The organism is Variovorax sp. LjRoot84, assembly GCF_964254305.1.
In the GTDB taxonomy this organism is placed as follows: Bacteria; Pseudomonadota; Gammaproteobacteria; order Burkholderiales; family Burkholderiaceae_C; genus Variovorax.
The window spans coordinates 543209-597546 of sequence record NZ_CAXUTE020000001.1; the positions used below are offsets into that span (position 1 = coordinate 543209).

Annotated in this window: 56 protein-coding genes (2 of these 56 running past the window's edge); 28 read left to right on the top strand and 28 right to left on the bottom strand. The window is 68.1% G+C overall.

Annotation, left to right across the window (positions count from 1 at the left end):
• Window positions 1-682, bottom strand: partial view of a mannitol dehydrogenase family protein gene (locus ACSQ9I_RS02840; RefSeq protein ID WP_436312224.1) — the beginning only. The gene continues 797 nt to the left of window position 1, outside the view; the window shows 682 of its 1479 coding nt (coding positions 1-682); it begins with the start codon at window positions 680-682; the stop codon falls past the left edge of the window.
• Between the two features lie 170 nt (window positions 683-852).
• On the opposite strand from ACSQ9I_RS02840, the gene ACSQ9I_RS02845 reads away from it, so the two are divergent.
• The gene (locus tag ACSQ9I_RS02845; RefSeq protein WP_436312225.1) at window positions 853-1614 is read left to right on the top strand and encodes a GntR family transcriptional regulator; all 762 of its coding nucleotides are present in this window, start codon (window positions 853-855) and stop codon (window positions 1612-1614) included.
• A gap of 121 nt (window positions 1615-1735) precedes the next feature.
• Here ACSQ9I_RS02845 and ACSQ9I_RS02850 read toward each other — a convergent pair whose 3' ends face one another.
• On the bottom strand, window positions 1736-1957 hold the full coding sequence (locus ACSQ9I_RS02850) for a hypothetical protein (RefSeq protein WP_093105053.1): 222 nt from the start codon (window positions 1955-1957) through the stop codon (window positions 1736-1738).
• A gap of 420 nt (window positions 1958-2377) precedes the next feature.
• Between ACSQ9I_RS02850 and ACSQ9I_RS02855 the strand changes: the two genes are divergently transcribed.
• Window positions 2378-3106 (top strand): glutathione S-transferase, encoded by a 729-nt coding sequence (locus ACSQ9I_RS02855; protein ID WP_436312226.1) that lies wholly within the window; start codon window positions 2378-2380, stop codon window positions 3104-3106.
• A gap of 106 nt (window positions 3107-3212) precedes the next feature.
• On the opposite strand, the gene rsmI is transcribed toward ACSQ9I_RS02855, so the two are convergent.
• Entirely contained in the window at window positions 3213-4151 is a 939-nt protein-coding gene (rsmI, locus tag ACSQ9I_RS02860; RefSeq protein ID WP_436302619.1) for a 16S rRNA (cytidine(1402)-2'-O)-methyltransferase, read from the bottom strand.
• Window positions 4152-4191: 40 nt separating this feature from the next.
• Between rsmI and ACSQ9I_RS02865 the strand changes: the two genes are divergently transcribed.
• From ACSQ9I_RS02865 to ACSQ9I_RS02875, 3 genes are all read left to right on the top strand, one after another.
• Entirely contained in the window at window positions 4192-4548 is a 357-nt protein-coding gene (locus tag ACSQ9I_RS02865) for a YraN family protein (RefSeq protein ID WP_093105061.1), read from the top strand.
• 97 nt (window positions 4549-4645) lie between these two features.
• Window positions 4646-5272, top strand: a complete 627-nt coding sequence (locus ACSQ9I_RS02870) for an SIS domain-containing protein (protein WP_093105064.1) — start codon at window positions 4646-4648, stop codon at window positions 5270-5272.
• Window positions 5269-6006: a BON domain-containing protein gene (locus ACSQ9I_RS02875; RefSeq protein ID WP_436312227.1), complete on the top strand. Its 738-nt coding sequence runs from the start codon at window positions 5269-5271 to the stop codon at window positions 6004-6006. The genes ACSQ9I_RS02870 and ACSQ9I_RS02875 overlap by 4 nt, the downstream gene beginning before the upstream one ends.
• Before the next feature lie 3 nt (window positions 6007-6009).
• On the opposite strand, the gene ACSQ9I_RS02880 is transcribed toward ACSQ9I_RS02875, so the two are convergent.
• Genes ACSQ9I_RS02880 through ACSQ9I_RS02890 form a run of 3 tightly spaced genes read right to left on the bottom strand, consistent with a single transcriptional unit; the run spans window position 6010 to window position 9176 of the window.
• The gene (locus tag ACSQ9I_RS02880) at window positions 6010-6930 is read right to left on the bottom strand and encodes an NAD(P)-dependent oxidoreductase (RefSeq protein WP_436312228.1); all 921 of its coding nucleotides are present in this window, start codon (window positions 6928-6930) and stop codon (window positions 6010-6012) included.
• 34 nt (window positions 6931-6964) lie between these two features.
• Window positions 6965-8101, bottom strand: coding sequence for a PilT/PilU family type 4a pilus ATPase (locus ACSQ9I_RS02885; RefSeq protein WP_093105080.1), 1137 nt, complete (start codon window positions 8099-8101; stop codon window positions 6965-6967).
• A gap of 31 nt (window positions 8102-8132) precedes the next feature.
• A complete protein-coding gene (locus tag ACSQ9I_RS02890; protein WP_093105083.1) occupies window positions 8133-9176 on the bottom strand; it encodes a type IV pilus twitching motility protein PilT in 1044 nt (347 codons plus the stop codon).
• 39 nt (window positions 9177-9215) lie between these two features.
• Here ACSQ9I_RS02890 and ACSQ9I_RS02895 point away from each other — a divergent pair, with 39 nt between their 5' ends.
• Window positions 9216-9911, top strand: coding sequence for a YggS family pyridoxal phosphate-dependent enzyme (locus tag ACSQ9I_RS02895; protein WP_093105086.1), 696 nt, complete (start codon window positions 9216-9218; stop codon window positions 9909-9911).
• Here the strand turns inward: ACSQ9I_RS02895 and ACSQ9I_RS02900 are convergent.
• Together ACSQ9I_RS02900 and ACSQ9I_RS02905 are read right to left on the bottom strand one after the other, a co-directional pair.
• A complete protein-coding gene (locus ACSQ9I_RS02900) occupies window positions 9904-10599 on the bottom strand; it encodes a hypothetical protein (protein ID WP_436302622.1) in 696 nt (231 codons plus the stop codon). The genes ACSQ9I_RS02895 and ACSQ9I_RS02900 overlap by 8 nt on opposite strands.
• A gap of 88 nt (window positions 10600-10687) precedes the next feature.
• Entirely contained in the window at window positions 10688-11167 is a 480-nt protein-coding gene (locus ACSQ9I_RS02905; RefSeq protein WP_093105092.1) for an Lrp/AsnC ligand binding domain-containing protein, read from the bottom strand.
• Window positions 11168-11260: 93 nt separating this feature from the next.
• Between ACSQ9I_RS02905 and ACSQ9I_RS02910 the strand changes: the two genes are divergently transcribed.
• The 4 genes from ACSQ9I_RS02910 (at window position 11261) to ACSQ9I_RS02925 (ending at window position 16911) form a co-directional block, all read left to right on the top strand.
• Entirely contained in the window at window positions 11261-14224 is a 2964-nt protein-coding gene (locus ACSQ9I_RS02910) for an L-glutamate gamma-semialdehyde dehydrogenase (RefSeq protein ID WP_436312229.1), read from the top strand.
• An 85-nt stretch (window positions 14225-14309) separates the two neighbouring features.
• The gene (locus ACSQ9I_RS02915) at window positions 14310-15581 is read left to right on the top strand and encodes a Glu/Leu/Phe/Val family dehydrogenase (protein ID WP_436294415.1); all 1272 of its coding nucleotides are present in this window, start codon (window positions 14310-14312) and stop codon (window positions 15579-15581) included.
• Window positions 15578-16195 carry a nucleoside/nucleotide kinase family protein gene (locus tag ACSQ9I_RS02920; RefSeq protein WP_436312230.1) on the top strand — a complete coding sequence of 206 codons (618 nt, stop codon included), beginning with the start codon at window positions 15578-15580 and terminating at the stop codon, window positions 16193-16195. The genes ACSQ9I_RS02915 and ACSQ9I_RS02920 overlap by 4 nt, the downstream gene beginning before the upstream one ends.
• A 104-nt stretch (window positions 16196-16299) precedes the next feature.
• Window positions 16300-16911 carry a DUF2242 domain-containing protein gene (locus ACSQ9I_RS02925; RefSeq protein WP_436312231.1) on the top strand — a complete coding sequence of 204 codons (612 nt, stop codon included), beginning with the start codon at window positions 16300-16302 and terminating at the stop codon, window positions 16909-16911.
• Between the two features lie 4 nt (window positions 16912-16915).
• On the opposite strand, the gene ACSQ9I_RS02930 is transcribed toward ACSQ9I_RS02925, so the two are convergent.
• From ACSQ9I_RS02930 to senA, 7 genes are all read right to left on the bottom strand, one after another.
• Window positions 16916-17143 (bottom strand): hypothetical protein, encoded by a 228-nt coding sequence (locus ACSQ9I_RS02930; RefSeq protein ID WP_093105107.1) that lies wholly within the window; start codon window positions 17141-17143, stop codon window positions 16916-16918.
• A gap of 99 nt (window positions 17144-17242) precedes the next feature.
• The gene (rocF, locus tag ACSQ9I_RS02935; protein ID WP_436294418.1) at window positions 17243-18157 is read right to left on the bottom strand and encodes an arginase; all 915 of its coding nucleotides are present in this window, start codon (window positions 18155-18157) and stop codon (window positions 17243-17245) included.
• A gap of 22 nt (window positions 18158-18179) precedes the next feature.
• Window positions 18180-18989 carry a phosphonate ABC transporter, permease protein PhnE gene (phnE, locus tag ACSQ9I_RS02940; protein ID WP_436312232.1) on the bottom strand — a complete coding sequence of 270 codons (810 nt, stop codon included), beginning with the start codon at window positions 18987-18989 and terminating at the stop codon, window positions 18180-18182.
• Between the two features lie 5 nt (window positions 18990-18994).
• Window positions 18995-19828 carry a PhnE/PtxC family ABC transporter permease gene (locus ACSQ9I_RS02945; RefSeq protein ID WP_436312233.1) on the bottom strand — a complete coding sequence of 278 codons (834 nt, stop codon included), beginning with the start codon at window positions 19826-19828 and terminating at the stop codon, window positions 18995-18997.
• Window positions 19825-20664, bottom strand: a complete 840-nt coding sequence (locus ACSQ9I_RS02950; RefSeq protein WP_436308469.1) for a phosphonate ABC transporter ATP-binding protein — start codon at window positions 20662-20664, stop codon at window positions 19825-19827. Before ACSQ9I_RS02950 ends, ACSQ9I_RS02945 begins: the two co-directional genes overlap by 4 nt.
• Window positions 20665-20680: 16 nt before the next feature.
• Complete coding sequence (locus tag ACSQ9I_RS02955) at window positions 20681-21544, bottom strand: putative selenate ABC transporter substrate-binding protein (RefSeq protein WP_436312234.1); 864 nt, start codon at window positions 21542-21544, stop codon at window positions 20681-20683.
• 32 nt (window positions 21545-21576) lie between these two features.
• Complete coding sequence (gene senA, locus ACSQ9I_RS02960; RefSeq protein WP_436312235.1) at window positions 21577-22797, bottom strand: selenoneine synthase SenA; 1221 nt, start codon at window positions 22795-22797, stop codon at window positions 21577-21579.
• Between senA and senB the strand changes: the two genes are divergently transcribed.
• Both senB and selD read left to right on the top strand, forming a co-directional pair.
• The gene (gene senB, locus ACSQ9I_RS02965; protein ID WP_093105460.1) at window positions 22790-23749 is read left to right on the top strand and encodes a selenoneine biosynthesis selenosugar synthase SenB; all 960 of its coding nucleotides are present in this window, start codon (window positions 22790-22792) and stop codon (window positions 23747-23749) included. The two genes, senA and senB, sit on opposite strands and share 8 nt — an antisense overlap.
• 25 nt (window positions 23750-23774) lie before the next feature.
• Complete coding sequence (selD, locus tag ACSQ9I_RS02970) at window positions 23775-24836, top strand: selenide, water dikinase SelD (RefSeq protein ID WP_436312236.1); 1062 nt, start codon at window positions 23775-23777, stop codon at window positions 24834-24836.
• Here selD and ACSQ9I_RS02975 read toward each other — a convergent pair.
• A complete protein-coding gene (locus tag ACSQ9I_RS02975; protein ID WP_436312237.1) occupies window positions 24826-26403 on the bottom strand; it encodes a WS/DGAT/MGAT family O-acyltransferase in 1578 nt (525 codons plus the stop codon). The genes selD and ACSQ9I_RS02975 overlap by 11 nt on opposite strands.
• A 205-nt stretch (window positions 26404-26608) precedes the next feature.
• Here ACSQ9I_RS02975 and ACSQ9I_RS02980 point away from each other — a divergent pair, with 205 nt between their 5' ends.
• The 8 genes from ACSQ9I_RS02980 (at window position 26609) to ACSQ9I_RS03015 (ending at window position 30558) form a co-directional block, all read left to right on the top strand.
• Window positions 26609-27160 carry a hypothetical protein gene (locus ACSQ9I_RS02980; protein ID WP_093105125.1) on the top strand — a complete coding sequence of 184 codons (552 nt, stop codon included), beginning with the start codon at window positions 26609-26611 and terminating at the stop codon, window positions 27158-27160.
• A 48-nt stretch (window positions 27161-27208) separates the two neighbouring features.
• Entirely contained in the window at window positions 27209-27646 is a 438-nt protein-coding gene (locus ACSQ9I_RS02985; protein ID WP_436312238.1) for a phasin family protein, read from the top strand.
• Window positions 27647-27673: 27 nt separating this feature from the next.
• Window positions 27674-28309: a TetR/AcrR family transcriptional regulator gene (locus ACSQ9I_RS02990; protein WP_093105131.1), complete on the top strand. Its 636-nt coding sequence runs from the start codon at window positions 27674-27676 to the stop codon at window positions 28307-28309.
• A gap of 72 nt (window positions 28310-28381) precedes the next feature.
• A complete protein-coding gene (locus tag ACSQ9I_RS02995) occupies window positions 28382-29155 on the top strand; it encodes an esterase/lipase family protein (RefSeq protein ID WP_436302634.1) in 774 nt (257 codons plus the stop codon).
• Window positions 29156-29212: 57 nt separating this feature from the next.
• A complete protein-coding gene (locus ACSQ9I_RS03000) occupies window positions 29213-29440 on the top strand; it encodes an addiction module protein (RefSeq protein WP_436308472.1) in 228 nt (75 codons plus the stop codon).
• Window positions 29437-29784: a type II toxin-antitoxin system RelE/ParE family toxin gene (locus ACSQ9I_RS03005; protein WP_436312239.1), complete on the top strand. Its 348-nt coding sequence runs from the start codon at window positions 29437-29439 to the stop codon at window positions 29782-29784. The genes ACSQ9I_RS03000 and ACSQ9I_RS03005 overlap by 4 nt, the downstream gene beginning before the upstream one ends.
• A complete protein-coding gene (locus ACSQ9I_RS03010; protein ID WP_436315704.1) occupies window positions 29784-30152 on the top strand; it encodes a VOC family protein in 369 nt (122 codons plus the stop codon). Before ACSQ9I_RS03005 ends, ACSQ9I_RS03010 begins: the two co-directional genes overlap by 1 nt.
• Window positions 30153-30165: 13 nt before the next feature.
• The gene (locus ACSQ9I_RS03015) at window positions 30166-30558 is read left to right on the top strand and encodes an iron chaperone (protein ID WP_436312240.1); all 393 of its coding nucleotides are present in this window, start codon (window positions 30166-30168) and stop codon (window positions 30556-30558) included.
• 11 nt (window positions 30559-30569) lie between these two features.
• Here the strand turns inward: ACSQ9I_RS03015 and ACSQ9I_RS03020 are convergent, their stop codons facing one another.
• From ACSQ9I_RS03020 to ACSQ9I_RS03030, 3 genes are all read right to left on the bottom strand, one after another.
• A complete protein-coding gene (locus ACSQ9I_RS03020; RefSeq protein ID WP_436312241.1) occupies window positions 30570-33788 on the bottom strand; it encodes a bifunctional cytochrome P450/NADPH--P450 reductase in 3219 nt (1072 codons plus the stop codon).
• A gap of 98 nt (window positions 33789-33886) precedes the next feature.
• A complete protein-coding gene (locus ACSQ9I_RS03025; protein ID WP_436294430.1) occupies window positions 33887-35137 on the bottom strand; it encodes a branched-chain amino acid ABC transporter substrate-binding protein in 1251 nt (416 codons plus the stop codon).
• 30 nt (window positions 35138-35167) lie between these two features.
• The gene (locus ACSQ9I_RS03030) at window positions 35168-35824 is read right to left on the bottom strand and encodes a TetR/AcrR family transcriptional regulator (protein WP_436302639.1); all 657 of its coding nucleotides are present in this window, start codon (window positions 35822-35824) and stop codon (window positions 35168-35170) included.
• A gap of 74 nt (window positions 35825-35898) precedes the next feature.
• Here ACSQ9I_RS03030 and ACSQ9I_RS03035 point away from each other — a divergent pair, with 74 nt between their 5' ends.
• The 4 genes from ACSQ9I_RS03035 (at window position 35899) to ACSQ9I_RS03050 (ending at window position 42701) form a co-directional block, all read left to right on the top strand.
• On the top strand, window positions 35899-37518 hold the full coding sequence (locus tag ACSQ9I_RS03035) for an AMP-binding protein (RefSeq protein WP_436312242.1): 1620 nt from the start codon (window positions 35899-35901) through the stop codon (window positions 37516-37518).
• Window positions 37518-40820: a carboxyl transferase domain-containing protein gene (locus ACSQ9I_RS03040; RefSeq protein WP_436312243.1), complete on the top strand. Its 3303-nt coding sequence runs from the start codon at window positions 37518-37520 to the stop codon at window positions 40818-40820. Before ACSQ9I_RS03035 ends, ACSQ9I_RS03040 begins: the two co-directional genes overlap by 1 nt.
• A gap of 64 nt (window positions 40821-40884) precedes the next feature.
• Window positions 40885-42165 (top strand): SGNH/GDSL hydrolase family protein, encoded by a 1281-nt coding sequence (locus tag ACSQ9I_RS03045; protein ID WP_436312244.1) that lies wholly within the window; start codon window positions 40885-40887, stop codon window positions 42163-42165.
• Window positions 42166-42284: 119 nt separating this feature from the next.
• Window positions 42285-42701 carry a YXWGXW repeat-containing protein gene (locus ACSQ9I_RS03050; protein ID WP_093105154.1) on the top strand — a complete coding sequence of 139 codons (417 nt, stop codon included), beginning with the start codon at window positions 42285-42287 and terminating at the stop codon, window positions 42699-42701.
• Between the two features lie 41 nt (window positions 42702-42742).
• On the opposite strand, the gene ACSQ9I_RS03055 is transcribed toward ACSQ9I_RS03050, so the two are convergent.
• From ACSQ9I_RS03055 to purU, 4 genes are read right to left on the bottom strand one after another with little or no spacing between them, the layout of a single operon-like run.
• Window positions 42743-43468, bottom strand: coding sequence for an LrgB family protein (locus ACSQ9I_RS03055; protein ID WP_436312245.1), 726 nt, complete (start codon window positions 43466-43468; stop codon window positions 42743-42745).
• 3 nt (window positions 43469-43471) lie between these two features.
• Entirely contained in the window at window positions 43472-43822 is a 351-nt protein-coding gene (locus ACSQ9I_RS03060) for a CidA/LrgA family protein (protein WP_093105159.1), read from the bottom strand.
• A gap of 17 nt (window positions 43823-43839) precedes the next feature.
• Complete coding sequence (locus ACSQ9I_RS03065; RefSeq protein ID WP_436312246.1) at window positions 43840-45315, bottom strand: FAD-linked oxidase C-terminal domain-containing protein; 1476 nt, start codon at window positions 45313-45315, stop codon at window positions 43840-43842.
• Window positions 45316-45328: 13 nt separating this feature from the next.
• Entirely contained in the window at window positions 45329-46174 is an 846-nt protein-coding gene (gene purU, locus ACSQ9I_RS03070) for a formyltetrahydrofolate deformylase (RefSeq protein WP_093105164.1), read from the bottom strand.
• 91 nt (window positions 46175-46265) lie between these two features.
• Here purU and ACSQ9I_RS03075 point away from each other — a divergent pair, with 91 nt between their 5' ends.
• Complete coding sequence (locus tag ACSQ9I_RS03075) at window positions 46266-47600, top strand: aminotransferase class III-fold pyridoxal phosphate-dependent enzyme (protein ID WP_436294433.1); 1335 nt, start codon at window positions 46266-46268, stop codon at window positions 47598-47600.
• Here ACSQ9I_RS03075 and ACSQ9I_RS03080 read toward each other — a convergent pair.
• A complete protein-coding gene (locus tag ACSQ9I_RS03080) occupies window positions 47584-48399 on the bottom strand; it encodes a ChaN family lipoprotein (protein WP_436312247.1) in 816 nt (271 codons plus the stop codon). The genes ACSQ9I_RS03075 and ACSQ9I_RS03080 overlap by 17 nt on opposite strands.
• Window positions 48400-48461: 62 nt before the next feature.
• Here ACSQ9I_RS03080 and ACSQ9I_RS03085 point away from each other — a divergent pair, with 62 nt between their 5' ends.
• On the top strand, window positions 48462-49535 hold the full coding sequence (locus tag ACSQ9I_RS03085) for an AbrB family transcriptional regulator (RefSeq protein WP_436302646.1): 1074 nt from the start codon (window positions 48462-48464) through the stop codon (window positions 49533-49535).
• Here the strand turns inward: ACSQ9I_RS03085 and ACSQ9I_RS03090 are convergent.
• Together ACSQ9I_RS03090 and ACSQ9I_RS03095 are read right to left on the bottom strand one after the other, a co-directional pair.
• Window positions 49529-49807, bottom strand: coding sequence for a BTH_I0359 family protein (locus ACSQ9I_RS03090; protein ID WP_170855562.1), 279 nt, complete (start codon window positions 49805-49807; stop codon window positions 49529-49531). The two genes, ACSQ9I_RS03085 and ACSQ9I_RS03090, sit on opposite strands and share 7 nt — an antisense overlap.
• Window positions 49808-49928: 121 nt before the next feature.
• Complete coding sequence (locus ACSQ9I_RS03095) at window positions 49929-51044, bottom strand: DUF3108 domain-containing protein (protein ID WP_436312248.1); 1116 nt, start codon at window positions 51042-51044, stop codon at window positions 49929-49931.
• A gap of 98 nt (window positions 51045-51142) precedes the next feature.
• Between ACSQ9I_RS03095 and ACSQ9I_RS03100 the strand changes: the two genes are divergently transcribed.
• Complete coding sequence (locus ACSQ9I_RS03100; RefSeq protein WP_436312249.1) at window positions 51143-52165, top strand: fumarylacetoacetate hydrolase family protein; 1023 nt, start codon at window positions 51143-51145, stop codon at window positions 52163-52165.
• On the opposite strand, the gene ACSQ9I_RS03105 is transcribed toward ACSQ9I_RS03100, so the two are convergent.
• Together ACSQ9I_RS03105 and ACSQ9I_RS03110 are read right to left on the bottom strand one after the other, a co-directional pair.
• Window positions 52156-52326: a hypothetical protein gene (locus tag ACSQ9I_RS03105; RefSeq protein ID WP_436306248.1), complete on the bottom strand. Its 171-nt coding sequence runs from the start codon at window positions 52324-52326 to the stop codon at window positions 52156-52158. The two genes, ACSQ9I_RS03100 and ACSQ9I_RS03105, sit on opposite strands and share 10 nt — an antisense overlap.
• A gap of 110 nt (window positions 52327-52436) precedes the next feature.
• On the bottom strand, window positions 52437-53234 hold the full coding sequence (locus ACSQ9I_RS03110) for a LuxR C-terminal-related transcriptional regulator (protein ID WP_093105179.1): 798 nt from the start codon (window positions 53232-53234) through the stop codon (window positions 52437-52439).
• A 74-nt stretch (window positions 53235-53308) separates the two neighbouring features.
• On the opposite strand from ACSQ9I_RS03110, the gene ACSQ9I_RS03115 reads away from it, so the two are divergent.
• Window positions 53309-54338 carry the 5' portion of an FAD-dependent monooxygenase gene (locus tag ACSQ9I_RS03115; protein WP_436312250.1) on the top strand. It continues 719 nt past the right edge of the window, so 1030 of the gene's 1749 nt are visible here — the first part of the coding sequence; its start codon is at window positions 53309-53311; its stop codon lies off the right edge, out of view.

Below are 54338 nucleotides of genomic sequence, written 5' to 3' on the forward strand. Positions count from 1 at the left end.
TGGGGCAGCCGATCTCGGCTTCGATGCGGCGTGCAAGCTTCGCATCGAACAGGTCCGCGTACTGCACCACCAGCTTGCGCAAGGTGTCGCCATTGCTGGCCATGTTGTCGCAGCACACCAGCGTCAACGGGGCGCCGGCGGAGCGGCGGCGGATGCCTGCGGCCAGCACGCCCAGCGTCGTTCGCGGCGTCTGCGGATTCGCGATGTCGTGGCGCACAAGGACGTCGTCGATGTCGAGGTCGGCGCTGGCCGGGTTCTGGCTGTAGCCCTTTTCAGTGACGGTGCTGGTCACGATGGCCGTCGCCGGATTGGCGATGGCCGCGATGACCTGCTCAAGTTGCCTGGGTGCGTACAGGGCGTCGCATAACGCACCGACAACCCTTGTGCGTGCATCGTCGCCGTGGCGCTCGGTCACCGAATACAGGTGGTCTTGCGCTGCCAGCGCCTCGGAAACGCGCGGGTCGCGCAGACTCACCCCGACGATGCCCCAGCGAAGGTCGCCCCGCGCGACGACCGCCTCGGTGTAGAGCGCCTGATGGGCACGGTGAAACGCGCCCAGTCCGAGATGCACGATGCCCCGCGCCAGGCCGCCGCGGTCGTAGTGCGGGCGCGCGATGCCGTCGCCGAGATCGCGCAGGCCGCGCTGCGAGAGCCGCGAGTTCTGATCTGCTGACAAGGGCACTTCGGCGTCTCCGATCATTCACCACAGTACCATGGTGGCATGGCACGATGCGAGGAGTCTACGAATCAATCCGGGCGTGAAGTACCGGTAGAAACCCGGATAGGGCCGCGATCATGGCGTGCACTACCATGGTGTAAAGTGACTCATCCCACCAGAGAAGCACCCATCCGATGACCGCCCGAGTCCTTGCCAGCAACCCCCACCATGCCGATGCGCAGCATCCCGAAGACCCTTTGGTTGCGGCGCTGGCCGGTTTCAAGCTCGACCCCGCGCGCTCCTATACCGCACAGGTGCACAGCCAGCTGCAAGAAGCCATCGTGCGCGGCGTCTTGCCCCCGCGCACGGCGCTTTCGGAAGCGACGATCTCCAAGCTGATCGATGTGAGCCGCACACCGGTGCGTGAAGCGCTGGCGCAACTGGCTGATGAACAGATGGTGCTGATCTACCGCCAGGTCGGCACGATCGTGGCACCCGTGCGCATGTCGCTGCTCGAGGAAGGCCGCTTCGTGCGCAGCACGCTGGAATGCGCGAGCCATGTGCAACTCGCCCAGACCATCACACCGGCGCAACTCAACGAATTCGGCCAGATCGTTGCGCGCCAGCGCGACGCTGTCGCGAGCGGCGAGATCGATCGCTTTTCCGAGCTGGACGAGTTGATGCATCGGCGCCTGTTCGAGTTTGCAGGTCGCGAACACGTCTGGGCCATGCTGGAACCTATCAAGCGCCAGTTCGACCGCGTGCGTTGGCTGCTGCTGGGCCACGTGGCCGGCCATGCCGAGCGCGCGCTGAAGGAACACGAGCAGATGCTGGCGCAGATGGCGTCGCGCGACGTGGCCGGTCTGGGCGCGAGCGTCGCCGCCCACATCAATCACATCACCGCACACCTCACGGCGCTGCGCGAACATGCGCCCGCGAGCTACTTCGCCGACTGACCGATCCTTGGCTTGGCCTCAGCGTCCAGCAAAGGTGGATAGTCTTCCCTGGGTTCGTGCGCCACGGACCTGCTCCGCCGCAACCTCAGCCTCGGCGACTGGATGCTGCGGCGGCCGACCTTCAGGAGCTGGATTGGTGGCGCGCAATCGCTGCCTGCAGTTCTGCGAGCAGGCGCGGATCGTGTGTGGCGCGCTCCAGGAAGCGCTCATCGGCCAAGGCGCTGGCACGGCGCCGCGCCAAATCCTGCACCGCGGCCGCGGCACGGCCCCAAATCTGGTTGACCAAGGAAAACGCGGTGTTTCCCATTGCGCGCTGCGGACGCAGGTCGACGAAAGAAGTCATCGTGTTCCTCCCAGGAACGAGTGGCCGAGGCCGAAGACGGAATATTAGGGTTTTCCCTTATGTCTGGGAAGTTCAGCTTCCTGATGTTTGTCATTCAGAGCGCTGATAGCGGTTTTTTTTTAGATGCGTTGCCCCGAACGCGCGGGGGCCGTAGGGAAACAGCGTGGCACGTGGGGGAAACGGAAGGGAGGCGCACCCGCACGTCTGGGCGCTAGCGGCATGGCGCCGTGGCCTCCACCTGTTAATGAAGTTGCTATGCTGTGGCGCATCGTCGCTCGCTTGGGGCGTTGTGCCAGCGCGACATCTTGAATTTCGTCGGTATTTTTGTATCCGGGAAGCCGAAGTCGCCAAGGTTCAGCATTCATGCGGGGTGCCAAGGGCATTTCCTTCAGGCCTTCCCATCTCCACGCGGAGGGCCTCTTGACCTACCAACTCCACTACTGGCCCACCATCCAGGGCCGCGGCGAATTCGTGCGCCTCGCGCTCGAGGCAGCTGGCGCCGCGTATGTCGACGTGGCGCGCGAGCCGCCGGGCAAAGGCGGCGGCGAGGCCGCGCTCGCGCGGCGGCTTAGCGATCCGGACAATCCGCGCGCGGCCTTCGCGCCGCCCTTCCTCGTCGACGGCGACATCGTGGTCGGCCAGACCGCCGCGATCCTGCTCTACCTCGGCCCGCGGCTCGGGCTCGCCGGCATCGGCGCGGCCGACGGGCTCTGGACGCACCAGCTGCAGCTCACCATCGCCGACATGGTGGCGGAGGTGCACGACACGCACCATCCGATCTCGGCCGGCCGCTACTACGAAGACCAGCGCGAGGCCGCGCTGGAGCGCGCCAAGTGCTTTCGCGAAGAGCGGATTCCGAAATTCCTCGGCTGGTTCGAGCGCGTGCTCGAGCGCAATCCCGCGGGCGACCTGCACCTGGTCGGCGATACGCTGACTTACGCCGACCTGTCGCTGTTCCAGCTGGTGGCGGGTCTGCGCTATGCCTTTTCGAAGGCCACGGCGCGCGTGTTGGCCGAGACGCCCGCGGTCGCCAAGCTGCATGCCAACGTGGGCCGCCGCCAGCGCGTGCACGACTACCTGCAGAGCCCGCGTCGCATCGCCTTCAACGAAGACGGTATCTTCAGGCGCTATCCGGAACTCGACGGTTAGGGCCTGTTAACGCTATTTGCGGGGATCGCACGCACGGCGTCGCGCGCTTTGATTGGCACGCCCTGGCATGCCTTCGCGACCCCGCAAATAGCGTTAACAGGCCCTTCTAGTCGCTGGGCTCGTCGCGCAGGCGCAGCGCGGTGTCGTAGAGCGCATTGCGCGGCGCGCCGCTGATCTCGGCCGCAAGCCGCACCGCGCTCTTGAGCGGCAGCTCGGCAAGCAGCAGCCGCAGCACGCGTTCGGCTTCGGCATTGCCATCGTCCTCTGCCACGGCCTTCGGATGCAGCACCAGCGCGAACTCGCCGCGCGTGCGGTCGCGGCCGGCTGCAAACCAGTCGGGCAGGGCGGCAGCGGCGACCGTGGCGATCTCCTCGAACTGCTTGGTGAGTTCGCGGCCCACCGTCACACGCCGCTCGCCCAGAATGGCCAGCGCGCGTGCCAGCGCTTCGATGCGGTGCGGCGCTTCGAGCAGCACCACGCTGCGCGGCTCGGCGGCCAGTGCCTGCACGGCGGCATCGCGCTCACCGGACTTGCTGGGCAGGAAGCCGGCGAACACGAAAGCGCTGCCCGCATCGCCCGCCGCGACCAGCCCGGCCGCACCGATCAGCGTCGTCACGCTGCTCGCGCCGGGCAGCGGCAGCACCCGGTAGCCTGCCTCGCGCACGGCCGCGACCAGGCGCGCGCCCGGGTCGCTCACACCGGGCGTGCCGGCATCGCTGACATAGGCGATGCGTTCACCGCGCGCGAGCCGCGCGATCACCGCCTGTGCCGCCTCGGCCTCGTTGTGCTGGTGCAGGGCGAGCAGCTGGGCCGAGGGGCGATCGATGCCATAGGCGCGCAGCAGGCTCTGGGTGTGGCGCGTGTCCTCGCAGGCGACGGCATCGACCAACTGCAGCACCTGCAGCGCGCGCAGCGTGATGTCTGCCAGGTTGCCGATCGGCGTGGCGACGACATAGAGCGTCGCTTGCGGATAATGCTGCGCACCCGCAGCATCGCGCGCGGCCTGCAGGGCGGCGCCGAACGAAGCGGGGGCGAGAGAGTTCAATGGGTTTTCTCCAGAACAAGACGGCGGGGAGGCATTTCAAGTGACGACCAAGCAGCGCGGCGATGCGGCGGAAGACGCCGCGCTCGCCCATCTGCAAGCGGCCGGCCTGGTGCTGGTCGCGCGCAATTATCGAACCCCGGGCCGCGGCGGCGGCGAGATCGACCTGATCGTGCGCGATCCGCGCGACGGCACGCTGGTGTTCGTCGAGGTGCGCCAGCGCGCCGGCGCCACGCATGGCGGCGCGGCCGGGAGCATCACCGCGGTGAAGAAGCGGCGCATCGTCTTCGCGGCGCGGCACTACCTGAGCCGGCTGCGCACGCCGCCGCCTTGCCGTTTCGACGTCGTGCTGGTGGAGGAGCGCATCGCCTGGATCCAGGCCGCCTTCGACGCGGATTGAGCCCCCGCCGAGGGAACCGATGCGTTGCCCCATACTCAAGTGCATCAAGCGCAGCACCTACGTCTTGTTTCAGAACCCACAGTTATCATCCCGGCCCATGCTCGAGCAACGGATCCAGCAGCACTTCATCGACAGCGCGGACCTCAAGTACCAGGCAGGTCCGCTCCTGAGCAAACCGATCGGGCAGGCGATGCAGGCCCTGCTCGCCTGCGTGACCAGCGGCGGCAAGATCCTGGCCTGCGGAGCGGGCGTCTCGGGGCTTCTCGCCGCGCTGTTCGCCGCCCAGTTCGTCGGCCGCTTCGAGCGCGAACGGCCCGAGTTGGGCGCGATCGCGCTGCCGGGCGACACCACCGACCCCGCCGCGGACACCGCCGACGCAAGCGATGCGGACCGGTTCGCGCGCCAGGTGCGTGCCCTCGGCCAGGCCGGCGACGTGCTGCTGACGCTGAGCGCTAGCGGCCAGTCGGCCGCAGTGCTGGCCGCGGTCGAGGCAGCGCATGCACGCGACATGACGGTGGTTGCCCTGCTGGGCAACGCGGCGGGCAGTGGCGCCAGCAGCAGCCCCGGCGGCGCCGTGGGGCGTGCATTGCGCGAAACCGATGTCCAGATCTGCGTGCCGCACGAACGCGCGGCGCGAATCCACGAAGTCCACCTGCTTGCGCTGCACTGCCTGTGCGACGGCGTGGACGCCCAGCTACTCGGAGAACAGGAAGGTTCCATATGACGAAGACATCCATCCGGCGCATCGCGTTGACCCTGACCGCCGGCGCCGCACTGGTTGCCGGCCTTTCCGCTTGCGTGCCGCTGGTGGTCGGAGGGGCCGCGGTCGTTGGTGCGGGGATGGTCGCGACCGACCGCCGCAGCTCGGGCGCGCAGATCGACGACCAGGGCATCGAGCTACGCGGCGGCGCGCGGGTGCGCGAGATTGCCAACGACCAGATGTACGTCAGCATCACGAGCTTCAATCGGCAGGTGCTGTTGACCGGCGCGGTGGGCAGCGAGGCCGACCGGCGGCGCGTCGAGGAGGTGGTGCGCCGGGTCGACAACGTGCGTTCGGTGGTCAACGAACTGACGGTGGGGCCGCCGAGCACCTTCCAGCAGCGTTCCAACGACGCCTTCATCGTCGGCAAGATCAAGGCCTCGCTGCTCGATGCCAAGGACGTCTTCGCCAATTCCTTCAAGATCGTCGCCGACCGCGGCACGGTCTACCTGATGGGTCTGGCCACGCGGCGCGAAACCGATCGCGCGACCGACATCGCGCGCGGCGTCTCGGGCGTGGAGAAGGTGGTGCGGGTGGTCGAGATCGTCAGCGAAGCGGAGCTCGCGAACCAGGCGCAGCAGGGCGGCACCGGTCCGGCGCCGGCCTCGCGTTCCAACGTGCCGCTGCCGCCGATGGAGCCGCTGCCGCCGGCGGGTTCACCGTCGGGCGGCGGCGCGACCGCTACGCCGGTTCGCTAGCCGCTACTTGAGCCTGGTGATCAGGCTCGAGGTGTCCCACCTGTTTCCGCCGGCCTGCTGCACGTCGGCATAGAACTGGTCGACCAGCGCGGTCACCGGCAGCCGCGCGCCGTTGCGCTTGGCTTCGTCGAGCACCAGGCCGAGATCCTTGCGCATCCAGTCGACGGCGAAGCCGTAGTCGAACTTGCCTTCGATCATGGTCTTGCCGCGGTTGTCCATCTGCCAGCTCTGCGCCGCGCCCTTGCCGATCACGGCCAGCACTTCGTTCATGTCCAGGCCGGCGCGTTGGCCGAAGGCGATCGCCTCCGACAGGCCCTGCACCAGGCCGGCGATCGCGATCTGGTTGACCATCTTCGCAAGCTGGCCTGCGCCGCTGTCGCCGAGCAGGGTGACGGCGCGCGCAAAGGCCGCGATCACCGGCTTGACGCGCTCGAAGGCCGCCGTGTCGCCTCCGCACATCACCGTCAGCACACCGTTCTGCGCTCCGGCCTGGCCGCCGGAGACTGGGGCGTCGATGAACTGGAGGCCGCGTTCCAGCGCCGCCTTCGCGAGCTCGCGCGCGACATCGGCGGAAGCCGTGGTGTGGTCGACGAACACCGAGCCCTGGGCCATGCCCGCGAAGGCGCCGTCGTCGCCGAGCACGACCGAGCGCAGGTCGTCGTCGTTGCCGACGCAGCAGAAGACGATTGTTGCGCCTGCGGCGGCTTCGCGCGGCGTGTCCGCAGGGCGCAGCGCGCCCTTGGCCTGGGGCGCGAATTCCATCTGCCAGTCGGCGGACTTGGCGGCCGTGCGGTTGTAGACCGCAACATCGTGGCCCGCCAGCGCGAGGTGGCCGGCCATGGGGAAGCCCATCACGCCGAGGCCGAGGAAGGCGAGCTTTTGCGCGGGGAAGGAGTCGTAGGTTTGGGGATTGAGGCTGCTCATGGGCGCAAGCTTAGCGCCCATGCGTTTAGCGCGATCAGACGATCGCGAAGTGCTCGGTGCCCGCGGACAAGTCGGTGCTGCGCGCGCGCTGGCTGTTGAGCTTGATCTGCAGGCGCAGGTCGTTGGCCGAGTCGGCGTTGCGGATCGCTTCTTCAAAGGAGATCGCATTGCCTTCGAACAGGTCGAACAGCGCCTGGTCGAAGGTCTGCATGCCGAGGTTGCGGCTCTTCTTCATGATCTCCTTGATCTCGCCCACTTCGCCCTTGAAGATCATGTCGGCAATTAGCGGCGTGTTGAGCAGGATCTCGACCGCGGCGATGCGGCCATGGCCGTCTTCGGTCGGGACCAGGCGCTGCGAGATCAGCGAGCGCAGGTTCAGCGAAAGGTCCATCAGGAGCTGGGCGCGGCGCTCCTCGGGGAAGAAGTTGATGATCCGGTCCAGCGCCTGGTTGGCGCTGTTGGCGTGCAGCGTGGCCATGCACAGGTGGCCGGTCTCGGCGAAGGCCACCGCGTGCTCCATGGTCTCGCGGTCGCGGATCTCGCCCATCAGGATCACGTCGGGCGCCTGGCGCAGCGTGTTCTTGAGCGCGGCTTCCCAGCTGTCGGTGTCGATGCCGACTTCGCGCTGCGTCACCACGCAGTTCTTGTGCGGGTGCACGAACTCGACCGGATCTTCCACCGTCACGATGTGGCCGTAGGAGTTCTCGTTGCGCCAGTCGATCATCGCGGCCAGCGTGGTCGACTTGCCCGAGCCGGTGGCGCCCACCAGGATGGTGAGGCCGCGCTTGGTCATCGCCACGTCCTTGAGCACCTGCGGCATGCCGAGCGCATCGATGGTCGGCAGCTTGGCCGGAATGGTCCGCAGCACCATGCCCACCTTGCCCTGCTGCACGAAGGCATTGACGCGGAAGCGGCCGATGCCGGTAGGCGAGATCGCGAAGTTGCATTCCTTGGTGCGCTCGAACTCGGCCGTCTGGCGGTCGTTCATGATCGAGCGCGTGAGCGCCAGCGTGTGCTGCGCGCCGAGGGCCTGCTGCGAGACCTTGGTGACCTTGCCGTCGACCTTGATCGCGGGCGGAAACTCGGCCGTGATGAAAAGGTCGCTGCCGTTGCGGCTCACCATGAGCTTGAGGAGTTCGTTGATGAACTGGCTGGCCTGATCGCGTTCCATGTCGGTACTCCGGTGCGGGCGGGGCTGTTCTTCAGCCCGGGAAATTCTCGGGAATCTTGGCCTTGCCGCGCGCTTCGGCCGCGGAAATGACGCTGCGACGCACCAGGTCGGTCAGGTTCTGGTCGAGGGTCTGCATGCCCTGGCCGCTGCTGGTCTGGATCGTCGAGTACATCTGCGCGACCTTGCCTTCGCGAATCAGGTTCCGGATCGCGGAGGTGCCGAGCATGATCTCGTGCGCCGCCACCCGGCCCTGGCCGTCCTTGGTCTTGCACAGTGTCTGCGAAATCACGGCCTGAAGCGACTCCGACAGCATGGCGCGGATCATTTCTTTCTCCTCGCCGGGGAACACGTCGATGATCCGGTCGATGGTCTTGGCGGCCGAGGAGGTGTGGAGCGTGCCGAACACCAGGTGGCCGGTTTCGGCCGCGGTCATCGCGAGGCGAATGGTTTCGAGGTCGCGCATTTCGCCGACCAGGATGGCGTCCGGGTCTTCGCGCAGCGCCGAGCGCAGCGCGTTGGCGAAGGAGAGCGTCATCGGCCCGACTTCGCGCTGGTTGATCAGGCACTTCTTCGACTCGTGCACGAACTCGATCGGGTCTTCCACCGTCAGGATGTGGCCGTACTCGGTTTCGTTCAGGTAGTTGACCATCGCCGCCAGCGTGGTCGACTTGCCCGAGCCGGTGGGCCCGGTCACCAGCACCAGGCCGCGCGGCTTGAGCGCGAGGTCGCCGAAAATCTTCGGCGCGTTGAGCTGCTCCAGCGTGAGGATCTTCGAAGGAATGGTCCGGAACACCGCCGCCGCGCCGCGCGCCTGGTTGAAGGCGTTCACGCGGAAGCGCGCCAGGCCGTCGATTTCGAACGAGAAGTCGACCTCGAGGAATTCTTCGTAGTGCTTGCGGTGCGTGTCGCTCATGATGTCGTACACCATGGCGTGCACCGCCTTGTGATCGAGCGCGTCGACGTTGATGCGCCGCACGTCGCCATGGACCCGGATCATGGGCGGCAGGCCGGACGACAGATGCAGGTCCGATGCCTTGTTCTTGACGCTGAAGGCCAGCAGTTGGGTGATGTCCACGAAGCTCCTCGGTGACGTTTTGATACGCTTTTGACGATTATGACGATGATTGGTGACAAGCTCCAGCAAGTTCGGGCCCGGATCGTGACGGCATGCACGGCGGCCGGCCGCAATCCGGCGAGCGTGCGCTTGCTTGCGGTGTCCAAGACCTTCCCCGCCGAGGCCGTGCGCGAGGCCCGCGCCGCCGGACAGATTGCCTTCGGCGAGAACTACGTGCAAGAGGGGGTGGCCAAGATCCAGGCACTGGCCGATCTGCGCAGCGAGCTCGAATGGCACTGCATCGGCCCTCTGCAGAGCAACAAGACGCGGCCCGTGGCCGAGCATTTCGACTGGGTGCACAGCGTCGATCGCCTCAAGATCGCCGAGCGCCTGGCCGAGCAGCGGCCGGCGCATCTGCCGCCGCTTCAGGTGTGCCTGCAGGTCAACGTGGACGGCGGCGCCAACAAATCCGGCGTGCCGGCCGAGGAGGCCCTGCAATTGGCGCGGGCTGTGGCGGCCTTGCCACGCTTGCGGCTGCGCGGGCTGATGGCGATCCCGGAGCCGGCGCCGGATTTCGAGGCGCAGCGCGCGGTGTTCCTGCATGCGGCGGTGCTTTTCGAGACATTGCGCACGGCGGGCCTCGAGCTCGACACGCTTTCGCTGGGCATGTCGGCCGACCTCGAAGCCGCGGTCGCGGCCGGCAGCACGATGGTGCGGGTGGGGACGGCGATCTTCGGGGGGCGGGTGTCTACTTGACGAGGGCGTTCCCCACCACAAAGATAAATGCCGTCACAGGGAAACAAAAGACGAAGAACAAGAGGCCGGCCCCCATCGACCGCAGCCGCGAGAGTCGATTCAGCTCTCGATAGGCGCCCCATCCGGCAAAGATCCACGCGAGCATGGCGCCGAATACGGCGAATTGCACCAGCAGCGACGCCCGGTAGGCGGAGCTTGCGAGCAATCGCTCCTTGTTCTCGATGAGGAAAGCCGCAAGATTGCCAGCGTATGCGGCGTCGTGCAGTTCCTTGAACAGAGCGGGATCGAAGGCCCTGACCGTCCCGGCAAAGCCCAGATAAAGACCTGTCGCGAGGAGCAGGAGAACGCCGGCGTAGTAGAAGTGGATGGTCAGGAATTTCTGAAGTCCCGCCCTGCCTCCGGCGATGCGCCACGCCAGGTACAGCGCAGTTCCATACGCCAGGACGTTCATCAGGGCAAACACGCTGTCGGTGCCGAGCTCGAGCAAGGGGTCGCCCCGACTCAAGGGGATCTTCAGGATCCAGCCGATCGCAAAGGAAATCGCCAGGAAGATCAGTGCTTTCTGCGTCGCCGATTCGTCGCTGGAAAGACGTTCGGCGATGAAGCGTTTCGGCCCGGTCAACAGAGGAAAAAGAGCCTCGAAGTAGGTCGGGATCAGACCGACGAGCCTTTCAAAGATCTCTTTCATGCTTTGCGCTCTTGGTTGCTCCTGGCCCAAGACTGCGGCGCAATGGCGATTGCGCCGCCGGGGATTGTGCGCGCGCACTGGCCGCAAGTCACATCGAGAGTGGAATCCGCGCGCTGCTTTTCACCTCTTCCATCACCGCATAGGTCCGCGTCTCGCGCACGCCCGGCAGCTGCCACAGCACCGTGCCCGCGAACTCGCGGTAGGCCGCCATGTCGGCCATGCGCGTCTTGAGCAGGTAGTCGAAGCCGCCCGCGACCATGTGGCATTCCATGATCTCGTCGCGCACCTGCACCGCGGCCTTGAACTGATCGAACACGTTGGGGGTGGTGCGGTCGAGCAGCACCTCGACGAAGACGGTGAAGCCGCGGCCGAGCTTGTGCGGATCGAGCCGGGCCTCGTAGCCCTGGATGAAGCCCTCGCGCGTGAGCCGCTGCACGCGCGCCAGCACGGCGGTGGGCGATAGCGAGACGGTCTCGGCCAGCTTGAGGTTGGAAATGCGTCCATCCTCCTGAAGAATCTTCAGGAGTTTCATATCGATCCGATCCAGACTGGCTGCTTCAGTGCTCATGACTGGAGAATTATCCAGCGAAAGGCCGATATTTGGTGAATAACTCGGCGGCGAAAGGCGGACCATCGCTGCATCGATACCGGAGCTTTTCCCATGCGCCTGCCCACCCCCTATCGGCCGGAAGCCGACATCGTTTCGCACCGCCTCGCCGCCCTGAAGGGTGCGCTCGACTGGACCGCGGCCGCCGCCGTCGCCGCACCCTGGGTGCGGGCCGTGCGCGACCGGCCGCCGCCCTTCTGGGCCATGGAAAGCCTGCTGCGCGAGTACCCGATCTCGAGCGCCGAGGGCCTGGCGCTGATGCGCCTGGCCGAAGCGCTGCTGCGCGTGCCCGATGCCGAGACCGCCATCGCGCTCACCGCAGACCAGTTGGGCCGCGCCGATTTCGAGGGTGCCGCCGACTCGACCTTGTCGCGCCTGTCCTCCTCCGCGATCGCGCTGTCGAAGAGGTTCCTGCCCGACCCCGGGCACCCCGGATCGGAGCCCGGCCTGATGGCCCGCCTCGGCGCGCGCACCGTGGTGGCCGCCACGCTGCGCGCCGTGCAACTGCTGGGCCGCCAGTTCGTGCTGGGCCAGACCATCGAAGAGGCGATGGCCGAGGCCCGATCGGCGCACAGAAAGCAGGAGGCCCTGCGCTTCAGCTACGACATGCTGGGCGAGGGCGCGCGCACCGATGCCGATGCGCTTCGCTACCTCGACAGCTACGTCAACGCGATCCGGTCCATCGCGACAGGCGCCGACAGCGGGGGCACGCCCGAACACAACGACGGCATCTCGATCAAGCTCAGCGCGCTGCATCCGCGCTACGAAGATGCCCAGCGCGAACGCGTGATGCGCGAACTGGTGCCGCGCGCGTGGGAGCTGTGCGAACTCGCGGCCGATGCGAATCTCAACCTCACCATCGACGCCGAGGAGGTCGACCGGCTCGAGCTCTCGCTCGAGGTGTTCGAAGTGCTGGCCGCCAAGGTGGCGGCCGAGCGTCCGCAATGGCGCGGCTTCGGCCTTGCGATGCAGGCCTACCAGACGCGCGCGCTGGAACTGGTCGAGCACATCACCGCGATCGCCCGCAAGTATCGGCTGCGCCTGATGTGCCGCCTGGTCAAGGGCGCCTACTGGGATGCCGAGATCAAGCGCGCCCAGGAGCTGGGCCTGCCGCACTACCCGGTGTTCACGCATAAGCACCACAGCGACATCAGCTACCTGGCCTGCGCGCGCGCGCTGCTGGCCGCGCCCGATGCGGTCTATCCGCAGTTCGCGACGCATAACGCGGGGACCATTGCGGCCATCCTCCAGATGGCCGGAGACACCCCTTTCGAACTGCAACGCTTGCACGGCATGGGCGAGGGCGTCTATCGCGAGGTGATGAAGAGCACCACCGCGCCGGTGCGCATCTATGCGCCGGTAGGCCAGCACAAAGACCTGCTGGCCTACCTGGTGCGCCGATTGCTGGAGAACGGCGCCAACTCCTCCTTCGTCAACCAGCTGGGCGACGAGGCGATCGCGATCGACGAGCTGCTGGTCTCGCCGCTGTGGCTGGAGCGCGATGCCTCGCTGCCGCTGCCGAGCACGCTCTACGGTCCGCCGCCGGCACGCCGCAACAGCAACGGTGTGGACCTTGCGGTCGAATCGATGCGTGCGCCGCTTCTTGCCGCCTACGATGAATGCACCGTGCCGGCCGTGGCCGAGTTCGACGCGCAGCGAGCCGCCGATGCAGTGGCCGTTTCGGCGGCCAGCTATCGCACGTGGAGCAAGACCCCGGTCGCGCAGCGCGCCGCGGTGCTGCGCCGCGCGGCCGATGCGCTCGATGCCGAGCTGCCGCGCTTCTGCGCCTTGCTGGTCAAGGAAGCCTTCAAGACCTGGGGCGATGCGGTCGCCGAGGTGCGCGAGGCGGTCGACTTTCTGCGCTACTACGCCGACGAGGCCGAGCGCGTCATGCGGCCGGTCGTGCTGCCTGGCCCCACCGGCGAGAGCAACGAACTGCGGCTGACGGGGCGCGGGCCCTGGGTCTGCATCAGCCCCTGGAATTTCCCGCTCGCGATCTTCCTGGGCCAGGTGGCGGCCGCGCTCGCGACCGGCAACACGGTGCTGGCCAAGCCGGCCGAGCAGACGCCGGCCGTCGCCCTCGAAGCCGTCCGGCTGCTTCACGCCGCAGGCGTGCCGGCCGATGCGGCGCAACTGCTGCACGGCCCCGGCGAGACCGTCGGCGCCGCGCTGGTGGCGGCGCCCGGTGTGGCCGGCGTGGTGTTCACCGGCTCGACCCAGGTGGCGAAGATCATCCACCGCGCGCTGGCCGCCAAAGACGGCCCGATCGTGCCGCTGATCGCCGAGACCGGCGGCATCAACGCGATGGTCGTCGACTCCAGCGCGCTGCCCGAGCAGGTGGTCGATGCGGTGGTGCAGAGCGCCTTCCGCTCGGCCGGCCAGCGCTGCTCGGCGCTGCGCCTGCTGCTCTTGCACGAGAGCATCGCCGACGGCGTGATCGAGATGATCCGCGGCGCGGCGCAGGAGCTTGCGGCGGGCGACCCGTCCGAGCTCGCGACCGACGTCGGCCCGGTGATCGACCGCGAAGCCTTCGAGGGCATCCAGCGCCACCTGCAGCGCCTGAACGCGGAAGCCCGCGTGCTGGTCGCGCCGGCGTCCTCCGCACCGGCGGTGGCCAACCTGATCGCGCCGCATGCCTACCTGCTGCCCTCCATCGAGCGCGTGAAGACCGAGATCTTCGGCCCGGTACTGCACATCGTGCGCTGGTCGGGCGAGCCGCAGGCCGTGATCGACCAGATCAACGCGCTCGGCTTCGGCCTCACGCTCGGCATCCAGACGCGCATCGACAGCCGTGCCCAGGCCATGGCTGCGCGCGCCCACGTGGGCAACATCTACGTCAACCGCAACATCATCGGCGCGGTGGTCGGCGTGCAGCCCTTCGGCGGCGAGGGCCTGAGCGGCACCGGCCCGAAGGCGGGCGGGCCGCACTACCTGCTGCGCTTCTGCGCGGAGCAGACGCTCACCATCAACACCACCGCGGCCGGCGGCAATGCCGCGCTGCTTGCCGCAAGCGCATAAGGGGCAACGCAACGCGCATAGGCCATGGCGCAGCGGGGGCCGCGCAGCTATCGTCCGCCGCATCCCAACAGCAACCAGGAGTGCCATGAGCGCCGATCTGTCCTACGTTCAACCGACCGCCAACAGCCCGTGGGGCACCTATCTCTCGCAGGTCGATCGCGTCGTTCCCTACCTGGGCGGCCTGGCCCGCTGGGTCGAGACGCTCAAGCGCCCCAAGCGCGCGCTGATCGTCGACGTGCCGATCGAGATGGACGACGGCACCATCGCCCACTTCGAGGGCTACCGCGTGCAGCACAACATGTCGCGCGGCCCGGGCAAGGGCGGCGTGCGCTTCCACCCCGACGTGACGCTCGAAGAAGTGATGGCCCTGTCGGCCTGGATGACGGTGAAGACCGCCGCGGTGAACCTGCCCTACGGCGGCGCCAAGGGCGGCATCCGCGTCGATCCGAAGAAGCTTTCGCTGCAGGAACTCGAGAAGGTCACGCGTCGCTACACCAGCGAGATCGGCATCATCATCGGCCCGCAGCAAGATATCCCGGCGCCCGACGTCAACACCAACGCCCAGATCATGGCGTGGATGATGGACACCTACTCGATGAACGTCGGCGGCACCGCCACCGGCGTGGTCACCGGCAAGCCGCTGCACCTGGGCGGCTCGCTGGGCCGCGTCAAGGCCACCGGCCGCGGCGTCTTCGTCACCGGCCGCGAGGCGGCGCGGCGCCTCGGGTTGGAGCTGCGCGGCGCGCGCATCGCGGTGCAGGGCTTCGGCAACGTGGGCTCGGTCGCGGCCGAGCTGTTCGCCGAGGCCGGCGCCAAGATCGTCGCGGTGCAGGACCACACCGGCACCATCGTGAACAGCAAGGGCCTCGATCTGAAAGAACTGGTGCCGCTCTCGCGCACCGAGGGCGTGGTGGGCTTCAAGGGCGGCGACGTCATCAACAACGAGGCCTTCTGGGAAATCCCCTGCGACATCCTGATCCCGGCCGCGCTGGAAGGCCAGCTGACCGCCGAGCGCGCGCAGAAGACGACTGCCAAACTGGTGCTCGAAGGCGCCAACGGCCCGACCGTGCCGACGGCCGACGACATCCTGGCCGAGCGCGGCGTGCTCGTGGTGCCCGACGTGATCTGCAATGCAGGCGGCGTGACGGTGAGCTACTTCGAGTGGGTGCAGGACTTCTCGTCCTTCTTCTGGGACGAGGACGAGATCAACGTGCGGCTCGACCGCATCATGATGAACGCGCTCAACCACATCTGGGACACGGCCGACAAGCACAGGATCACGCTGCGCACGGCGACCTTCGCGGTGGCCTGCGAGCGCATCCTGATGGCACGGCAGGAACGCGGCCTCTATCCATGACGCCTGACTACAGCGCGCACATCGATGCCCTGTTGGCCGATGGCCGGCGCAAGCTGCTCGGCCTGGTCGGGGCGCCCGGCTCGGGCAAGTCGACGCTCGCGCTGGCGCTCCGGCAGGCCCTGCCCGGGCGCGCGCAGGTGGTGCCGATGGACGGCTTCCACCTGGCCAACGCGGAGCTGCAGCGGCTGGGCCGGGCCGATCGCAAGGGTGCGCCCGACACCTTCGACGCCGCGGGCTATGTCGCGCTGCTGCGGCGCCTGCGCGAGCAGCGCGAGGACGAGATCGTCTACGCGCCCGAATTCCGCCGCGAGATCGAGGAACCGATCGCAGCTGCGATCGCGGTGTTGCCACAGACGCAGCTGCTCATCACCGAAGGCAACTACCTGCTGCTGCAGGAAGGCCCGTGGGCCGAGGTCGCGCCCTTGCTCGACGAGGTCTGGTACGTGGAAGTCGACGACGGCCTGCGCACGGAGCGCCTGGTGCAGCGCCACCAGCAGTTCGGCCGCAGCCGCGAAGCCGCGCTGGCCTGGGTGGCAGACACGGACGAGCCCAACGCGCGCCGCATCGCCGCCACGCGCGGCCGGGCGCACCGCGTGATTCATCGCGACGCCTGAGGCGGGAACGCGGCGCGGATCGGGACGTCCAAAAGAAGCCGGTTACGCCGGTGGCATGCCGCTAGCATCTGCGGCTCGCCCATTCCGATGCTTCGATGCCTGTCATGCGCCTTTCGTCTTCATGCACCGCCACCGCGCTGCTGTTCTCGCTTCTCCTGGCGGGCTGCATCTCGCCTGCCAAGCGCGTCTCCTACGATCCCGAGGAGTTCGATTCGACCACCACGCACACGCGCGTCTTCCGCGCCACGCAGGCGCAGACCTGCGAGGCCGCGCGGCGCGCGCTCTTGAGCCAGGGTTATCTGGTGACGGCGGCGAATGCCGACCTGGTGGCCGGCCGCAAGAGCTTCCAGCCGACCGGCGAGGTGCATGTGGAGGTCGAATTGCGCGTGGTCTGCGCGCGCGAGGGCAGCGCCAACAGCACGGTCGCCTTCGCCAGCGCGCTGCAGGACCGCTACAGCCTGAAGAAGGTCAACAACTCGGCGAGCGTGGGCGTGGGCGCGCTGGGTTCCCTGTCGCTGCCGTTCTCGTCCAGCGACGATGCGCTGGTCAAGGTGGCCAGCGAGACGCTGACCGACGAACGTTTCTACGACCGCTTCTTTGCCTTGATCGACCGCTTTCTCGTGCCCGAATCGGTCGAGGTCACGCCGGTCGCGCCGCCCGAGCCGCCGAAGCCGAGCACCGACGCGCCGCTGCCCCTGTCGCCTTCCCGAGGTTGAGAACTCAAAGCGCGACCGAGCGCGCCGCGTAGGCCGGCAGACCAGTCAATCCGCAGAGGCGCTGCAGCACGCCGTAGCCCTGCGCCAGCGCCGCGGAATAGGTGGCGAAGGCGCGGTCGGCGCGGTGCAGCGGCTCGAAATGGCCGTCGTGGCGCACGTCCTCGTGAATCACCCAGTAATAGGAACCGTCAAAGGGTTGTTCCACCAGCAAGCCAATCTTTCGTACGTCCATCTCGGTACTCCGTTTTCAAAATGAGTACTAAAGAATGTAAGACTATGTGTCTATTTGGCGGGGGTGAAAAAGTCACGCTCCGGTGGCTTTTGCGCTCCCTCAGCGCACCAGTGTCGACTTGCCGAACAGGCTCTCGATCAGTTCCACCGCCACTTCCGCCGTGCGGTTGCGCACGTCCAGCGCCGGATTGAGTTCGACCACGTCGAGCGAACCCAGCCGGCCGGTGTCGGCGATCATCTCCATGCACAGCTGCATCTCGCGCCAGGTCGGCCCACCGCGCACGCCGGTGCCGACGCCCGGCGCGTAGTCGGGGTCCAGGCAGTCGAGGTCGAAGCTCACGTGCAGGTGCGTGTCTTCGTCGATGTCCTGCAACGCCTCGGTCATGGTCGTGCGCATGCCGTGCTCGTCGATGTGGCGCATGTCGAACACGTGCAGCCCGAGCGCGCGGATCGCGGCCTTCTCGTCGGCGTCGACGCTGCGGATGCCGAGGAAGCGGATCGCGTCGTGCTCGAGCGCTGCGGCCTCGCCGCTCCAGCCGGTCAGCGCCGCCGGCCCGTGGCCGAGCAGGCAGGAGACCGGCATGCCGTGGATGTTGCCGCTCGGGCTGGTGCGCTCGGTGTTGACGTCGGAGTGCGCGTCGAGCCACAGCACGCGCAGCTTCTTGCGGCGCTGGCGCGCATGCCAGGCGATGGCGCTGATCGAGCCGATCGCGAGGCAGTGGTCGCCGCCCATCAGCAGCGGCAGGTGGCCGGCACGCAGCGCCTCGTCGACGGCGGCGTAGACCGATCGATTCCAGGTCACCACCTCGTCGAGATGGCGCAACCCGTTCGCCGGCTCGGTCCAGGGCGTGGCCGGCCCGGCCAGGTTGCCGCGGTCGACGATCGCGAAGCCGAGTCGCGCGAGGGTGCCGGCGATGTCGGCGACCCGCAGCGCATCGGGCCCCATGCCGGCGCCGCGCACGCTGGCGCCGATGTCGGTGGGCGCGCCGATCAGCTGGATGGTGGGAGTGTTCATTGGAAAAAACCTCCGATGGGTATCAGGCGTAGGCCGGAGCCAGTCCGCGGCGCAGTCGGCTGCTCGCGCTGTCGACGATGAAAACCAGCACGAACATGGCGCCGATCACAGTCGACGCCTGTGCCTGCTGGAACAGCGAAAGATGAAAGTACAGCATCTGCCCGAGCCCGCCGGCGCCGACGAAGCCGAGCACCGCCGCCATGCGGATGTTCATCTCCCAACGGTACAGCGTATAAGCCAGCCATTGGGGCCAGACCAGCGGCAGGCTGCCGTAGGCGAAGGCCGCGACCGCGCCGCCGCCGGCATCGAGCAGCGCGCGCTCCGGCGCTTCGGGCACGTTCTCCAGCGTTTCGCTGAAGAGCCGGCCGAACACGCCGGTGGTGTGCAAAGCGAGCGCCAGCACGCCCGCGAAGGGGCCGAGCCCGGCCGCGAGCACCATCAGCGCGGCCCACACCAGCTCGGGCACGCTGCGCAGGAAGTTCAGCACGAAGCGCGAGGCCTGGCGCAGCGCCAGCCCGAAGCGCCCCGAGGCGGGCAGCGCCAAGGCGGCGCCGCCCAGCATCGCGAGCAGCGTTCCGAGCGCCGACATCGCGAGCGTCTGCAGCGCGCCCCAGGCCGTTTTGGCCAGGAAGGCAGGCGAGAGGTCGGGCGGGAAGAACTCGGCGATGAACTTCGCCATCGCCGCGATCGACTCGCGCGCGAACAGGGCGCGGAAGTCGATGCCGAGGTAGATGAAGCTTGCGACCACCGCGATCGCCACCGCGGAAGCCGCCGAGATGCAGCCGAGGCAGGGCCCGGCGGCCCGCGCGCGCTCCGAGGCTGACGGCTGCATAGGCTTCACGCCAGCCACTTTCGCAGCGCTGCGCTGAGTGCATCTGCCATCAGCACCAGCAGCAGGAACACGATCAGGATGCTGCTGGCCTCGCCGCCGTTGAGCATCTTCATCGACTGGTCCATCAGCTGGCCGAGCCCGCCTGCGCCGACGAAGCCCATCACGACCGAGGCGCGAACCGCGCATTCCCAGCGGTAGACGGTGTAGGAGACCAGCTCCTGCGCGGCGCCCGGCAACAGGGCGTAGAACAGCGCGGCGACGCGCCCGCTGCCGGCCTCCAGCAGCGCCCGCGCGGGCCGCGTGTCGCCCGACTCGAGGATCTCCGCGTAGACCTTGCCAAGCATGCCGCCGTAGGTGATCGCCAGCGCGAGCACGCCGGCCGCCGGGCCGAGGCCGAGGGCGCGCACCAGCACCAGCGCCCAAACCACTTCGGGGATGGCGCGCAGCAGGGTGAGCACGCCGCGCGCTGCCGTGCGCACCGCCTGGCCGCGCCAGCGCCCCGGCCCGGGGCCGATGCGCGAGATCGACAGCGCCTGCGTCACCGCGAAGGCCAGCGGCACGGCGAGCACGAAGGCGAGCGCGACGCCGGCCGTGGCCATGGCGAGGGTTTCCAGCGTCGCGCGCGCCAGCAGGCCGAGGAAGTCGGCCGACAGCGCCGGTGGCAGGAAGCCGGCCAGGAAGCCGCCCATCACGCGCAGGCTGGCGGGGGCCAGCAGCGCCTGCGGCTTGAACTCTGCGATCACCAGCATCGGCCACAACACCAGCAACCCGAGCAGCAGCGCGCCGAGGCGCCGGCGTGCGAGCGGATCGCGCATTGCGGGCGGGCTCGCGGCACTCATCGGCAGGCGGCCGGAAGCACGGGCTCGCGGCTGCCGCGTTCGATGTCGTTGAAGCCGCCCTGTGCCTGGGTCGGCAGCACGCCGCCTTCGGTGGCGTAGAGCTCCTGCAGCATCGCGCGGCTGACCGCCGCGGCCGGTGCGTCGAACACCACCACGCCGGCGCGCAGGCCGACGATGCGATCGAACCATTTCAAGGCCAGGTCCACCGCATGCAGCGAGGCCACCAGCGTCGCGCCGGTGGCTTCGCTCTGCGCGATCAGTTCGCCGACCGCCATGTCGGCCAGCGCGGGGTCGAGCGCGGAGACCGGCTCGTCGGCGAGCATCAGTTCGGGCGCCTGGTAGAGCACGCGCGCCATGCCGACGCGCTGCAGCTGGCCGCCCGAAAGCCGGTCGCAGCGATCGAACAGCCGGTCGGCCAGGTCCAGCCGGGCGAGCGCGGCCTGCGCGCCGGCGATGTCGCTCGGCACCAGCAGCGAGACCAGCGCGCGAGCGCTCGACCAGGCGCCGAGCCGGCCCGCGAGCACTGCCGTGATGACGCGCAGGCGCGGCGGGATCGGCGGCGCCTGGTGGACGAGGCCGATGCGTGCGCGCAGCGCCTTCAGCGGCCGGGCCCCGAGCTGCCATGGCCGCGCGCCCAGGAGCTCGACGCGGCCCTCGCTCGCGCGCAGCGCGGTCGCCGCGATGCGCAGCAAGCTGGTCTTGCCCGCGCCCGATGGACCGATGACGGCCACGCGTGCGCCGCGTTCGACGGCCAGCGTCACGCCTTGCAGCGCGCGCTGGCCGTTGGGATGCACGAGGCCGACATCCTCGAGCGCCAGCGCGGCTTCGGCGTTCAACGGCTGCCCCAAGCCCTTACTTGATGAGGCCGGCGGACTTGGCAGCGGCTTCGATGCCGTCGTAGTTCGAGGCCTTGGTCGGGATGAACTTCGAGGCGCGCTGCAGCGCCAGGATCTCCTTGTGCTCCGGATTCGCCGCGTCGAGCTTGAGGAAGGCATCGGCGAGCTTCTTCGTCGTCGCGGCATCGAGGCCGGGTCGTACAGTCCAGTTGTAGTCGTAGTAGGGCGCCGTGGTCGCCAGCACGCGCACCTTGGCGGCGTTGGGGTTGGCCGATTCGATCAGCTTGTCCATCACCGAGGCGTTCAGCACGCCGGCTTCGGCCCGGCCCGCGGCCACGAAGGCCACGGTGGCATCGTGCGCGCCCGAAAACGCGACGGTCTTGAAGTCCTTGTCGGGATTGATGCCGGCCTGCAGCAGGAAGTAGCGCGGCATCAGGTGGCCCGAGGTCGAGGAGGGCGAACCGAAGGCGAAGGTGGCGCCTCGGAGATCGGCCAGCGTCTTGGCCTTGCTGTCGGTCGGCACGACGAACTTGCTGGTGAACTTCTCGTCCTCGGCGCGCTGCACGATCGGCGCGGCCGCGCCGTTGGTGCGCAGCTTGGCCTGCACGAAGGTGAAGCCGCCGAGCCAGGCCAGGTCGATCTTGTTCGTCGCCAGGCCCTCGACCACCGCGGCGTAGTCGGTGACGGGCGTGAACTGCACGTCGAGGCCGGTCTCCTTCTTCAGGTAGTCGCCGAGCGGCTTGAACTTGCGCTGCAGCTCGGTGGGCGCCTCGTCGGGAATGGCCGACACGCGCAGTACGCCGCTCTGCGCATGGACTGGCGTGCCGGCGGCGAATGCGAGCAGGGAGAAGAGGGCGAGCTGGAGGAGTTGTCGTTTCATGGCGCGCTGCCGGTTGGAGGGAGGGCTGCAGTTTAAGGAGCGGCGGTCCGGAAGCCCGCGAAGACGTCCTTGCGATCGGGCTGGAAGAAGTTGCGGTAGCGGAGGTCGTGCAGCCGCGCATGGGTGGCGAAGGCCCCGCCGCGCAACTCGCGATGGTCGCCGAACCAGGGGGCGGAATAGTCGCGATAGGGCCCGGCCGCGAAACCCGCGTAGGGTTCGAAAGTGCTGGCCGTCCATTCCCATACGCTGTGTCCCCAGGCGAAGTCGGGCTGCGAGGCGGCCGCATGTTCCCATTCGGCGGCCGTGAGCAGGCGGCGCCCGGCCCAGCGCGCATAGGCTTCGGCCTCCCAGGCGCTGAGGTGGATCACGGGCTGGTCGGGGTCTAGCGGCAGCCAGCGGTCGAACCATCGCGTCTGCCATTGCGGCTGCCGGCGCCAGCGCGCGGGATGGCTGCGCGACTGCGCCGCGCGCCAACGGCCTGCATCGCCGGGCCAGAAGGCCGGATCGTCGTAGCCGCCGGCCTCGACGAAGCGCAGGTACTGGCCGGCCGTGACCGGCGTGGCATCGATCTCGAAGGCGGGCAGGGGAACAGGATGCTCCGGCAGCTCGTTGTCGAAGGCGAAACCGCCGCGGGTTGCCGGCCAGCCGATGCGAACCTGCGCAGCGGGCACCGTGATCGCGGGCGCTGCGGCGAGGCGCGGCAGGGCCAGGCCTGCGGGTGCGCCGTAGCCCAGCGTCGCGCGCAGCCAGGCGAAGGCTTCGCCGTGCATGTCTTCGTGGAACAGCGCCAGGCGGTGGAAGTACAGGGCTTCGTCGCTGTCGTCCTGCTGCGCGAGCGCGGCGAGGCAGGCGTCGAGTTGCGCGTCGAGCCGCGCGCCGAGTTCGTCGCGCGAGGGCAGCGGCGCAGCCCAGCGCGCGATGTGGGAAAGGCGCGCCGAGTCGAACAGCGCATCGGGGCCCGCCAGGCGAGCGGGCTCGCTGGCCTGCACCCAGCCGTCGGTATCGACCGTGTGCGGGCCGCGCAGCACCCAGAATTCGGCGAACCATGCGAGGTGCGCCAGCTCCCATGCGACGAGGTTTACGCCGGGTTGCTGAGGCACGCGCCATTGCGCATCGCTCAGGTCGAAGGTCCAGGCGCGCGTGCGCGCGCGGCTCTCGCGCAGCGCGGCCGCGAGCGCTTCGCCGGCGAGGGTTCGCGCCTCAGCCATGGTCACGCAGGACGCGCCGCCCTGCCAGAATGGCCCGGTGCTCAAACCCCGGGTCCTGATCGTTACGCCGGCACTGGCGGATGCCAACAACGGCAACTGGCGCACCGCCTCGCGCTGGGCGCAGTTCCTGTCGGGGGTGGCCGAGGTCGAGATTGCACGCACGTGGGACGGCGGGCATTGCGACGCGATGATCGCGCTGCATGCGCGCCGTTCCGCCGATTCGATCGCACGCCTGCGGGCCGCGCGACCGGACTGCCCGATCGCGCTGGTCCTGACCGGCACCGATGTGTACCGCGACATCGACGAGAGCAAGGCAGCGCAGCATTCGCTCCAGTGTGCCAGCCAACTCGTGGTGTTGCAGCCCGATGCGCTCGATCGCCTTGGTGCCGGCGAACGCACCAAGGCCCGCGTGATCCTGCAATCGGCCAGCCGCATGCGCCGCCGCGACGGCGCCCGCAGCCTCGACCTGGTGGCGGTCGGCCATCTGCGCGACGAGAAAGACCCGCTCACCCTGATGGCTGCGGCGCGCCGACTGCCTCCGGAGACGCCGATCCGCATCGCGCACATCGGCGACGCGCTGGCGCCGGAGCTGGGCGAAGCGGCGCGCCGCACCATGGCCGAGTGCCCGCACTACCGGTGGCTCGGCGGGCTGCCGCGCGAAGCCGCGCGGCGCTGGATCGCGCGCGCCGGCGCACTGGTGCACATGAGCCGCATCGAGGGCGGCGCGCAGGTGGTGATCGAGGCCGTGCGTTCCGGCGTGCCGGTGCTGGCGAGCCGCATCGGCGGCAATCTGGGATTGCTGGGCGAAGACTATGAGGGTTGCTTCGCCGCCGGCGACGATGCGGCCCTCGCCGCGCTGATGCAGCGCTTCGTGTCGGAACCCGCGTTCGCGGCACGCCTGGCGGCACAGTGCGCGCTGCGCGAACCCGATTTCACCCCACAGGCCGAACGCCAAAGCGTGCGGCGCCTGCTGCGCGATCTGCTCGCGCCACCATAATCTTTGCGACCCACGAAAGCCCTCCATGAACGATCGCACCCTCTCTCCAGCCATCCGGCTCACCAGCTTCTCCCACGGCGGCGGCTGCGGCTGCAAGATCGCGCCGGGCGTGTTGTCGGAAATCCTGCGCAACAGCGGCGGGGGCCTGATTCCGCCCGAGCTCATGGTCGGCATCGAGACCGCCGACGATGCGGCGGTCTACCGGCTCAACGACGAGCAGGCGCTGATCGCCACCACCGATTTCTTCATGCCGATCGTCGACGACCCCTTCGACTTCGGCCGCATCGCGGCGACCAATGCGATCAGCGACGTGTACGCGATGGGCGGCACGCCGATCATGGCGCTTGCGCTGGTCGCGATGCCGGTCAACCAGCTGCCGGTGGAGGTGATCGGCGAGATCGTGCGCGGCGGCCAGGCGGTCTGCCGCGAAGCCGGCATCCCGATCGCGGGCGGCCACACCATCGACTCGGTCGAGCCGATCTACGGCCTGGTGGTGATGGGCCTGGTGCATCCGGACAAGGTCAGGCGCAACGCCGATGCCAAGGCCGGCGACCTGCTCGTGCTCGGCAAGCCGCTGGGTGTGGGCGTGCTCTCGGCCGCGTTGAAGAAAGAGAAGCTCGATGCCGAGGGCTATGCGCAGCTGATCGCCAACACCACGCGGCTCAACAAGCCCGGCATCGCGCTGGCCGCGCTCGAAGGCGTGCATGCGCTGACCGACGTGACCGGCTTCGGTCTGGCGGGCCACACGCTCGAGATGGCGCGCGGCGCCGGGCTCCGGGCGCTGATCGACTGGCCGCAGGTGCCGCTCTTGCCGCGTGTCGCCGAAATGGCGGCGCAGGGCTTCGTGACCGGCGCCTCGGGGCGCAACTGGGCCGGCTATGGCGCCGAGGTGCAGCTCGATGCGGCGCTGCCGCCGGTGGCGCAGGACCTGCTGAGCGATCCGCAGACTTCGGGCGGCCTGCTCGTGAGCTGCGCGCCCGACACCGTCGATGAGGTGCTGGCCTTGTTCCATGCGCAGGGCTTCGAAGCCGCGCGCGTGATCGGCCGCATGGAAGCCGGGCCGGCCGGCCTGCGCGTCAGCGCGTAGCCGCGGCAGCGGTCGCCGTCCTCTTGCGCGCCGGCGCCTTGCGGACCGCGGTCTTGGCGGGCGCGGCTTTCTTGCGGGCAGGTACCTTGAGCGGCTTCGCGGCGTTGGCCGCCGTGGCGGCTGCCAGATGCGGGGTCGCCTCGGCGGCCTCGAGCGACCTGATGCGCGCCAGGATCGCGTGGTGCTCTTCCAGCAGGTAGTCCGCGATGTCCTCCACGTCCGGCACCGCGCGGCGGCAGGCGATCAGGCCGAAGTCCAGCATGCCGTTGTAGCTCTGCACCGTCATGTTGAGCGCCATGCCATGGCTCGGGATCGACACCGGGTAGTAGGTCAAGAGCTTGGCGCCCGCGAAGTAGAGCGCGGTCTGCGCGCCCGGCACGTTCGAGATCACCACGTTGGCCACCGGCGGCAGCCGGTCCGCCAGCCGGGAGCGGCCGTACATCGAGGCCAGGCCCGACATCAGCCAGGGCGCGCCGAAGGAAGGGAAGTCGGTCGGGATCGCGGCCTTGATGCTGCCCATCAGGTTCTTCGCGGCGGCCGAGGATTCGGAGATGACCTTGATGCGCTCGATCGGATCGGCGACGTCGGTCGCCAGCGTCATGACGGTCATCGAGACCTGGTTGTTCGACGAAGTGTCGCCCGGCGCGCGCAGCGTGACCGGGATGGCTGCGCTCATCGGCTTCTTCGGCAGCTTGCCGTGGTCCGACAGGTAGCGCCGCAGCGCGCCGGCGCAGATGGCCATCACCACGTCGTTGAGGCTGGCGCCGAGCTTCTTGCCGGCCTGCTTGACTTCGGCCAGTGGGATCGAGCGCACCGCATAGGAACGCTGGTTGGTGATTGCCACGTTGAGCGGCGTGCGCGGGCCGAGCACGTTGAGATTCTTCGGCAGCGCCCAGGCCTTGCTGCCCTCGCTGGTCGGCTGCGGGACGATGAGGCTGCGCACCGCGCGCGCCATGTCGGGCAGCGTCTTCACCAGCTTCACGTACTGCTGCAGCGTGTTGGTGAAGGCGGCGCCCGCCAGTTCGGCCACGCCGAGCTGGTAGTTCCTGCGCCGCGCGATCTGCCGCGGCGCTTTGATGGGGTCGGGATGGGGCGTCAGATCCATGATCGCCTGCGCGAAGGCGGCGCCGGCCTGGCCGTCGATGCCGGCATGGTGCACTTTCGAGTACATCGCCATGCCGCCGCCCTGCAGGCCGTCGATCACGAAGAACTCCCACAGCGGCCGGCTGCGGTCCATCAGCGTCGAATGCAGGCGGCCCACGTACTGCTCCAGCTGCCGCATCGTGCCGGGTCGCGGCAGCGTGACGCGCCGCACGTGGTAGTCGAGATCGACATCGTCGTCTTCGACCCAGACGGGGTTGGAGAGCTCGAAGGGCATCAGCGCGAGCTTGCGCGTGAAGATCTCCGAGAGGTGCATGCGGCTCGCGATGTGCGCTTTCACGTCCTCGTAGAAATCGCCTTTGTAGCCGGCGGGCAGCTCCAGCAGGTGCAGGCCGCCGACGTGCATGGGCGTCTCCGGCGTCTCGGTGTGGAGGAAGGTTGCATCGAGGCCGCTCAGGTGTTTCATTCGGGTGTCCTGTGTCTTGCGCGTCAAAATGATCGGCAATGTGGGAGGCGCCGGATAGCGGGTAAGCCCCGAGGGCGTCTCGTCGTAGCATCGCGGGGGCCGAAGAAAATTGGGGCAGTTGGACTAACTTTCGAACCGTTCTAGTTTTTCAGGCCTAGGCCTTTGCGAAGAAGATGAGCCTCATCAACTTCACCAGGAAACCACCATGTCCACGCAAAACATCTCCACGGCCGCCATCCATGTCGTCGGTCAGTACAACGAGGCCGGCAAGACGCTGGTCAGCGCCTACCGCACCGGCGCGCATCGGCTGCTGAACGGCGCCGCTTCGCGCTACAGCGCCTTCCTCGGCAAACGCCAACTGCCGCTCCTGAACGACGACATCAAGGCCCGCCTGATCGGCGCGCAAGACAAGATCAACGGCTTCCTGGCCAACCGCCTCGACATCGACACCGGCCGCGTGGTCTCGGTGATGGACCGTGTCGCCGCCGGTACCACGAGCGGCATCGAGTCGGTCGCCAAGGTCGCGGCGCGCGTCGAGTCGCCGCTCGGCAGCTCGGTGCTGAACACGCTGGGCAGCGTCCACATGCCGATCGCCAACGTTTCGGTGCAGATCGCCGACAAGATCGCCGCCGGTGCCAAGCAGATCGAAAGCCGCGTGGCCGGCGACACGAGCGCCGCCCAGGTCGTCAAGACCGTGAAGGCCAAGGCCAAGCCGGTGGTGCGCCGCGCCGTGCGCAGCACCACGCGCAAGGCCTGATGCCCGTGGCGGCCGGCCGCCTTTCTTTCAACGTCCTCCGGAGCAACGATGGCGACTCGCCGCGATGAAACTGTCAGCGTGAAGAAGAAGGCGGCGGCCGCCAAGAAAGCGGCGCCGCGCAAGGCGGCTCCAGCCAAGAAAACGACAGCCGCCGCGCCTGCAAAGAAGGCCGGCGCGCAAGGCCTGCTGCGCGCAGGCCTGAAGGCCTTGGGCAACGTGCGCAACGACGTCGTCAAGCGCCAGACCAACGTCATCGAAAGCCTGCTCGGCATCGGGCAACCCAAGCCCGATACCCCGGCGCGCGGCTTTCCGGGGCTCGACAGCTTCGGTATCCGCAAGTTCGAAGACGTGTTCGACCAGCGCGTCGCCACGGCGATGCAGCGACTGGGCATGCCCAGCGCACAGGAAATCCAGGAACTGCGCGAGCAGATGCGCCTCTTGCTCGAGCATCTCGAGCGCATCGAATCCGGCCGGCGCAAGCGCTGAGGCTCAACGCTTCGAGCCCTTCAGCCCGTGGCCAGCTCCAACACGACGCGCGAACGCATCCTGCAGACCAGCCTGGCGCTGTTCAACGCGCAAGGGCTCGCGGCAGTGTCGACGCACAGGATCGCGGCCGAGCTCGAGATCAGCCCCGGCAACCTCCACTACCACTTCAAGGCCAAGCAGCTGATCGTCGATCGGCTGTTCCGGCGCTTCGAGGACCGGCTCGAACTGCTCAACGCCTCGTCGGATACCGTGCGCGCGATCGACGACCTCTGGCTCGCGCTGCACCTGCGCTTCGAGGCCATCGACGCCTACCGCTTCGTCTACCGCGACATGGCCTACCTCTCCGGCGAGTACCCCGAACTCGGGCAGCGGGCGCAGGGGCTGACGGCGCAGAACCTGCTGGCGGCGCAATCCTTGTGCGAAACGCTGGTGGCCGCCGGTGTCATCGATGCGACAGCCGAGGAGGCGCAGATGCTCGCGCTGCAGATGGTGTTCACCACCACCTGCTGGCTTTCCTTCGAGCGGCTGGTGCCGGGCCGCGACGCCCTGCAGCAGGCCGATCCGGGGCTGGCGGCCTTCTACACGCTGACGTTGGTTTCCCCCTACGTTTCCCGCGAATCGAGGGCTTACCTTGATTACCTCCGGGGCAAATACCTCCGATAAATGAGCTTGCCGTCCGACTGGTATTCGGCCTGCGCGACCGCACATTCACCCAGAACGACAAAGGAGAACTTCATGATGGCAGCCACCCACAACCCGATCCCGCCGCCCTCGCGCCTGCTGCTTCTTGCTGAGGCGCGCGCGCTCTGGGAGGCCGGCGCTGCCGTCGCCCTCTGGCCGCTGCTGCAACTGACGCCGCGCGGCGACGGTCATCCGGTGCTGGTGCTGCCCGGCCTGGTGGCGAGCGACATGTCCACCAAGCTGCTGCGGCACTATCTGCGAAGCCGCGGCTACGACGCCCACGGCTGGGGCCTGGGGCGCAACCTCGGCCCGCGCGAGGGCATCGAGGACGGCATGATCGAAAAGCTCGAATCGCTGCACGCCGAAACCGGCCGCAAGGTCAGCCTGATCGGCTGGAGCCTGGGCGGCGTCTATGCGCGCCTGCTCGCGTCGACCCGGCCGGACCTGGTGCGCAGCGTGGTCACGCTGGGGAGCCCCTTCACGGGCAGCGCACGTGCAACGAATGCATGGCGCGTCTACGAAGGCGTGAGTGGCCAGAGCTCGGAAGACCCGCGGCGCATGAAGCAGGTGCGGCCGACGCCCAAGGTGCCCACCACCTCGATCTTCAGCCGCAGCGACGGCGTGGTCGCGTGGCAATGCAGCGTGGAAGAGACCGGGCCGAGCTCGGAGAACATCGAAGTGGTGGCCAGCCACCTGGGGCTGGGTGCGCATCCGGCGGTGCTCTATGCGTTGGCGGATCGGCTGGCGCAGCCGGAGGGGGCGTGGAAGCCTTTCAATCGAGGCGCGCTCGGGCCGCTGGTGTTTCCTGATCCGGCGCGGCCGGAATAGGCAGGCGGCGATTGTGGCAAGCTACGCTTCATCGAGCAATTCCACCAGGAGATCAGCGTGAATACCGACCTCGAAGCCCTTGAAGCCGAGGTACTGAAGCTTGATCCTTCCGATCGGTCACATCTTCTCGAGCGGCTCATCGCGAGTCTTGATCCGGATCCTGAAGTCGAAGAGGCTTGGGAACGCGAAGCGAACAGAAGGGAAGCTGAACTGAGTTCCGGCGCTGTCGCGGCCGTGCCTGGGCACGAGGCCATGGGTCAGCTGCGCTCCAAGCTTTCGCGGTGACCTGGTCTCTGCATCCAGGCGCCGTGCAGGATCTCGCGGGCATTCTGGATTTTTACTCCGAGCGCGCGGGTTCCATCGTGGCGCAGCGCTTCCTCGCCGAGTTCGAGCGTGTTGCCGAGATGTTGGTGGAGCATCCGCGCTTCGGCACGCCGGCCGCGAGCGGGCGCAGGGCCTTTCCCCGTGCGAATATTTCCCTACACGGTCGTGTATCGTCAGCTCGATTCCGATATTCGCATCCTCATCGTCCGCCATCAGCACCGAAAGCCCGACTACGGCGGAGCGAGACGATAGTCCGTGCGTTTGGACATCATTTGGGGACGAACCACGATGGAGGTGGGCCATGATCTTCGATCACATCGGCTTCAATGTGAGCGATTTGCAGGCCAGCAAGGCCTTCTATGTCCGGGCGCTGGCGCCGCTCGGCATCGGTGTCGCGATGGACGGTGAAGGCTGGGTCATGCTCGGCCGCCCCGGCAGACCCCAGTTCTGGATCGGCTCGTTCGGCAGCAGCCCGGGTCCCATTCACATCGCGTTCGCGGCCGAGAACCGCGAGCAGGTCCGTCAGTTCTACGACGCAGCGCTCGCCGCAGGGGGCAAGGACAACGGCCCGCCAGGGCTGCGCGAGCACTATCACGCCAACTACTACGGCGCCTTCGTCATCGGTCCCGACGGGCACAACGTCGAGGCCGTGTGCCACGCGCCGGAGGCTTGAGCTTCCGCACAGCATGGCGACGACCCGGACGACGCCGAAGAACATCGACGCGTACATCGCGGCCTTTTCGCCCGAGGTACAGGCCATCCTCGAAGAGATCCGAACGACGATCAGGAAGGCCGCACCCGACGCCGAGGAGACGATCAGCTACCAGATCCCCGCTTTCACGCTGGGCGGTGTTCTGGTGTACTTCGCGGCCTTCAAGAAGCACATCGGCTTCTATCCGCCGGTGCGGGGCGACGCGCGGCTGGAGAAGGCCGTGTCCGCCTACGCGGGGGAGAAGGGCAACCTGCGATTCCCGCTCGACCAGCCGATGCCGTACGGGCTGATCGAGCGGATCGTGAAACTCAGGGTCAAGCAGAACCTGGCCAAGGCAAGCGCGAAAGCGGGGAAGCGGCGAAGCTGATCATCGCGACTTCAGTTCCCCGCCCACACATCCAGCACATAGCGCTTCTCGGCAATCATCCTGTCCAGCCAGGCGTTGCCGTCCTGCCCATGCTCGCGCGCGATGTCCGACAACGCGCGCCGCACGTCGGGCTCCATGCGCGAGCCGTCGCCGCAGACGTAGACGATCGCGCCCTGTTCCAGCAGCCGCCAGACCTCGGCCGACTGCTCGCGGATGCGGTCCTGCACATAGACCTTGCGGTCGCCCGCGCGCGAGAACGCGGTGTGGAACTGCACCACGCCGCGCTCGGCCCAGCTCTTGAGCTCGTCGGCATAGATGAAGTCCTGATCGGGATGCCGGCAGCCGAAGAAGAGCATGGCCTTGCCTGGCGTCGCGCCCTTGGCGATCTGCGCCTCGCGTTCCTGCAGGAAGCCGCGAAAGGGCGCGAGGCCGGTGCCCGGCCCGACCATGATCATCGGACGCTGCGGGTCGTCGGGCAGGCGGAAGCCCTCGGCCGTGGTTTCGCGCACCACGCCATGCACCATTTCGCCGGCCTCGGTGCGCGAGAGATAGTTGGAGCACACGCCTTCGAACTGGCCGAGACCGGAGCGCGCAGGGCCCGCCACCACGCCCACCGTGACACTGCAGCGCCCGCTGTCGACCGAGGGCGATGAGGAGATCGAGTAGTAGCGCAGCGAGAGCGGCGACAGCATTTCCAGAAACACGGCGAACGGCACTTGGCAGGCCGGAAACTCTTCCAGCAGGTCGAGCACCGACTTGCGCTTTTGCAGCACCTCGCTCTTGTAGAGCGCCGCGGAGGCCTCGTCGGCGCCCGACAGCGCCGCCAGCTTCGGCTTCGTGAAGGGGCATTCGGTGTGCGCCGCGAGTTGGGCGATCTGCTTGCGCGTGACTACGTCCTGGAGCTCGACGTAGTCGCCCAGCAGGCGGTCGACCGCGATCACCTGGTCCACCGGCAGCGCAGCCTTGCGCCCCGGTTGCGCCTGCAGGCGCACATGCGCCTTGCGGTCGAAGCCGAAGCGCGCCATCGCGCGCTCCACCTGCGCCGGGCCGTTGCGCGGCACCACGCTCAGGTGGTCGCCGGGCCGGTAGCTCACGCCCTCGGGCAGCTGCAGTTCGACGTGCCGTGTCGAGCGTCCTTCGACATCGCTGCTGCCGGCGCTTTGCAACTCACGGTTTTCGATCACGCGCATGCCCACGGCGCCCAGGGCGTCGACCAGCGCGTTCTTCTGCGGCGGCGGCAGTTCCTCGAGCGTGTAGAGCGGCTCGCTCTGCGCCGGCGTGTAGTCACCCTGCTTGAGGTCGAAGGCCGCGACGAGCTGCGGCCACAGCGCATCGCTCCAGTCCTGGAAAGCGCCGTCCATGTCCTCGCGCGCATCGCCTTCGCCGCGTGCGTGGACGCGCGTCGCGCCGAGCGCGGCCAGCCGCTCGTCGATGCGCCGCGGCACGGCCTGGTAGGTCGAGGCCCAGTCGGTGTTGCCGCAGCCGAACACGCTGAAGCGCACGCCGTTGAGCGAGTCGTCGGCCTTGTCGAGCCAGCGATGGAACTCGGCCGCGTTGTCGGGCGCCACGCCGTTGTAGGAGGCGCAGACGACGGCGACGGCGCCGTTCGCGGGCAGCCGCTCCGCATAGTCGTCGAGCGAGGCGAGCTGGGTCGAGAAGCCGCGCATCTCGCCGGCCTCGGCCAGCTGGCGCGCCAGGTCCTCGGCGGTGCCGAGGTTGGAGCCCTGAAGGACCAGCAGCGATGTGCCGTGGCGCGCGGCCTGCGGCTTCGCGGCGGCAGGGCGCTCGACCGCGGCCTGCACCGACTGCGAGGAGGCCTCGCCGCGCGGCCGTGTGGCCGGATCGCGCAGCAGCGCCTTGATCTTGAAGCCCTCCGGCTTGATCGTGAGCGCCTCCTTGATCTTGAGCTTGTAGCCCGTGTGATCGACCAGCGTGAAGCGCTGCAGGATCATGCCCAGCGTGAGCACCGCCTCCTGCAGCGCGAACTGCCGCCCGATGCAGGCGCGCTGCCCGTTGCCGAAGGGCTTGAAGGCATTGACGGGCCGCTCGCGCTCGGCTTCGCGACTGAAGTGGTCGGGGTTGAACCGTTCCGCATCCTCGCCCCACACCGTCTTGTCGCGGTGCAGCGCGAGCGCATGCATGATGACCATGTTGCGCTTCTTGATCGTGTACTGGCCGCCGATGGTCGTGTCTTCCTTCGCCGCCATCGCGATCGCCGGCGCGGTCGGGAACATGCGCAGCGATTCCTTGAGCACCTGCAGCACGTAGACCAGGCGGTTCACCTGCGCGTAGCTGGGCTTCACCGAGAGGTCGGACCCGAACACGTTGTCGACCTCGGCCTGGGCCTTGGCCATCGCCTCGGGGTTGTTCAGCAGGAAGTAGATCGCGAAGGACAGCAGGCCGCTGGTGGTCTCATGGCCGGCGATCAGGAACTCGATGCATTCGTCGCGGATCTGCCGGTCGTCCAGCCGCTCACCGGTCTTCTTGTCGACCCCGGCGATCATGTAGCTCAGCAGGTCGGGCTTGGTCGCGATGTCGGCGCCGCTCGTTCGACGCTCCTGGATGATGTCTTCCACCATCTTGTGCATGAAGCGGATGTCCTTGCGCTGCTGCGCCAGCTCCTTCTTGAGCATCAGCTCCTCGAGCGGGATGCCGCGCCGGTTCTGCACCGTCTCGAGCGTGCGCACCATCGCGTCGACGAAAGGGTGGAAGCCCTCGCGGTAGAAGGAATTGAAGCGGTAGCCGAAGCCGCACAGGCCGATGGTGTCGAGCGTGAGCGCGGTCATGTCGCGCACCACGTCCACCTCTTCGTCGAAGTTGAGCCGCTCCCACTTGGTGACGAGCTGCTCGGCGATGTCCAACATCATCGGGTGGTAGGCCTGCATCGCGCGCTGGCTGAAGTTGGCCAAGAGGATGTTGTGCGGCTTCGACCAGGTCGATTCGTGCGTGTCGGAAGTGAAGAGGCCGTGCGAGAGCGCGCGCAGGCGGCGCAGTGTGCCCTTGGTGCTCTTGTCGAAGCGCTTCTCGTCGCACAGCTCGTCGACCAGCGCGGCCGAGGACACCACGATCACCGGCATGCCCGGCATGTCGAGCCAGTAGATGGCGCCGAGCTCCTGCGCGATCTTCCACATGTCGAGCACCGGCGAGTCGGAGCCGATCGACAGGATGTTGCCGACGAAGGGTTTCTTCGCCGGATGCGGGATCGGGTAGAGCGCGTTCTTGCCTGCCATGGTGTTCTGATGCCTCCGGTCAGCCCGTTGCGTGCGACATCGCAGTATCTCGATGCCGCTGCGCGCGGCAGGCAGGGCAATCCCTTAGCGCGAGGGCATCAGGAGGCAGGTCGGACCATCTTGCATTCCGTGCCTTGCGCCAGCTCGTTGCCGGTGTAGACCGCGTCGGTGCGAAAACCATAGTTCGTGCCTTCCCAGCCCACCTTGACCGTCTTGCCGTCCACCGGTGCGATGGTGTTGACAACCTGGGGCAGCAGCAACTGGTGGTCCTCGGCGCGCATGCGCACGGGGCCGACCACCGAGTCGAAGCTCAGGTCTTCGAGGGCGCGCGCGACCTTCACGGTATCGGTGCTGCCGGCCTTGTTGATCGCGGCCGCCAGCAGGCGCGGCGTGAACTCGATGCGCGGCGCGAGGAAGTCCTTGCCTGTCTTGGCCCTGTAGGCCTTGGCGAGCGCATCGGCCTTGGGCGTGTCGGCCTCGCCCGGATGCCATTCGGCCACCCAGGTCAGCTGGCCCAGCTTGGCCTGCGACACCGCGAGCACGGTGCCCGGCACGGAGCCGGCGCTGTGATTGAAGTAGCGCAGGTTGTAGCCGGCGTCGCCCGCGGCCTTGAGCAAGAGCGTCATGTCCTGGCCCCAGTTGCCGCTGATCACCGTGTCGGCGCCGGCCTGCCGCACGTTCGCGAGGTAGGGCGAGAAGTCCTTCACGCGCCCGATGGGATGCAGCGCCTCGCCGACGAACTGGACGTCGGGCCGGGCCAGGCCCACCAGCTGGCGGCCGTAGCTGGCCCATTGCTTGCCGTGCGCGTAGTCCTGGTTGAGCAGGTAGACCTTCTTGATGTCCGGCGTCTTCTTGATGTAGTTGGCCAGCGCCTTCATCTTCATCGCGGTGTTGGCCTCGGTCTGGAAGTGCCAGAAGCTGCAGCCCTTGCCGGTCATCTCAGGGTCGATCGAGGAGTGGTTGAGCACCAGCAGCTCCTTGCCCGGGTTGCGCTGGTTCCAGCGATTGACCGACTGCACCAGCGCCGTCACCACCGAAGAGCCCGAGCCGCCCGTGATGATGGCCTGCGCACCCTGGTCGATGGCGGCCTGTAGCGCGCTCTGGCTCTCCTGCGCGGAAAGCTTGCTGTCGAACTGCAGCAGCTGCAGCTTCGTACCGCCGAGCACGCCGCCCTTGGCGTTGAGGTCTTCGACTGCGTACTGGATGTGCGTGAGCATCAGCTCGCCCACGTTCGCGAACGGGCCCGAGAGCGGGTCGATGTAGGCGATCTTGTAGGTCTGCTGAGCCGATGCAAGGCCCGATGCGGCCAGCATTGCCAACGCGAGGGGCGCGAGGCGAAGGGAAATCATGCGTTGTCTCCTTGGGGTCGTCGGTGAGGATCAGGTCGTTGTGCGCAGGCCCAGCACGCGCCATGCAAGCTTCGACAACTGGGCGATCACCTCGTCGGGGGAAAGACGGCCGTCGGGCCGGTACCAGCTGTAGAGAAAGCCCGGCAGGCTGAGCGCGGCGAATGCCGTGATCCGGGTGTCCTGGAAGTCCAGGTCGCCGTCGCTGCGGGCTTCCTCGAGCAGCGGAAAGAGCCGGTCGTAGAAGTGGTGCGCGAGCTTTTTCTGCGCGGCGATGTACTCGGGGCGGTAGACCTGCGGTTCGCGATAAGGGAAGAAGGCGCAGGGATGGTGCGTGACGGTGGCGCGGATCAGCCGCTCGATCCCTTCCTTGACCTTCTCGACCGCAGGGCGCTCGTCGCCGTCGGCGAAGTCCAGCGAGGTGAAGCAGTCGACCGTGGGGCGCCACGAGAGCGTCTCGAAGATCTCCTGCTTGTCGCGGAAGTAGTAGTAGACGAAGGGCTTGGTCACGCCGAGCGCGCGCACGATCTGCGCCATCGTGGTGTTCGCGTAGCCCTGCCGCGCGAAGAGGTCGGTCGCGGCCTGGAGGATCCGCTCGCGCTGCGCGTCGGTCGATTGCGTCGCGGCGCGCTGGCGGCCGGTGCCCTGCGGCAGGTGGGGTTTGTGCGGTGTCGCCGAAGTTATACCCATGGGTAGGATTGTTGGAGCACCATGCGGCGATGGCAAGCGGCCAACCCTATCGATAACCCTGTGAGACTGACGCCATGGAGACAACCGCGCTTCCCGACCGCCCGCAGCAGCCCCTGCACGAGTACCTGCGCAACCATGCGCGCGAGCGTGGGAATCACGCAGCCTGCATCTGGTACGGGCGCACGATGAGCTACGCCGAGCTCGATGCCGCGAGCGATGCCTTCGCGGCGCGGTTGCAGGCCATCGGCGTGAAGAAGGGCGATCCGGTGGTGCTCTTCCTCAACAACTGCCCGCAGTACCTGGCGGCGCACTTCGGCATCCAGAAGATCGGCGCCATCGTGTGTCCGAGCGGGCCGCTCAACAAGGAGCATGAGCTGGCCTACCAGGTCAATGACCTGAAGGCGCGCGTGATCGTCGCGGCTTCGTCGCTCTTGCCGGTGGTCGACAAGGTGAAGCCGGCGAGTGCGCTGGAACATGTATTCGTGGTGCACTACGCCGACCTGCTGCCGGATGACCCGACGCTCGACCTCCCGGCTGACCTCGCTGCGACGCAGCGCGAGCCGCGCAACGTGCCGGCGGGCTGCGAAGATTTCCTCGCCGTGATGCAAAGCGGCGCGCGCCCGGCGCCGGTCGCGCTCTCGATGGACGACATTGCGCTCATGACCTACACCTCCGGCACCACCGGCCTGCCCAAGGGCGCGATGCTGAGCTACGGCAATGCGCTCTTCAAGACGCGCGCCGCCGCCGACTGCAACGGCGTTGCCGCGAGCGACGTGCTGCTGTCGATCGCGCCGCTCTATCACATCGCCGGCATGCTGATGGGGGTCGACGTGCCGGTGCTCACCGGCGCCACCTCGGTGCTGCTGCACCGCTTCGAGCCGCGCGCTGTGCTGCAGGCCATCGAACGCTACAAGGTCAACTGGTGGTACAGCATCGCGCCGATGAACGTGGCCTGCATGCAGGTGGACGGCATCACGCGCTTCGATCTGGCTAGCCTGCGCATGAACCCGGTCACGAGCTTCGGCATCACCTTCACCGAGCCGCTGGCTGCGCAATGGCGCGGCTTCGCGAAGAATTGCACCTCCTTCGAAGCCGCCTACGGCCTCTCCGAAACCCACACCTGCGACACCTACACGCCGCACCACGCGCCGCGCTGGGGCACGCAGGGCGTCGCGGTGCCGGGCGTCACGATCCGCATCGTCGATGCCGACACCGGCGAAGACAAGGCGGTGGGCGAGGTCGGCGAGATCGTGCTCACGAGCCCGGGCACCTTCAAGGGCTACTGGAACAAGCCCGAGGCCACGGCCGCGACCTTGCGCAAGGGTTGGGTGCACACCGGCGACATGGGCAAGCTCGATGCCGACGGCTATCTCACGTTCATCGGCCGCTTCAAGGAGATGATCAAGGTCTCGGGCTACAGCGTGTTTCCGGAAGAGGTCGAGACCATTCTCATCAAGCATCCGGCGGTGGCGCAGGCCGCGGTCGTCGCGCAACCCGATGCGGAGAAGGGCGAGGTGGTCAAGGCCTTCGTCGTGAAGAAGCCGGGCTTGGAGCTCGACGCCGATGCGCTGATCGCCTGGTCGCGCGAGAACATGGCCAGCTACAAGGCGCCGCGCGCGGTGCGCTTCATCGATGCCTTGCCCACCACGGGTGCCGGCAAGGTGCTGCGCCGGCTGCTGAAAGACCAACCCTGATGTTCCGAAGAATTCTGATTGCCAATCGCGGCGAGATCGCGGTGCGCCTGGTGCGCACGCTGCGCGACCTGGGTATCGAAAGCGTTGCCGTCCATGCGAAAGACGATGCGAATGCGCTGCATGTTCAACTGGCGGACACGGCCATCGCGCTCGGCACCACGGGCCCCTCGGCCTATCTGGACATTGCGGCGCTGATCGCAATCGCGCGCGAGCAGGGCTGCGATGCGGTCCATCCCGGCTACGGCTTCCTCAGCGAGCGCTCGGACTTCGCGCAGGCTTGCGCGGAGGCCGGGCTGCGCTTCATCGGCCCGACGCCAGAGCAGCTTGCCCTCTTCGGCGACAAGGCACGTGCGCGTGCTTTGGCGGAGCAGTGCGATGTGCCTGTGATGCCGGGCAGCGCCGGCGCGGTGACGCTGGCCGAAGCGCAGGCCTTCTTTGCCGCGCAGCAGGCAGAGGGTGCCGGCGTCATGGTGAAGGCCATCGGCGGTGGTGGCGGTCGCGGCATGCGGGCCGTGCTGAATGCGGCGGATCTGCCCGGAGCGCATGCACGCTGCATGTCCGAGGCGAAGGCAGCCTTCGGCGTCGAGGGCGTTTATGTCGAGCGGCTGATGCGCAATGCGCGCCACATCGAGGTGCAGGTATTGGGCGACGGCAGCGCGGTCACCAGCCTGGGCGAACGCGAGTGCACCTTGCAGCGGCGCTTCCAGAAGCTGGTCGAGATCGCGCCGAGCCCTTCGCTCTCGTCCGCGCTGCGCGAGCGCATCACGCAGGCGGCGCTGCGCATGGCGCAGGCCGTGGACTACGAGGGGCTGGGCACCTTCGAATTCCTGGTCGACGAGCAGTCGAAGAATCTTCCTTTCGTCTTCATCGAAGCCAATCCGAGGTTGCAGGTCGAGCACACGGTGACCGAGGCCGTCACCGGGCTCGACCTGGTTCAGTTGCAGATCGCGGTCGCGTCCGGGCAGCCGTTGGCCGCGCTCGGCATCGATGCGAATCGAAGCGCGGCGCAGTGCGGCTTCGCGGTGCAATGGCGCATCAATGCCGAAACGCTCGACGTAGAGAGCAACGCCAGGCCGTCCGGCGGGATCCTGTCGCGCTTCGACCTGCCGGCCGGTCCCGGCGTGCGTGTCGACACGCACGGCTACGCGGGCCTCGCGCCTTCGCCCCACTACGACACGCTGCTCGCCAAGCTGATCGTGCATTCGTCCTCGCCGAGCTTCGCCGACGCGCTGCGGCGCTCGCTGCGCGCGCTCGGGGAATGCGCCATCGAGGGCATGACGACCAACCTGGCGCTGCTGCGCGCGATCGGAGCGCGGCCCGAGTTCGCAACGCAGAAGGTGCACACGCGCTTCGTCGAAGAGCATCTGGCGGATCTGCTCGCCGCGGCCGTGCACATCGATGCGAGTGCGGCGAAGTCGGCAGGGCCCGTCGCTGGCACGAACGACGTGGCCGTGCCGCAGGAGGATGAGGAAAACGACCTCGTGATCAAGGCCCCGATGCCCGCGCGGCTGGTGCAGTTCGAGGTCGAGGTCGGCGACGTCCTGCCGGCCGGCGCACAGCTCGGCGTGCTCGAGGCGATGAAGATGGAGCATCTGCTGCACGCGCCCGCGGCCGGCCGCGTGCTTGCGCTGCTGGCCGTGCCCGGCGACTACCTGGTCGAGGGCCAGTCGCTGGTGCGGCTCGAAGCGGTGGATGCGCAGGCCGTGGAAGCCGAGGCGCGCGCCGAGCACGATTTCGATGCCATCCGGCCCGACCTGCAGAAGGTGATCGACCGCCATGCGCCCACGCTCGACGCCAACCGCGCCGCCGCGGTCGCGAAGCGCCACGCGCAGGGTGGCCGCACCGCGCGCGCCAACATCGCGGACCTGTGCGAGCTGGCCGAGGACCCCGGCAACTTCACCGAATACGGCGCGCTCGCCATCGCCGCACAGACGCGCCGCCGCACGCTCGAAGACCTGATCGCCAACACGCCGGCCGACGGCATGGTGACCGGCATCGGCAGCATCAACGCGAAGCAGTTCGGCCCCCAGAGGTCGCGCTGCGTGGTCATGGCCTACGACTACACGGTGCTGGCCGGCACGCAGGGCATGCGCAACCACCACAAGACCGACCGCATGCTGGGCATTGCGCACCAGCTGAAGCTGCCGGTGGTGCTGTTCGCCGAAGGCGGCGGCGGGCGGCCGGGCGATACCGACATGCCCATCGTCGCCGGCCTCAACAACCACACCTTCAGCCAGTTCGCGGCGCTGTCGGGCAAGGTGCCGGTGGTGGGCATCGTGCACGGCCGCTGCTTCGCGGGCAACGCGGCGCTGGTCGGCTGCGCCGACGTGATCATCGCCACCGAGGCCAGCAACATCGGCATGAGCGGACCCGCGATGATCGAAGGCGGTGGCCTCGGCACCTTCGCGCCCGAACAGATCGGGCCCAGCAGCGTGCAGTCGCGCAACGGCGTGATCGACATCCTGGTGAAGGACGAAGCGCATGCGGTCGCCGCGGCGAAGCAATACATCTCCTACTTCCAGGGTCCGACGAGCGACTGGCAGTGCGCCGATCCGCGTGCGCTGCGCCATGCGGTGCCCGAGAACCGGTTGCGCGTGTACGACGTGCGGGCCGCGATGCGCGGCGTGGCCGACAGCGGCTCGCTGCTGGAGCTGCGCGCCGGTTTCGGCGCCGGCATCGTGACGGCGCTGGCGCGCATCGAGGGCAAGCCCGTGGGCCTGCTCGCGAACAACCCGCACCATCTCGGCGGCGCGATCGACGTCGAAGCGGCCGACAAGGCCGCGCGCTTCATGCAGCTGTGCAACGCGCATGGCCTGCCGCTGGTCGCGCTGTGCGACACGCCGGGCTTCATGGTCGGGCCCGAGATCGAAGCCGAGGCGCAAGTGCGCCACGTGTGCCGGATGTTCATGGTGGCCTCGCACCTGCGCGTGCCCTATTTCGCCGTGGTGCTGCGCAAGGGCTATGGATTGGGCGCGCAGGCGATGACGGCCGGGGGCTTCGATGCGCCGGTCTTCACCGTGGCCTGGCCCACGGGTGAATTCGGCGCCATGGGGCTCGAGGGCGCGGTGCGGCTTGGTTTCCGCAAGGAACTCGAGGCCGCGGCCGAGGGCGTGGAACGCGATGCCTTGTTCAAGAAGCTGGTGGCCCAGCAGTATGCGAACGGCGAAGCGATCCACATGGCGCAGACGCTGGAGATCGATGCGGTGATCGACCCCGCCGACACGCGCGCCTGGCTGGTGCGCGGGCTGGCATCGTCCGCTGCTGCACAGCACTCGGTCGCGCCCTACGTCGATACCTGGTGAGGCGCGCAAGGCCCTGAGTTACACGGGGGCCGCGAAGGCTCCGTAAACTGGGGTGCTTTTGCGCATGAACCTGGTTTCACGATTCGTCGCCTGCACCGCGCTGCTGCTGAGCCTTCTGCCCGTCGCGTTGCCGGCCCAGCCGCGGGCAGTGCCCGCCATTCGCTGGGTCGCCAGCTGGGCCGCCGCGCCGCAGGACTACCTGAAGGCGCCCGCGCTCCCCGGCATCCAGACTTCGCCGGCGGGTGCGCCGCCCCCTGTCTTCGACGGCCAGACCCTGCGCCTGCGCGTGTTGCCGACGCTGGGCGGCGAGCGCGTACGTGTTCGCTTTTCCAACCTGTTCGGCAAAGAGCCCTTGCGCATCGTCGGCGCCAGCGTGGCGCGCAGCACCGGCCCCGATGCGGTGTCGCCGGCGACGCTGCAAGACCTGCGTTTCGGTGGCCTGGCCAGCGCGACGATCGCTCCGGGCGAGGAGCTCTGGAGCGATGGCGCACGGCTCGGTGTCGAGCCCGGGCAGGCCGTGGCGGTGAGCTTTCAGGTCGAGGCGCGCACGTCCTTCGCGACCGTGCATCATCTTGGAAGCACATCGATGGTGCCGGGGCCTGCGTTCATGCAGCCGCAGTGGCGCAATGCAACGCCGTCGTCATGGAACCACATCGTGACCGGCCTCGACGTCGCCAGCCCGGCCGCGCCGCGCGTGGTGGTCGCATTCGGCGACTCCATCACCCAAGGCCTGGGTGCCGGCGAGGGGCAGGCGCTGCCCTCGCGCTATCCGGACCGGCTCGCGACGCGCATGCGCGAGCAGCCCGGCAGTGCCGGGTCCGTGGCGGTGATCAATGCCGGCATCGCCGGCAACCGCTTGCTCACCGATGGCGTCGGCCCGCGGGGCATCGAGCGCTTCCGGCGCGACGTGCTGGCGCAAAGCGGCGTCACGCATGCGGTGATCCTGATCGGCATCAACGACATCGGCCTCAGCCTGCCCATCGCGGTACAGGGGCTCGCGCCGGTGTTCCATCCGCCCAGCGCCGAGCAGATCACGGCCGGTTTGCAGCAGCTGATCGAGGAGGCGCATGCCAAGGGCGTGAAGGTGCTGCTGGGCACCATCACGCCCTTCAAGGGCGCGGTCTCCTGGAGCGAGGAAAAGGAGATTCGCCGGCAGGCGGTGAACCGCTGGATCCGCGGCCGCCAGGACGTCGATGCGGTGGTGGATTTCGATCGGGCCTTGCGCAATCCGGCCGATCCGGCGGCGCTCGATCCGCTCCACGACGGGGGTGATCACTTGCATCCCGGCAACGCCGGCTATGCCGCGATGGCGGATGCCATCGACGTGCGCGAACTGCGGGAATAGCGCCTTCGGCAGGCAGCAAGAGGTGACACAGCTTTACGCAAGATTTCGCGTGAGGCTTACACGGGCTTCACATCGGCCGGGGACGATGAAGGCTCCAACAACTCATGAGGAGCACCCCCATGAAAAAACTTGCTGTCACCTTGGCCGTGGGCGCCGCGTCCCTTCTTTCGGTGGGCGCCGCCGTGACGATACCGACCACCGCGCAGGCCCAGCCCGCGGTCATCATCCAGACGCCGCCACCGCCGCCGCGCTCCGAACGCATGCCGCCGCCGCGCCGCGGCTATGTGTGGGCGCCCGGCCACTACGAGTGGCATGGTGGGCGCCATGTCTGGGTTCGCGGCGGATGGGTTCGCGCACGATCCGGCTATGCCTACCGTGCGCCGGAATGGCGTGAACGCGATGGCCGCTGGGAATACAACCGCGGCCGCTGGGACCGCGACCGCGACGGCGTGCCGAACCGCTACGACCGCGACCGCGACAACGACGGCGTGCCCAATCGCTACGATAGCCGGCCTAACAATCCGAACAGAAATTGAGTAGCCAGGAAGGACGCCCGCCTCGGCGGGCATTTTTCTTTCTAGAGCATCCGGAACACCAGCGGCATCAGCAACGCAGCCAGCACCACCTGCATGCCCAGCGCCAAGCCTGCATACGCGCCCGCATCGGCATCCACGTGCAACGCACGCGCCGCGCCGATGCCATGGGCCGTGGTGCCGAGCGCAAAGCCGCGCGCCGCATAGCCGGTGGCATCGGTACCGATGCGCAGCGCGTCGAAGAGGTACTTCCCCGAGAGCGCGCCGATCATGCCGGTGAGCACCGCGAACACTGCAGACAGCGCCGGAATGCCGCCGATCTTTTCCGAGATGCCCATGGCCACCGGCGCCGTGACCGACTTGGGCGCGAGCGAGAGCACCACGTCGTGCGGCAGGCCCACCGCCCAGCCAAGCGCGACGGCCGATCCGCCCGCCGCCACGCCGCCTGCCAGCGCCGCGAGCAAAAGGCGGCCAAAGCGCGCGCGCAGTTCGGCGCGCCGCTGCCACAAGGGCCAGGCCAGCGCCACCACCGCCGGACCCAGCAGGAAGTGGATGAACTGCGCGCCCGCGAAGTAGCTCGGGTAGTCCACGCCCGTGGCCAGCAGCCCGCCCGCGAGCGCGATCACCGACCACAGCACTGGGTTGGCCCAGGGCGCGCTGCCCAGCTTCGCGTAGGCCGCGTTTGCCAGCAGGTAGACCACCAGCGTGGCCGTGAGGCCGAAGAGCGGCGTGGCCGAGAGATAGATCCAGAGTTCGACGAAGCGCGGCACGGCTCAGGTCTTGTTCTTCTTGCGGTTGAATCCGTGGAGCACCAGCACGGTCACCGCCAGCCCGATCCAGGTCGACAGCACGACGACGAAGAGCATGCGCCCACCGTACTGGCCGAGGAGCGCGAGATGCGTCATCACACCGACGCCGACCGGAATGAACAGCAGCGACAGGTGCGCGAGCATGAAGCTCGCGCATTCGGCCACCGGCTCGCGCACCGCGGGGAAGTAGAGCGCGCCGAGCAGCAACATCAAGCCGAGTACCGGCCCGGGCAGCGGCAGCGACAAGCCACGAGAGAGCACTTCGCCGATCGACTGGAACACGAGCAGCCAGGCCAGGCCGCGCAAGCCGTTCATCGTGCGTGCCTTCTCATTCAGAAGCGAGGGAGGTCCGGATGCGCCACGCGCCCGCCGCGCACCACTTCGCGGCCGTACTCGGCGCAGCGCTGCAGTGTGGGAATGGCCTTGCCGGGGTTCAGCAGACCTGCCGGATCGAAGGCGCGCTTGACGCCGAACATCTGCTCGTTCTCCTCGGCCGTGAACTGCACGCACATGCTGTTGAGCTTCTCTACGCCCACGCCGTGCTCGCCCGACACCGTGCCGCCCATCGCGACGCTGGTCTCCAGGATGTCGGCGCCGAAGAGCTCGCAGCGGTGCAGCTCGTCGGGGTCGTTGGCATCGAAGAGCACCAGCGGATGCAGGTTGCCGTCGCCGGCATGGAACACGTTGCAGCAGCGCAGGTTGTACTTCTTCTCCATCTGCTGGATCGCGAGCAGGATGTCGGCCAGGCGCTTGCGCGGGATGGTCGAGTCGAGGCACATGTAGTCGGGGCTGATGCGACCCGAGGCCGGGAAGGCGTTCTTGCGGCCGCTCCAGAACTTGAGGCGCTCGTCCTCGTCGCGGCTCACCGAGATCGCGGTGGCGCCGCAATCGCGCAGCACGGCGCTCATGCGACCGATCTCTTCTTCGACCTCCTCGGGCGTGCCGTCGGATTCGCACAGCAGGATGGCTTCGGCGTCGAGATCGTAGCCGGCGCGCACGAAGTCCTCGACCGCGGCCGTCATCGGCTTGTCCATCATCTCGAGACCCGCCGGGATGATGCCGGCCGCGATCACGGCCGCCACCGCATCGCCGGCTTTGCGCACGTCGTCGAAGCTGGCCATGATGCAGCGCGCGAGCCGCGGCTTGGGCACCAGCTTGACGGTGACCTCGGTGGTCACGGCCAGCATGCCTTCGCTGCCGATCACGAGCGCGAGCAGGTCCAGGCCCGCGCAATCGAGCGCCTCGCTGCCGAACTCGATCGCCTCACCTTCGGCGGTGAAGCCGCGCACGCGCAGCACGTTGTGCAGCGTGAGGCCGTACTTGAGGCAGTGCACCCCGCCCGAATTCTCGGCCACGTTGCCGCCGATGGTGCAGGCGATCTGGCTCGAGGGGTCGGGCGCGTAGTAGAGGTTGAAAGGCGCGGCCGCCTCGCTGATCGCGAGGTTGCGCACCCCGCACTGGACGACCGCGGTGCGGCTGACCGGGTCGATCTTCAGGATGTTGTTGAACTTGGCCAGCGAGAGCGTGACGCCGACGGCGTTGGGCATCGCGCCGCCCGAGAGCCCGGTGCCCGCGCCGCGCGCCACGACGGGCACGCCGAGCGCGTGGCAGGTCTTGAGCACGGCCGCAACCTGCGCCTCGGTCTCCGGCAAGGCCACGGCCAGCGGCCGCTGGCGGTAGGCGGTGAGGCCATCGCACTCGTAGGGCGTGGTGTCCTCGGCGTTCCAGATCAGCGCATGCGCGGGCAGGTGGGCCTGCAGCGCGCGCACCACCTGCGACTGGCGTTCGGAGGCGTGGAGCGCGTTCATGGAAAAGACTCTACTACTTGAACACCACCGTCCGGTGTCCGTTCTGCAGCACGCGGTGCTCGCTGTGCCACTTCACGGCGCGGGCCAGCACCTGGCTCTCGGTGTCGCGGCCGCGCGCCGTCAGGTCTTCGACGGTGTCGGTGTGGTCGGCGCGTTCCACGTCCTGCTCGATGATCGGACCCTCGTCGAGATCGGCGGTCACGTAGTGGGCGGTGGCGCCGATCAGCTTCACGCCGCGGTCATGCGCCTGGTAGTAGGGCTTGGCGCCCTTGAAACTGGGCAGGAAGGAATGGTGGATGTTGATGGCGCGGCCGGCCAGCTGGGTGCACAGCTCGTTGCTGAGGATCTGCATGTAGCGCGCCAGCACCACCAGCTCGGCGCCTTCGGCCTCGATGATCTCCAGCTGCTTCGCCTCGCCCTGGGCCTTGGTCGCGGCCGTCACCGGGATGTGGTGGAAGGGCACGTTGTAGCTGGCGGCCAGCTGGTAGAAGTCGCGGTGGTTCGAGATGATGGCGCGCACGTCGATCGCGAGCAGGCCGCTCTTCCAGCGGAACAGCAGGTCGTTGAGGCAATGGCCTTCCTTGCTGACCAGGATCACGGTCTTCATCGGCTCGGCCGCGGCGTGCAGCTTCCAGCGCATGTCGAAGCTTTGGGCCAGGCCGGCGATCTGCTCGCGCAAGGCGGCTTCGCTCTGGTCGCAGGCAAAGCGCACGCGCATGAAGAACAGGCCCGTGCCGTGGTCGTTGTACTGCGCCGCTTCTTCGATGTTGCCGCCGCGCTCGAGCAGAAAGCCTGAGACGGCATGGACGATGCCGGTGCGGTCGGGGCAGGAAAGGGTGAGGATGTACGCGGGGGTCATAAGGGCGGAGATTGTCGCAGGGCTGCCGGGCAACGCAGCCGGTGCCAAAATGCCCTTCTCCCCTTCAGCGCCTCCCCGGCAGGAGTGACCCATGGCCTACAACGACTTCACCATGGACAACCAGTGGTTGCCCTTCACCCCCAACCGCCACTTCAAGAAGGACCCGCGGGTCTTCGTGGCCGCCGACGGGATGGAGTTCACCACCCATGACGGCAAGAAGGTGATCGACGGCATCTCCTCGCTCTGGTGCGTGGGCGCGGGCCACAACCGCAAGCCCATCAACGAGGCGATCAAGAAGCAGCTCGACACGCTCGACTACGCGACCGCCTTCCAGGTCAGCAACGACCGTGCTTTCAAGGCCGCCGAGATGATCGCCGCGATGGCGCCGGGCGACCTCAACAAGGTGCTGTTCTGCAACTCCGGCAGCGAAGCCGCCGACACCTCGCTGAAGGTGGCGCTGGCCTACCACCGCGCGCGCGGGGAAGGGCACCGCAATCTCTTCATCGGCCGCGAGAAGGGCTACCACGGCGTCGGCTTCGGCGGCATGTCGGTGGGCGGCATTCCGGGCAACCGCAAGGTGTTCGGTTCGGCCTTTTTGCCGCGCGTGGATCACATGCGCTTCATCCACGATCCGGTGAACCATGCCTACATCCACAACCAGGAGCCGGTGTGGGCCGAGGATCCGCTGGCCGACCTGGAGCAGCGCATCCTGCCGCTGCACGACCCGAGCAACGTGGCCGCGATCATCGTCGAGCCGGTGGCGGGTTCCGCCGGCTGGTACCTGCCGCCCAAAGGCTACCTGCAGAAGCTGCGCGAGATCTGCGACAAGCACGGCATCCTCCTGATCTTCGACGAGGTCATCACCGGCTTCGGCCGCATGGGCACCAACTTCGCCTCCGACTACTACGGCGTGGTGCCCGACATGCTGAACTTTGCCAAGTGCGTGACCAACGGCGTGATCCCGCTGGGCGGCGTGATCTGCCGCGACAAGCTGTACGACGCGATGATGAACACCTCGGCGCCCGAGCATGTGGTCGAGTTCTTCCACGGCTACACCTATTCGGGCCATCCGGTGGCTTGCGCGGCAGCGATTGCGACGCTCGAGCTGCTGCAGAAGGAGCAGCTGTTCCCGCGCGCGGGCGAAATGGGCAAGGTGCTGGGCGATGCCTTCCACAGCACCTTCAAGGGCCTGCCGAACGTGATCGGCATCCGCAGCCTGGGCCTGGCCGCTGCGGTCGAACTCGCGCCGATCGCGGGCTCACCGGGCAAGCGGGCCTACGACATCTTCCTGGACTGCTATCACAAGGGGGCGCTGGTGCGGCCGGCGGGTGACGTGATCGTGATCGCACCGCCCTTCGTCGTCGAGAAGTCGCATATCGACACGCTGGTCAACACGCTGGCCGACTCCATCAAGAAGAACGCTTGACCCCGGCGCAGTAGTCTTTTTCCGGCAAGGCAGGCGTGAGCCACACGGCGTCGAAGGCGCCAGGCTCGCGCGATGTCATCGGTACGCCGGCCTGCAGTTGAACCGTCTTCACCGCCAGGTCGCTCGGCAGGTGCTGCGGCACGCCGAGCGCCTTGGCGGTATGGCCGGCGCCGCTCAGCAGCAGTACGGTCTTGCCCGGCACCCGCGCCTTGACGATCGCCTGTGCCATCGCGCGGTCGCGCGCGATCTGGATGCGCGTCATCGGGCCGATCTGCGATTCGGGCAGCAGGTTGCAGTGGCCGTTGCGCACCGCGTCCTGCTGCGCCTTGTGCGCTTCCTTGCCGAGCTGCACATCGAGCGACACGTCGGCCATCGCATTCTTCATGCGTTCGCGCGGAAGGTTGGCGCCGACGACGGGCACGCCCGCGCGCACCGCGGCCATCACGGCCGGGCCGTAGGCGCTCCAGGGCCAGGCCTTCTCGTTCCAGTTCAGCGCGGCCTGCACCTGCGCTTCGGTCGCAGTGGTCGCGAGGCCAGCCGTGGTCGCGCCTTCTTCCGCCATCTCGAGCGCCAAGGCGGCCAGGCGGCCGCGTGCGGCCAGTGTCTCGACCGTCTCGCGCTCGATCACCTGGTGTTCGGCGGCGTCGTGCTGTTCGCCCAGCAGCAGCGCGTCGGCCGGCAGCAGCGCCATCGCGCGTTGGGCGACCGGTGCATCCGCGCGCGGCGCGAAGGCCGTGCAACCGGTGAGGATGGCCGCGGCCACGATCAAGGACGGTGTGAAAGAGCGTCGAAACAGCATCGAGCCATACTATGCGACGGCGGCCGCAGCGCGCCGCCGTCCATTTCCCCGTTTTCCTGTCCGTGTCCCTCCGCTTTTCGGTTCGCGTCCTCGCCACGCTCTTGCTTGCACTCGTGGCGGCCGGCCTCTGCCTTGCCCTGCACACGCCGCTGCCCTGGATGATCGGGCCGCTGCTGGCGGTGTCCCTGGCCTCGATCGCCGGCGCGCCGACCGCCAGCCACACGCCCTTGCGCAATGCGGGGCAGTGGGTGATCGGCGTCGCGCTGGGCCTCTACTTCACGCCGCAGGTGGTCGCTCTGGTGGCTGGCGTGTGGTGGGCCATCGTGCTCGCCATCGTCTGGGCGCTGGCGCTGGGCTGGGCCTTCGGTTGGAGCTTGCAGCGCTTGCATGCGGATCGGATGCCGCATGTGCCCGCACGTTCCATGAGAGCCACGACTTACTTCGCAGGTGCGATCGGCGGCGCGTCCGAAATGACGCTGCTGGCCGAACGCGTTGGCGCGCGCACCGATCTGGTCGCTGCCGCGCACAGCCTGCGGCTGGTGCTGGTCACGATCGCGATTCCGTTCGCGATGCAATGGAGCGGGCTGCACGGGCTCGAAATCAATGTGGCCAGCGTGCGCGAGGTGCGCTGGGGCGGGCTGGCGCTGCTCGCGTCGGCCACCGGCATCGGCGGCTTGGTCATGCGGATCGCGGGGCGCACCAACCCCTGGTTCATGGGACCGCTGGTGGTGTCGATGGGATTCACCATGGCCGGCCAGCAGCTGTCGGCCGTGCCGGTGTGGCTGTCGAATGCGGCCCAGCTGGTGATCGCGGTGAGCCTGGGCGTGCGCTTCAGCCGCGAGTTCCTGCACACGGCGCCGCGCTGGCTGGCCACGGTGGCGCTCGGCACGCTGGCGATGATCGCGCTCTGTGGCGCGTTCGCGTGGCTCTTGGCCTTGGGCACGGGGCTGCATCCGGCCACCATGATCCTGGGCACCTCGCCCGGTGGCATCGCCGAGATGGCGATCACCGCGAAGGTGTTGCAGCTGGGGGTGCCGGTGGTGACGGCGTTTCAGGTGTGCCGGCTGGTGGCCGTGCTCTTGATCGTCGGACCGATGTACGGTCAGCTCTATGGAAAGCGCCGCGGCGCTCAGTGAACGAGGACGGGCGTGTGCGCCAGTTCGGCGTAGCCCTCGAGCGTGTCTTCGACTTCTTCCTGCGTCGGCGTGTTGAGTTGCCAGGCGGCAATCTGCTGCTGGAACAGTTCGGCCCAGGAACCGTCGAGGTAGACCTCCTTGCCGGAGCGCTTGTCCACAATCTCGAAGCCGTGGCGCGCCAGCACCGGAATGTCGGGCGCTACCGGCGAGTCGCCTTCGGTCGGCTGCACGTGCACGACGACGAAGGAGTCGGAGTCGTAAAGCATTTGCATGGCGGGTCCAGTGAGGATGTCGATGGCATTCATGTTGGTTAGATAGCAATCAACGCGCCAGTTTCAATATGGGCTGTTGTTTTGTAGGTACAGGCCGTGATTTTTTGTACTTCATTCGGCTTCAGGGACGCATCGACTCCACGCTGCGCAGTTGCAGATCGGCGAAATCGCCGTTGCTCTGGGTCTGCTTGATGCGCACCGGCAGATAGCCGAGTTCAGGCGCCAGCCAGAGCTCGACCTTGTCGTCGAAGGGCTTGCGCGGATTGCGGGTGAGCTTGCGCGCAGTGAATTCGCCGGCCTGCAGGCTCAGTTTTTCATCGTCTTCGACCTTGAAGATCCAGATGTCGGCGTCCCGCGGGCCCACCGTCTGGATCGCGAAAGCCGCACCGGGCGGATAGCGCCCCGGATCGCCGGCCATCAAGGCGCCGAGTTGCAGGATCACGCTCAGCCGATCCTGCGCGCCCGGCATCAGCGGCACGCTCGGCGCATTGTTGCTGAACACCACCGTGCCCTGATCGCGCATGAAGTGCGAGGCCACCTCGTTCCTGCGCTTGTCCAAGAAGCGTGCCGGTTCGATGCCGTTGGCGCCGATCACGCCGTTGCTGTGTTGGCTACGGATGGTCCGGAAGAGGAAGTTGAGCGACAGCTGGGCGTCGTACTGCTGGCCATCCTGCAGCCAGGTCAGGTTGCCGAACACGCCCTGCATCGGCGCCGTGCCCTGCTGTCCGGTGACCGCGAAGGCGAGCCGCACCGAGCCCGGGATGCGCTGCGGTACCGGTGCTTCGGCCTGGCCTGCGGCGCTGCCGCCGGCCGCAGCCGATGCGCCCTCAGTGGGTGCCGGGGCCGCCGCCTCCGGCGCGGGCTCCGCGGGAACGCCGGCTTCGACCGGCGCCTGGGCCGTCAGATCCGGTCCGACCGCCTCGGCCGCCGCCGGACTCTCGGGCGCAGGGGCGGGCGCCTGCGGACGGGCCACAGGGCGCGGGCGCGCGGGTTTGGGGGGTGGAGGCTTGGCGGTGGCTGCAGGCTGCGGCGCCACCGGCTCCGCAGCCGGCGGCGCGATGACGATGGTGCGCGTGCTGAACTTGTTGGCCAGCGGCGAAGGATGCGGCCCCACGGCCATGGGTGCCAGGCCCAGCAGCGCCAGGTGGGCGAGCAGCACGGCAGCCGCCAGCAGCGCCAGCCCGCGCCAGGGCGGGCGCGGAACCGGGGGCTGGGCGGGGAGGGCGTGCGGGGGCATCGGATGTGGATCGGAACGCGGCGCCAAGGTTCGCTCGGTACACTGCCGCCCGTTCAATCAGTTTAGTAGCGATGCCGTGCCGGCATCCGCCGCCACCCATGAAACTCGCCACCCTCAAAGACGGCTCGCGCGACGGCCAACTGGTCGTCGTTTCGCGCGACCTGGCCAGCGCCCACTACGCCACCGGCATCGCCAGCCGCCTGCAGCAGGTGCTCGACGACTGGGGCTTCATGAGCCCGCAGCTGCAGGACCTGTCGGATTCGCTCAACGCCGGCCGCGCGCGCCACGCCTTCCCCTTCGATCCCACGCAATGCATGGCGCCGCTGCCGCGCGCCTACCAGTGGGCCGACGGCTCGGCCTACCTCAACCACGTCGAGTTGGTGCGCAAGGCGCGCAACGCCGAGGTGCCCGAAAGCTTCTACACCGACCCGCTGATGTACCAGGGCGGCAGCGACGATTTCATCGGCCCCTGCGACCGCATCGTGGTCGCGAGCCAAGCCTTCGGCATCGATTTCGAGGCCGAGATCGCCGTCGTCACCGGCGACGTGAAGATGGGCGCGAGCCCCGCGCAAGCGCTCGACGGCATCCGCCTGGTGATGCTCGCCAACGACGTGAGCCTGCGCAACCTGATCCCGGCCGAGCTCGCCAAGGGCTTCGGCTTCTTCCAGAGCAAGCCCGCGACCGCCTTCAGCCCGGTGGCCGTTACGCCGGACGAGCTGGGCGAGGCCTGGCGGGGCGGCCGCGTACACCTCACGCTGCAGAGCACCTGGAACGGCCGCAAGGTTGGCATGTGCGACGCGGGCGAGGAGATGACCTTCCACTTCGGCCAGCTGATCGCGCACATCGCCAAGACGCGCAACGTGCGCGCCGGCAGCATCGTCGGCAGCGGTACGGTGAGCAACAAGGGTGTCGAGAAGAACGGCCGCACCGAATGGCCGAAGGGCTACAGCTGCATCGCCGAGAAGCGCTGCATCGAGACCATCCAGGACGGCCAGCCGGCGACCGAGTTCATGAAGTACGGCGACACGATCCGGATCGAGATGAAGGGCAAGGACGGGCAGTCGATCTTCGGCGCGATCGATCAGGAAGTGTCGGCGCCGGGCAGCACCGGTCAGCCATAACGCGCGAATTCGTTTCCATCTCGCTTCAGAAGCTGAATGAGCTTGGGATGGGTAAAGAGCTTTTCCTTGCCCGCCTGGACTTCTGCCAGCACGCCCACGCCGACCAGATCCTTCAGGTAGCGTGACGCCGCCTGGCGCTGCGCGATCTGCTTGTTGACCAGGTTGCCGGCGGCGACAGGTCAATTCAACGTGTCGTCATTTTTTGATTTTGACAACATGTCGGCCCTTGCGCGTCGCTGCCAGCGACATGAAGTTGGAACGTGTCACAAATTTACGCTTTTGGCGACACGATCGGCTGAGAGGCACCGCGCAGCAAGGCCTTCAGGCTTCCGATCCCCAGCCGCCGAAACGCGCGGTACTGGTGGGTCCGCACCGTCGTGAGCTCGATGCCGATCTCGCGCGCCGCTTCCTTGGCGGTCTTGCCGGCCATCAGGTGGCCGATCACCTCCCGCTCGCGCAGGCTCAGAGCGAGCAGGCGCGTGGCCAGCGTGGGCTCGGCAGCCTCGCGCGCGGCCATGGCGCTGCGGCCGTGCGCGAGCGTGGCATCGGCCAGCAGCGTGGCATGCGTTTCGAGCAGCGCGAAATCGGCGTCGCCGAAATCGGGCTGGGCGAGGCTGCGGTAGAAGCTCACCGCCGTGCGCTGGCCGGTCGGCAACAAGAGCAGGATCGAGGCGCGCTCGCGGATGCCGACGTCGCCGTAGCAGGCGGCGCGATAGGCCGGGTCTGCCACCTCCTCGGCGCGCTGGTGGCCGAGCCACAGCTGCGGGCGCTTGGGCAGCTTGCGCTTCGCCAGCCAGACCATGTTGGGATCGAGCAGGTCGAAGCGTTGCGCCACGTAGCGCTCCGAAGTGCGCTCGGCCGTGTTGCCGTAGGTGCTCGCGGCGGACACCGTTTCGATGCGGCCGGTGGCACTCACCGCGAACACGGTGCAGAAGGTCACCGGCAGCACGCGGTGCATGGCGCCGAGGTAGCTGGCCGCCAGGTGCGGCGTGCCGACGCCGGCGAGCACGCCGCTGACCACGGGGGCCGCCAGCGCATGCTCGGCGGCGCGAAGAGGCCAGCGCCTCATGGGGATCTCAGGGTTAACACTTCGTACGAAGTTACGACATCGGCGGAAGGAAGGCATCGGGACAATCCCTTCGCATGAACACCGCTGTCGCCCCGAAGCCCGCCGCACGCGCCGGCGATGCCGCCACCGGGCCGCTGCCTCCGGTGGCCGGCGAGTTGCCGCCGTCGGTCGGCGACTTCCACTACACGCGTTTCGATCCGCGGTTGCCGGCGCTCGAGGACGGCGTCGAACCGGGCCGCCATCCGGTCGTGATCGCCGGCGGCGGCCCGGTCGGCATGTCGCTCGCGCTGGGCTTGGCCAACCACGGCATGAAGAGCGTGATCCTGGAAGCCGACGACACGGTCTGCGTCGGCAGCCGCGCGGCCTGCATCTCGCGCCGCAGCCTGGAGATCATCGAACGCCTCGGCGCGCTGCCGGCCTTCCTGGCCAAGGGCCTGCCCTGGACCGGCGGGCGTAGCTTCTACAAGACCGACGAGGTGTTCCGCTTCGAGATGCCGCACGACGAGCGCCAGAAGCTGCCGCCGATGATCAACCTCGAGCAGTACTACATCGAGCAGTACCTGCTGGACGCGATCCATCGCCGCAACGAAACATCGCCCGGAACGATCGACATCCGCTGGGGCACCGAGCTTGCCGGCTTCGCGCAGGATGACGAAGGTCTGCGGCTGCAGGCGCACAACGCGCTCGGCAGCTACGCGCTGCAGGCCCGGTGGCTGGTCGGCTGCGACGGCGGCCAGAGCTTCGTGCGCAAGTCGCTGGGCCTCAATCTCGAGGGCACGGCCTACGAGGGCCGCTACGTGATCATCGACATCGAGCTGCACAGCACGCACCCCACCGAGCGCCGCGCCTGGTTCGATCCGCCCTGGAACCCGGGTTCGACCGTGCTGATGCATCGCCAGCCCGACGACATCTGGCGCATCGACTACCAGCTGCGCGCCGGCCAGAGCACCGAGGAGGCGCTGCAGCCCGCTGCGGTGCAGGAATTCGTGCAGCGCCATCTGGAAGCCATCGGCGAAGGCCACCTGCCCTGGAAGACGGTCTGGACCTCGGTCTACCGCGCCGGCGCGATGACGCTCGACAGCTACCGCCACGGGCGCGTGCTCT

What these genes read in the sequence shown, in the direction of transcription:
- ACSQ9I_RS02845 (WP_436312225.1), top strand. Translation starts at nt 853, where the DNA reads ATGACCGCCCGAGTCCTTGCCAGCAACCCCCACCATGCCGATGCGCAG.
- ACSQ9I_RS02850 (WP_093105053.1), bottom strand. Translation starts at nt 1,957, where the DNA reads ATGACTTCTTTCGTCGACCTGCGTCCGCAGCGCGCAATGGGAAACACC.
- ACSQ9I_RS02870 (WP_093105064.1), top strand. Translation starts at nt 4,646, where the DNA reads ATGCTCGAGCAACGGATCCAGCAGCACTTCATCGACAGCGCGGACCTC.
- ACSQ9I_RS02875 (WP_436312227.1), top strand. Translation starts at nt 5,269, where the DNA reads ATGACGAAGACATCCATCCGGCGCATCGCGTTGACCCTGACCGCCGGC.
- ACSQ9I_RS02880 (WP_436312228.1), bottom strand. Translation starts at nt 6,930, where the DNA reads ATGAGCAGCCTCAATCCCCAAACCTACGACTCCTTCCCCGCGCAAAAG.
- ACSQ9I_RS02885 (WP_093105080.1), bottom strand. Translation starts at nt 8,101, where the DNA reads ATGGAACGCGATCAGGCCAGCCAGTTCATCAACGAACTCCTCAAGCTC.
- ACSQ9I_RS02895 (WP_093105086.1), top strand. Translation starts at nt 9,216, where the DNA reads ATGACGATGATTGGTGACAAGCTCCAGCAAGTTCGGGCCCGGATCGTG.
- ACSQ9I_RS02900 (WP_436302622.1), bottom strand. Translation starts at nt 10,599, where the DNA reads ATGAAAGAGATCTTTGAAAGGCTCGTCGGTCTGATCCCGACCTACTTC.
- ACSQ9I_RS02905 (WP_093105092.1), bottom strand. Translation starts at nt 11,167, where the DNA reads ATGAGCACTGAAGCAGCCAGTCTGGATCGGATCGATATGAAACTCCTG.
- ACSQ9I_RS02910 (WP_436312229.1), top strand. Translation starts at nt 11,261, where the DNA reads ATGCGCCTGCCCACCCCCTATCGGCCGGAAGCCGACATCGTTTCGCAC.
- ACSQ9I_RS02915 (WP_436294415.1), top strand. Translation starts at nt 14,310, where the DNA reads ATGAGCGCCGATCTGTCCTACGTTCAACCGACCGCCAACAGCCCGTGG.
- ACSQ9I_RS02920 (WP_436312230.1), top strand. Translation starts at nt 15,578, where the DNA reads ATGACGCCTGACTACAGCGCGCACATCGATGCCCTGTTGGCCGATGGC.
- ACSQ9I_RS02925 (WP_436312231.1), top strand. Translation starts at nt 16,300, where the DNA reads ATGCGCCTTTCGTCTTCATGCACCGCCACCGCGCTGCTGTTCTCGCTT.
- ACSQ9I_RS02930 (WP_093105107.1), bottom strand. Translation starts at nt 17,143, where the DNA reads ATGGACGTACGAAAGATTGGCTTGCTGGTGGAACAACCCTTTGACGGT.
- rocF (WP_436294418.1), bottom strand. Translation starts at nt 18,157, where the DNA reads ATGAACACTCCCACCATCCAGCTGATCGGCGCGCCCACCGACATCGGC.
- phnE (WP_436312232.1), bottom strand. Translation starts at nt 18,989, where the DNA reads ATGCAGCCGTCAGCCTCGGAGCGCGCGCGGGCCGCCGGGCCCTGCCTC.
- ACSQ9I_RS02945 (WP_436312233.1), bottom strand. Translation starts at nt 19,828, where the DNA reads ATGAGTGCCGCGAGCCCGCCCGCAATGCGCGATCCGCTCGCACGCCGG.
- ACSQ9I_RS02955 (WP_436312234.1), bottom strand. Translation starts at nt 21,544, where the DNA reads ATGAAACGACAACTCCTCCAGCTCGCCCTCTTCTCCCTGCTCGCATTC.
- selD (WP_436312236.1), top strand. Translation starts at nt 23,775, where the DNA reads ATGAACGATCGCACCCTCTCTCCAGCCATCCGGCTCACCAGCTTCTCC.
- ACSQ9I_RS02975 (WP_436312237.1), bottom strand. Translation starts at nt 26,403, where the DNA reads ATGAAACACCTGAGCGGCCTCGATGCAACCTTCCTCCACACCGAGACG.
- ACSQ9I_RS02980 (WP_093105125.1), top strand. Translation starts at nt 26,609, where the DNA reads ATGTCCACGCAAAACATCTCCACGGCCGCCATCCATGTCGTCGGTCAG.
- ACSQ9I_RS02985 (WP_436312238.1), top strand. Translation starts at nt 27,209, where the DNA reads ATGGCGACTCGCCGCGATGAAACTGTCAGCGTGAAGAAGAAGGCGGCG.
- ACSQ9I_RS02995 (WP_436302634.1), top strand. Translation starts at nt 28,382, where the DNA reads ATGATGGCAGCCACCCACAACCCGATCCCGCCGCCCTCGCGCCTGCTG.
- ACSQ9I_RS03015 (WP_436312240.1), top strand. Translation starts at nt 30,166, where the DNA reads ATGGCGACGACCCGGACGACGCCGAAGAACATCGACGCGTACATCGCG.
- ACSQ9I_RS03020 (WP_436312241.1), bottom strand. Translation starts at nt 33,788, where the DNA reads ATGGCAGGCAAGAACGCGCTCTACCCGATCCCGCATCCGGCGAAGAAA.
- ACSQ9I_RS03025 (WP_436294430.1), bottom strand. Translation starts at nt 35,137, where the DNA reads ATGATTTCCCTTCGCCTCGCGCCCCTCGCGTTGGCAATGCTGGCCGCA.
- ACSQ9I_RS03030 (WP_436302639.1), bottom strand. Translation starts at nt 35,824, where the DNA reads ATGGGTATAACTTCGGCGACACCGCACAAACCCCACCTGCCGCAGGGC.
- ACSQ9I_RS03035 (WP_436312242.1), top strand. Translation starts at nt 35,899, where the DNA reads ATGGAGACAACCGCGCTTCCCGACCGCCCGCAGCAGCCCCTGCACGAG.
- ACSQ9I_RS03040 (WP_436312243.1), top strand. Translation starts at nt 37,518, where the DNA reads ATGTTCCGAAGAATTCTGATTGCCAATCGCGGCGAGATCGCGGTGCGC.
- ACSQ9I_RS03045 (WP_436312244.1), top strand. Translation starts at nt 40,885, where the DNA reads ATGAACCTGGTTTCACGATTCGTCGCCTGCACCGCGCTGCTGCTGAGC.
- ACSQ9I_RS03050 (WP_093105154.1), top strand. Translation starts at nt 42,285, where the DNA reads ATGAAAAAACTTGCTGTCACCTTGGCCGTGGGCGCCGCGTCCCTTCTT.
- ACSQ9I_RS03060 (WP_093105159.1), bottom strand. Translation starts at nt 43,822, where the DNA reads ATGAACGGCTTGCGCGGCCTGGCCTGGCTGCTCGTGTTCCAGTCGATC.
- ACSQ9I_RS03065 (WP_436312246.1), bottom strand. Translation starts at nt 45,315, where the DNA reads ATGAACGCGCTCCACGCCTCCGAACGCCAGTCGCAGGTGGTGCGCGCG.
- purU (WP_093105164.1), bottom strand. Translation starts at nt 46,174, where the DNA reads ATGACCCCCGCGTACATCCTCACCCTTTCCTGCCCCGACCGCACCGGC.
- ACSQ9I_RS03075 (WP_436294433.1), top strand. Translation starts at nt 46,266, where the DNA reads ATGGCCTACAACGACTTCACCATGGACAACCAGTGGTTGCCCTTCACC.
- ACSQ9I_RS03080 (WP_436312247.1), bottom strand. Translation starts at nt 48,399, where the DNA reads ATGCTGTTTCGACGCTCTTTCACACCGTCCTTGATCGTGGCCGCGGCC.
- ACSQ9I_RS03090 (WP_170855562.1), bottom strand. Translation starts at nt 49,807, where the DNA reads ATGCAAATGCTTTACGACTCCGACTCCTTCGTCGTCGTGCACGTGCAG.
- ACSQ9I_RS03095 (WP_436312248.1), bottom strand. Translation starts at nt 51,044, where the DNA reads ATGCCCCCGCACGCCCTCCCCGCCCAGCCCCCGGTTCCGCGCCCGCCC.
- ACSQ9I_RS03100 (WP_436312249.1), top strand. Translation starts at nt 51,143, where the DNA reads ATGAAACTCGCCACCCTCAAAGACGGCTCGCGCGACGGCCAACTGGTC.
- ACSQ9I_RS03110 (WP_093105179.1), bottom strand. Translation starts at nt 53,234, where the DNA reads ATGAGGCGCTGGCCTCTTCGCGCCGCCGAGCATGCGCTGGCGGCCCCC.